The organism is Streptomyces sp. SudanB182_2057 (assembly GCF_964272715.1).
GTDB classification, from domain to species: domain Bacteria; phylum Actinomycetota; class Actinomycetes; order Streptomycetales; family Streptomycetaceae; genus Streptomyces; species Streptomyces rubradiris.
The window spans coordinates 2,008,626-2,065,034 of record NZ_OZ186798.1 but is presented as its reverse complement, the minus strand read 5'-3'; the positions used below and the strand labels follow the sequence as shown (position 1 = coordinate 2,065,034).

Here is a 56,409-nt window from a genome sequence, read left to right as displayed (position 1 = left end):
CCGGGGTCGTACGGGCCGTGCACCCGGAACCCGTACCGCTGCCCCGGCATCACGCCGGGCAGGTACGCGTGCCGCACGAACGCGTCGCTCTCGCGCAGTTCCACCGCCGTCTCCGAGCCGTCGTCGTGCAGCAGACACAGCTCTACTCGGTCCGCGGCCTCCGTGAAGACCGCGAAGTTGGTTCCGGCGCCGTCATAGGTGGCGCCGAGCGGATACGCCTCTCCAGGCCAGACCTGCATGGATACGACTCTCCCAGGTGTGCCGTCCGCCCGGGGCCGCGTCGGCCCCGAGTGTTGTCCGAAAGTGAGGCAACCTCCTGTGGCCCGCCCGGCCTCTTGTGAGGTGACCAGTGCGTGTGGCGGTTCTGGTACCCGCCACGCGCCGAACCAGTGGGGAAAAAACGTACTCCCAGGCACCGAGGGGGAGTAGGGGGAAGACGTGCGCGAGAAAGTGCACCGCCATCTGGGCAAAGTACTGACCGGTGCGGCCCTCGCGGCGGTGGGGACCGCCGCCATGGTCGCGATCACCCTGCCGGGCACGGCGGGCGCCGGCGAGCCGGGAGGGGCCGGCGGCGAGACGCGGGCCGCGCGCCAGGCCGGGCAGGGGCCGGACGCCGCGCCGCCCGGTGTCGTGGAGCGGGCGCCCGCCGAGGCGGAGCGGGGCACGGGCCGTGATCCGCTCACCGACGACGAGCTGGGCCGGGTGGAGAAGGCGGCGCTGGCCGGGCGGCTGTCCGCCCTGGGCGAGAACGTCGCCGGGGAGCGCGGACCGCAGCGGCTGAGCGTCGACCTCGCCGAGCCCGAGGCCGGCGAGACGGACGACCCGGACGCGCCGCGCCGGGCCGACGTGGCCTTCTACGACTACAAGAACGACACGCTCGTCACCAAGACCGTCGACCTGGGCACCGGGAAGGTCGAGCGGACGGACATCCAGCGCGGCGCGCAGCCGCCGCCGAGCCGTGCCGAGAACGCGGAGGCGGCCCGCCTGTTGATCGCGAGCCCGCTCGGCGCGGGCCTCAAGGCGGACTACAAGGACGCCACCGGCGAGGACCTCACCTCCCCGGACCAGCTGGAGCTGAGCGGCGGCATCTACCGGGCCGCGCCCGGCGCCCAGCCCGCCGTCCTCGACGCCTGCGGGACGCACCGGTGCGTACGGCTGTTCTCCAAGGTCAGGAACGGGCCGTGGATCGACACCAGGGACCTGGTGATCGACCTGAGCGCCCGCAAGACCGCCGCCCTCGACCGCGGCTGACCGCCCGCACACCCGTGACCTCGGCAAGGAGTCGTCCCACCATGCCCGAACAGCACCTGCCCGAACAGCACCTGCCCGCCGGTGCCCGGCCGCGCGCACTCGGCCGCGCCGCCCGCAAGACCGCGGCCGTCGGAGTGTCCCTGGCCGCGCTGGCCGCCGCCGCGACGGCCGGCGCGGGCCCCGCCGCGGCCCGGCCGCGCACCGCCCCCGCCGCGGCCCCCGGCTGCAGCGCCGCCTACACGATCGAACAGAAGCTCAGCACCGGCACGACCTGGCGGATGTGCTGGCGCTACGACAGCAAGGCCGGCCTCGTCCTGGAGAACGTCTCCTACCGGCCCAAGGGCGAGACCAAGCCGATCAAGGTCCTCAACAGCGCCAGGCTCGCCCAGGTCCACGTCCCCTACGACGACGGGAAGCACGAGTACTACGACCTGACGGGCCAGGGCTTCGCGCAGGAACTGATGACACTGTCGCCCGGCGAGTGTCCCGGCGGCACCATCAAGACCGTCAAGGTCCCGGACGGCGACCCGAGGAACCCGAACGTCAAGGGGCTGTGCACGACCACTCGTTCGCGTGGTCACGCCTACCGGATGCATGACGTCGTCCAGTCGGACAAGACCTATCAGCAGCAGGGCAAGGACCTGCTGGTGTACACGGTCAACCAGGTCGGCTGGTACGAGTACATCACCGAGTGGCGCTTCCAGGACGACGGCACCGTCAACATGAACGTCGGCGCCACCGGCAGCCTCTCCTGGGAGGACTACAACGCCCAGGACGGGCGCGGCTGGCCCATCGGCAAGAACGCCAAGGACTACGCGACCAGCCACAGCCACAACGTCTTCTGGCGGCTCGACTTCGGCCTCGACGGTTCCTCCGGGACGAAGGTCGAGCAGTACGACTCCACCGTCAGCGCCCCCTCCGGGCGGCAGGAGGGCCCGACCGCCAGGACCACCCGCACCAAGCCGGCCAAGGAGTTCGCGGGCGACTACAAGAACTACCGCTGGTGGCGGATGGTCAGCGCGACCGGTAAGAACAAGGACGGGCACGCCCGTTCGTACGAACTGGTCCCCGGACCCACCACCAAGTACCCGGGCCGCCCCTTCACCAAGCACGACCTGTACGTCACCCAGTACGACAAGTGCGAGCTGTTCGCCAACGACAACCCCAAGTGCGCGACCGGCCACCCGAAGTCCGTCGACAAGTGGGTGAACGGCCAGGCCCTCACCCACCCCGTGGTCTGGGTGAACGTCGGCTTCCACCACATCGCCCGGGACGAGGACCAGCAGCCCATGCCCGTGCACTGGCAGGGCTTCTCCATCGCGCCGCGGGACGTCACGGCTATGAATCCGCTCACTCCCAAGGAACTGGCATGGCAGAACGGACACTGGGAATGGCGTAGTTGAGCCGAGCAGCCGGGACACCGACCTGTCCATCCGGCTGCACCGCCGGCCGCTCCCGGAGTAGGCTTCCTTGATCGTTGAGATGGGAAGCCCCGGGAGCGGAAGGCGGTGCACGGGTGGGCTCGGGAGGGCTGGAGCTGCCTCCTGGTGACGAGGGTCACGAGGGGAACTCCGCAGACGTCCCGCCCGGCGCGGTGTCCCTGGCCCGGCCGATGGACGTGGGGTCCATCGGCCCGGAGCTGGACTGGGACGCCGACGCCTGGCGCGAGGTGCGCACCCGCGCCCAGCGGGCCGGCCGGGCCTACATCTGGCTGAACCTCGTCGAACAGCGGCTGCGCGCGGTCGTGGCCGCCGTGCTGCGGCCCGTCTACGAACCCGTCCACGGCGACGAGTGGGTGGTGGCCGCGGCCGGCCCGGCCGGACAGGAGTGGGTGCAGCGGGCGGTCGCCGTCCGCGAGGTCAGCCGCCGCAAGGGCTATCTGCTCGACCCGGCCGACGACAACGTCCTCAGCTTCCTCACCCTGCCGCAGCTGCGCGAGCTGGTGGTGCAGCACTGGCCGTGCTTCGAGCCGTACTTCGACGAGCGCCGGGACCTCGAACTCGCCCTGGACGAGCTGGAGGTGACCCGCAACGTCGTCTCCCGCAACCGGGCCCTGTCCGAGGCGGTGCTCGGCCAGGCCGAGCGGGCCTCGGCCCGGCTGCTGGAGATGCTCGGCGCGGGCGGGGACGTGCCCTCGGCGCGCCGGCTGCCCGTGGACGCGGTCGAGGACCTGGTCGGCGACCGGTACGCGGACGTCGTCGCGGTCCACTCCGACCGGGTGCGGCTGCTGCGCCAGTTCCCGGCCGAGGACATCTTCGGCGGCGCCCGCCGGCTCGACGCCATCGGCATCGGCCTCAACCTGCTGGTGCAGAACTTCTCCGGGCGCCGCCTGGTCCGGCTCGCCGAGTCCGGCTGCCGGGTGCGGCTGCTCTTCCTCAACCCGGCCTCCAGCTCGGTCAAGCGCCGCGAGCGCGAACTGGGGATGAAACGGGGCGAACTGAGCCGCTCGGTGGAGATGAACATCCTGCACATGCGCCGGGTGCGGTCCCGGCTGCGCGACCCGGGCGCGTTCGAGATCCAGGTGTACGACGAGACGCCCCGCTTCACCGCCTACCTGGTGGACGGCGACGGCGCGGACGGCGTCGCGGTGGTGCAGTCCTATCTGCGCGGGGCGCGCGGGATGGAGTCACCGGTCCTGGTGCTGCGCAACGGCAGCCGGCTGGTCACCTCCGACGATGCCGGAGAATCCGGTCTTTTCCCGACATACCGCGAGGAATTCGAGCTGGCCTGGGCGGATTCGCGTCCGGTGTCCTGACCCGCCGGAGCCGGGCGGTGCGAGGCCGTCGGCGGATTGTCAGTGCCGCGTGCGATGGTGGAGGCACTGGGGGAAAGCACCACCGAGAAGGGGGGCCGCCCATGGGCTGGCACCAGGAGCTGCTGATCGGCTTCGACCTGGAGACGACCGGGACCGATCCGCGTCGGGCGCGCATCGTCACCGGTGCCGTGATCGAGGTCAGGGCCGGTGAGCCCGTGGGCCGCCGGGAGTGGCTGGCCGATCCGGGCGTGGAGATCCCGGCCGACGCGGTCGCGGTCCACGGCATCAGCACCGCACGCGCGGCGGCCGAGGGCCGTCCGGCCGACCAGGTGGCCGACGCCATCGCGGATGTCCTGGTGTCCTACTGGAAGACGGGCGTCCCGGTCGTCGCCTACAACGCGGCCTTCGACCTCACCCTGCTCTCCGCCGAACTGCGCCGGTACGGCCTGCCGTCCCTGACCGACCGGCTCGGCACCGCCCCCGCCCCGGTCGTCGACCCGTACACCATCGACCGCTGGGCCGACCGCTACCGCCGCGGCAAACGGAACCTGGAGGCGGTCTGCGCCGAGTACGGCATAGTCCTGGGCGCGGCCCACGACGCCACCGCCGACGCCCTGGCCGCCGCGCGGCTCGCCTCCGCGATAGCCGACCGCCACCCGAAGATCGCCGCCCTCGGCCCCGCCGAACTGCACCGGCGTCAGATCGGGTGGTACGCCGAATGGGCGGCGGACTTCCAGGCGTTCCTGCGGCGCAAGGGCGAGACGGACGCGGTGGTCGACGGCGCGTGGCCGCTCCGCGAACTGACCGAGGACCAACCCGTCTAGCGAAGCCCTCCGGGGGCGCGTCGAGGCGTCCCCCGCCTTCCGGGGCGCAGGGCCGTCAGAACGGATACCACCGCACCGTCTCGTCCCCGTCCCGCAGGGACGCCACCCGGCGCCGGAACTCGGCCAGGGCCTTCGGGTTGGCCGGGGCGTGCTGGGCCACCCACGCGCAGCTGGCCGTCTCCCGGGCGCCGCGCAGCACCCCGCAGCCGTCCCACTCGCGCACGTCCCAGCCGTAGGCCCCGGTGAAGGAGTCGTACGCCTCGGCGGGCAGCCCGTAGCGGTCGCGGGAGAGGGCCATGACCACCAGGTCGTGCTCGCGCAGGTCCGCGGCGAAGGTCTCCAGGTCGACCAGGACCGGCCCGTCCGGTCCGACGTGCACATTGCGGGGCAGCGCGTCGCCGTGGACCGGCCCCGGCGGCAGACGGGGCGTCAGCGCCGCCGCCCGGGCCGCGAAGCCGTCGCGGCGCGCACGGAGATAGGCGGCGTCCTCCGGGTCGATCGCGTCACCCGCGAGCCGCAGCCAGCGCTCCACCCCGCCCAGCAGATCGCGGGGCGGCAAGGCGAACGGGGGAGAGGGGAGGGCGTGCACGACGCGCAGCAGCACGGCCAGGTCCCGTGGCTCGGCGGGCCGCACGGCGTCCGGCAGCCGGTGCCACACGGTCACCGGATGGCCGTCCACCAGCAGGGGCTTCGGCTCGGCCGCCCGCACCGCGGGCACGCCCGCCTCGGCCAGCCAGGAGGCGACGGCCAGTTCGCGCTCGGCCCGCGGCAGCAGCTCGGCGTCCCGGCCGACCTTCACCACCAGGTCGCCGGCGGCGAACACCGCGTTCTCGCCGAGGGCCAGCAGCCGGGCGTCCCCGGCCGGTCCCGGAAGCACCCCCGCCGCGGCCAGTACGTCCCGCGCGCGTGCCTCGTCCATCGTCCCGCCTCCGTGCCGTCTTCCCGTGCCGTGTCCGTCCGGTGCCCGGCCAGTCTCGCATCCGCACAGGTCGGCGGCGGTGCGCGGGCCCTTGACGGGGTACCGGGCCTTGACGACCATGAACACGCCAACCGGAGCAGGCAAAGGGGCTGATTCCGTGACAGAGGTGGCCGAAACACGGACACCGGCGGCGGGGGCACACCCCCGCGCCGGACTCCGGATCTCCGACCGCGGCGCCTGGTTCCTGGTCCTGCCCGCCCTCATCCCGATCCTGCTGCTCAGCGTCGGCCCGCTGCTCTACGGCGTCCTGCTGGCCTTCACCGACGCCCAGTCCGGCCGGACGGCCGCCACCCGGTGGATCGGCGCCCTCAACTTCCGGGACCTGCTGCACGACACCCTGTTCTGGGAGTCGTTCCGCATCGGCCTGGTCTGGGCGGCGGGCGTGACCGTGCCCCAGTTCCTGCTGGCGCTCGGCCTGGCCCTGCTGCTCAGCCAGGACTTACGGCTGCGCGGCCTGGCCCGCGCCCTCGCGATCGTGCCCTGGGCGATGCCCGAGGTCGTCGTCGGCATCATGTGGCGGCTCGTCTACAACCCGGACGCGGGCGTCCTCAACGAGACCCTGCGCGGCCTCGGCCTCGGGGACGGCCGGGACTGGCTGAGCGGCCTGGCCACCGCGCTGCCCGCGGTGATCGTCGTCGGCGTCTGGGCGGGCCTGCCGCAGACCACGGTGGCCCTGCTCGCCGGACTGCAGAACGTCCCCCGCGAACTCCGCGAGGCGGCCGCGGTCGACGGCGCGGGCGCCTGGCGCCGCTTCCGCACGGTCACCTGGCCCGCGCTCAGACCGGTGGCCCTCGCCATCACCGCGCTGAACCTGATCTGGAACCTCAACTCCTTCGCCCTGGTCTACGTCCTCACCGGCGGCGGACCCGGCGGCCAGACCCGGCTGCCCATGCTCTTCGCCTACGAGGAGGCCTTCCGCTACGGCCAGTTCGGCTACGCGGCGGCCATGGGCTGCGTGCTCGTCGCCGTGGTCTCCGTCCTGCTCGCGGTGTTCCTGGCCGGCCGGCTGCGCGGCGGTGCGGACGCATGAGGAGCGCACGCACCCCGAGGACCCGCCGCGCCGCCCGCGCCGGCCAGTACACGGCCCTGCTCGGCTACCTGCTGTTCCTCGCCTTCCCGCTGCTGTGGCTGCTGTCCACCGCGCTGAAGTCCCCGCGCGAGCTGGGCAGCCCGCACCCCACCTGGATCCCGCGCCACCCCACCCTGGCCAACGTCCGGCAGGCCTTCGCCGAGCAGCCGCTGGCGCCCGCCGCCCTCAACTCCCTGCTGGTGGCGCTCGCCACCGCCGCCGTCACGGTACTGATCGCCACCCCGATGGCCTACGTCATGGCCCGGCACCGCACCCGGGCGGCCCGCGCGGCCACGGGCTGGGTGGTGGTCAGCCAGGCGTTCCCCTTCGTCCTGCTGATCATCCCGCTGTTCCTGGTGCTGAAGCGGCTGCGGCTGATCGACTCCCTGACCGGACTGGTACTGGTGTACGTGGTGTGGTCGCTGCCGTTCGCGCTGTGGATGCTCGCCGGCCACGCCCGCGCGGTCCCCGCCGAACTCGAGGAGGCGGCGGCCGTCGACGGGGCCGGGCGGCTGAGAACGCTGACGTCGGTGACGGTGCCGCTGCTGGCGCCGGGCATCGCGGCGACGGCCCTGTTCGCGTTCGTCACCGCGTGGAACGAGTTCTTCTTCGCGCTGGTGCTGCTCAAGAGCCCGCGGCGGCAGACGCTCCCGGTCGTCCTCACCCACTTCATCGGCGCGGAGGGCGTGGCCGACCTCGGCCCGCTGGCCGCCGCCGCGTTCCTGGCCACCCTGCCCTCCCTGGCCTTCTTCGCACTCGTCCAGCGGCGGATCACCAGCGGCCTGCTCACCGGGGCGGTGAAGAGCTGATGCGGACCCGGCTCACCCTGGCGCTCGCCGCGCTCCTGCTCCTCCTCGCGGGCTGCTCCTCGGGCGACCCCGCGGACGGCCCGGTCACCCTGCGTTTTCAGTCCCTGGCCTGGCAGCCGGACTCCGTCGCCGCCACCAAGGAGCTGGTGCGGGAGTGGAACGCCACCCACCCGGACGTCAAGGTCGAGTACGTCCAGGGCAGCTGGGACAGCGTGCACGACCAGCTGCTCACCTCCTTCGAGGGCGGCGAGGCACCGGACGTCATCCACGACGCCTCCGACGACCTCGCCGACTTCGCCTACGGCGGCTACCTCGCCGACCTGTCCGGCCTGCTGCCCGCCCGGCTCGCCTCCGACATCCCGCGCGGCAGCTGGCAGACGGCCACCTTCGGGCGCGGTGTCTACGGCGTGCCGTTCCTCCAGGAGCCCCGCGTGCTGGTCGCCGACGCCGACCGGCTGCGCGCGGCCAAGGTGCGCATCCCGACACCCGAACGCCCCTGGAGCTGGCCGGAGTTCCGGCAGGTCGCCAAGAAGCTCACCGGGCCCGGCCGGTACGGCGTGGCCTGGCCGCTGAAGGACCCCGTGTCCGCCACGCTCAACCTGTCCCTGTCGGCGGGCGGACGGCTCTTCCACCGGGGCGCGGACGGCAAGGTCACCGTGCGGTTCGAGGACGGGGACGCGGTCGTGGCGCGCACCATCCACGACCAGGTCGCCGTCGACCGCAGCGCCCCCGCCTCGACCCTCGGCAGCGGTGGCGCGGACACCCTGCCCGGCCTCTTCGGCGGCCGGTACGCGATGGTCCCGCTGGGCTTCTCCTACCGCCAGCAGATCGTGCGGCAGGCCCCCGAGGACTTCCACTGGCAGGTGCTGCCCGCCCCGGCCGGCGCCGACGGGCTCACCCAGGGCGTCAGCCCGCAGACGCTGTCCGTCTCCGCCGACTGCCCGCACAAGAAGGAGGCCGTCGCCTTCATTGACTTCCTGCTGCGGCCCCGGAACATGGTGCGTCTCGCCCTCGGGGACTGGATGCTGCCCACCGGCACCCAGGCCCTGAAGGACCCGGCCCTGCACACCGCCCGGCACGGCTGGGCCACCGGCACCGCCCTCGCGGCCCGGCTCCGCCCCGCCCCCGCCCAGTCCGTGCGGGGCTACCCGGAATGGAAGGACAAGGTGGCCACCCCGGCCTACCAGCAGTACTACAGCGGCGCGAGCACCCTCGCCGAGCTGCGCCGCCGCCTGGAGCGGGACGGCAACCTGGTGCTGGCCCGCTACCAGCGCTGACCGCCGGCCCCGGACGCACCGCACGCACCGGAAAAGAATTAGACGAGACGTTTCGTCTCGCATACCGTCGGCGTCATGACCGCTCGTACCGCCCCCGCCCACATCGCCATGTTCTCCATCGCCGCCCACGGCCATGTGAACCCCAGCCTGGAGGTGATCCGTGAACTCGTCGCCCGCGGCCACCGCGTCACGTACGCCATTCCGCCGGTCTTCGCCGACAAGGTGGCCGCCACCGGCGCCCGGCCCGTGCTCTACCGCTCCACCCTGCCCGGCCCCGACGCCGACCCGGAGGCATGGGGGAGCACCCTGCTGGACAACGTCGAGCCGTTCCTGAACGACGCGATCCAGGCGCTCCCGCAACTCGCCGAGGCATACGCCGACGACGTCCCCGACCTCGTCCTGCACGACATCACCTCCTACCCGGCCCGCGTCCTCGCCCACCGCTGGGGCGTCCCGGCGATCTCCCTGTCCCCGAACCTCGTCGCCTGGAAGGGGTACGAGGAGGAGGTCGCCGAACCGATGTGGCGCGAGCCCCGGCAGACCGAGCGCGGACAGGCCTACTACGCCCGGTTCGAGGCATGGCTGAGGGAGAACGGGATCACCGAGCACCCCGACGCGTTCGCGGGCCGTCCGCCGCGCTCCCTGGTGCTCATCCCGAAGGCGCTCCAGCCGCACGCCGACCGGGTGGACGAAAGCGCGTACACCTTCGTCGGCGGCTGTCAGGGAGACCGCACCGAGGAGGGCGGCTGGCAGCGGCCCGCCGGCGCGGAGAAGGTCGTGCTGGTGTCGCTCGGCTCGGCCTTCACCAAGCAGCCCGCCTTCTACCGGGAGTGCGTGCGCGCCTTCGGGAACCTGCCCGGCTGGCACCTCGTCCTCCAGGTCGGCCGGAAGGTGACCCGCGCCGAACTGGGCGAGCTGCCGGACAACGTGGAGGTCCACGACTGGGTGCCGCAGCTCGCGATCCTGCGCCAGGCCGACCTGTTCGTCACCCACGCGGGCGCCGGCGGCAGCCAGGAGGGGCTGGCCACCGCGACGCCCATGATCGCCGTACCGCAGGCCGTCGACCAGTTCGGCAACGCCGACATGCTCCAGGCGCTCGGCGTCGCCCGGAAACTGGCGACCGAGGAGGCCACCGCCGGCCTGCTCCGCGAGACCGCCCTCTCTCTGGTGGACGATCCGGAGGTCGCGCGCCGGCTCGAACGGATCCAGGCGGAGATGGCCCAGGAGGGCGGCACCCGGCGGGCGGCCGACCTCATCGAGGCCGAACTGCCCGGGCGCCACGAGTCGTAGGACCCGGCGGCCGGCCGGGCGGCCCGTGTCCGTTCCGGCCGGCGGAGATCCACTGCGTGATATCGAAACCTTGTTGAACAAGTCACAGCCGCGTGAAGAGGTTGCCCCGGCCCCCGCTCATCGGCCAGAGTTTCGCGCAGCCCGCCTCGGCGCGGGCACGGCCGTCGTGCCCGCCCCCACGGGGCACGACGGCCGTACACGCGCGCCCGCTCCCCGCAACGCACAGGGCCCGCTGGACAGTTGGCCGGAAATCGTCCATGCGTGGGCCTGTCAGTGACACCGGAGCCGCGGCCGACGCAGAACCAGACGCCGCCGCGGTCCGACGTCACAGGGGAACGCCGGACCGCGGCCGCCGATACCACACACCCGCCCCCCGTTGGTCCGGCTCACCGAAGCGCGCGACAAACCCGTCAGGCTGTTCCTAGGGTGAAGCCCACGGAAGGCCGGAAGGGGCGGAATCAGGGTGAGGGGCAGACCACTACCGGTGTCGCCACGCCGCCGCGAGGGCGCCATTCCCCGGCGCCCGGACACCCGCGCGCGGCCCGGACTGCGACTTCGCCGCGCGGACGGCCGCGGCCCCGTCGGCGACCGGCCGTACGCCCGCCGAGGGCCGGCCGGGCTCCCGCGGGCGACCAGCCGTACGCTCCCTTCCGCACCGGACCCGGCGAGGACGGTCAACGGACGGCGCTCACCCGGACGGGTGGCGATTTCCGGCCCCCACGGGCCCACGGCCCCGTCCGGGACGGACGACGTCCGGCGCCCGAATCCGCGGTCCAGGCCGCACCGTACCGGCGAAATCAGGCCAACGTTCAGCCGTCGGCCCGCCTCGGCACCGTTCCTTCGGCACGGCCCTACCGGCCGGCGGCGCGCACCCACGACATCGGTGACGTCTGCGGCCCCGGCCGCCCGACGGCTCCTCCGGCCCGCGAGCGAGGACAGGACATGAGCACATACAACTTCGGAAACGTCAACGGCCCGGCCCGCTACGGCGACCGCACCCCGGACCTGGAGACCCTGATGGAGGCCGCCGACCGGCTCACCGAGGCGCTGCGCGCCGAGTATCCCGGGCTGGTGAGCAGCGGCGAGACCATCCAGGAGCAGCTGGCGCAGTCCGCCGACGACGGCCTGCCGCCCAACCGGGGCCGGATCCGCTCCGCACTGGAGACGATCGCCATCGCCGCCTCGGCCGGCACCGCCAGCCTCGACTACACCCGGCACCTGCTGCACGCCCTCGATCTCTGACCGCCCACGCCCGGCCCACCCGCGAGGCCGGCCGCGGTCAGGCCGGGGAGGCCGGGGCGACCGGCCCGGGCGTCACGCGCCGAGTGCCGTCAGAGCCGGCCGCCGGGCCCGGTCGTAGCGCTCCAGCAGCACGCGGGCGACCTCCGGTGCCGCTCCCAGCACTTCGGCGCACACATCGGCCTCCGCCGCGCCGCGCGCGATCCGGTCCGGCAGGAAGCCGGGGGCCAGCACATACGGTGCCACGGCGACCCGCGCGCAGCCGAGCCGCCGCAGCTCCCGCACCGCGTCCTCGGTGCGGGGAAGGGATGCGGAGGCGAACGCAGGCCGCACGGCGCACCAACCGGTGTGCCGCCACTCCCGCGCGATATCAGCGATCACTGCGATCGCCTCCGGGTCGGAGGACCCCGCCGAGGCAAGCACGACCCCGGTCGAGGACTTGTCGGCGGGCGTCAGCCCCGCCTCGTACAGCCGCCGTTCCAGCGCGGACAGCAGCAGCGGCGACGGGCCGAGCACCTCCGCCTGCCGGATCCGCAGCCGCGCCGGGGCGTCCCGCAGCACGGCCGGGATGTCGGCCTTGGCGTGGAACGCACGGGTCAGCAGCAGCGGCAGGGCGATCACATCCCGGACGCCCTCCGCCGCCAGCGACTCCAGCACCCCGTGCACCGTCGGGACGTTGAAGTCCAGGAAGCCGGTCTCCACGCGCAGCCCGGGCCGCAGCGACCGCACCCGCTCCACGAGGGCGTGCACGGTCGCCGCGTGCCGCGGGTCACGGCTGCCGTGGGCGATGACGAGGAGAACCGGCCTGGTGCGCATGGGACGTCAGCTCTTCACCAGCAGGCCGCGGCTGCGCAGCACCCACCGCTCCAGCGGACTGAAGATCAGCAGATCTATGGCGATGCCGACGAACAGGATCAGCAGGATCGCCTCGAACACCATCGCCATGTCGCTGGCGGTGCGGCCGTTCTCCAGCAACTGGCCGAGGCCCACGCCGAGGTCGGGGAACTGCGCGATGATCTCCGCGGCCATCAGCGAACGCCAGGAGAACGCCCAGCCCTGCTTCAGACCCGCCACATAGCCGGGCAGCGAGGCCGGCAGGGTGACGTACCAGACGCCCTTGGCGCCCGTGGCGCCCATGGTGCGGCCCGCGCGCAGGAACAGCGGCGGCACCTGGTCGACGCCGGACACCAGACCGTTGGCGATGGACGGCACGGCGCCGAGCAGGATCACCGCGTACATCATCGAGTTGTCCAGGCCCAGCCAGATCACCGCCGGCGGCACCCACGCCACCGACGGCAGCGACTGGAGCCCGGACAGGATCGGGCCGATGGCCGCGCGCACGAACTTCACCCGGGCCACCAGCAGACCCAGCGGGGTGCCGATGACCAGCGCGAACGCGAAGCCCAGCAGACCGCGCGAGACACTGGTCCAGATGTAGCCGAGCAGCTCGCCCTGGAGCCAGGCGTCCCGGAACGCGGCTCCCACCGCGCCCGGCGAGGGCAGCTTCGTCGGGTCGTCCACGACCGGGTACAGGATGTACCAGACCACCATCACCACCGCGATGGCGACGACCGGCGGCAGGATCTTGTTGACGAGGGTCTCGCGCAGCGGGGGGCGGCCCGTGGTCGTGGTCTCCAGCGCGTCCAGGCCGGCCTCGACGCTCCCGGCGTCCTGGACCGGTGTCGTCTCAGTGCTGGCCATGGCGGCGGATCTCCCCACGCAGTACTTCGGTTATCTCAAGGGACAGTTCGGCCACGGGCGCGTCCTCGATGCGGCGCGGCTGCGGCAGGTCCACGCGCCACTCGCGCGCGATCCGGCCCGGACGGGAGGACAGCAGGACCACCCGCTGCGCGAGCCGCACCGCCTCGCGCACGTTGTGCGTGACGAACAGGACGGAGAGCCCGGTCTCCGCCCAGATACGGGTCAGCTCGTCGTGCAGCACGTCCCGCGTGATGGCGTCGAGCGCGGCGAACGGCTCGTCCATCAGCAGCATGTTGCTCTCCTGGGCCAGCGCGCGGGCCATCGCCACCCGCTGGCGCATACCGCCGGACAGCTCGTGCACCCGCTTGCCGTGGGCGCCCTTCAGCCGCACCAGTTCGAGCAGTTCCTCGGCCTTGTCGCGCCGGTCGGGCTTGGGAACGCCCCGCAGCTTGAGGGCGAGTTCGATGTTCTTGCCCGCGGTCAGCCAGGGGAACAGGGCGTGTTCCTGGAACATCAGGGCGGGCCGGCCGTCCGTGGTGATGGAGCCGGCGCTCGGCCGGTCCAGGCCCGCCACCAGGTTCAGCAGCGTGGACTTGCCGCAGCCCGAGGCCCCCAGGAGGGTGACGAACTCACCCGGCGCGACATCGATGCTGATGTCGTCCAGGACGAGCTGCTGCCCGCCCGGGGCCGCGAAGGACTTCGAGACGTGCTCAAGGCGTGCCGCGAACTCGACGGTCTCGTCGGCCTTGGCGAGGGTCGTGGCCATGGTCGTCACCTCCTGGGGACGCGTCGGTCGGGGGCGTCAGCTGGTGCCGAGGCCGGCGGCGTCGACCGCGGGACGGCCCTCGGCCTTGAGGACCTTGTTGAGGAGCGTCAGGTCGTAGATCCCCTTCAGGTCCGGCTTCTCCAGCAGGCCGGCCTTGACCGCGTGCTCGGCCTCGGTGTCGAGGGTGGCGGCCAGCGGGTCGTCGGTGAACTGGATGGACTTCCAGGCCGGGTCGAGGATCTTCGCCGGGAGCGCCTTGCCGGAGTCCGTCGCCAGCCGCTGGTTCGCGGCGGCCTTCGCCTCGTCTGGGTGGGCGTTGATCCACTTGTTGGTCTCGACCGACGCCTTCAGCACGGCCTCGACCGCCTTCGGGTGGTCCTTCAGGAAGTCCTGCCGCACGATGATGTTCGTGATCACGAACTTCTTCTCCGGCCAGAGCGTCGCCTCGTCCAGGAGCACCTTGGCGCCCTCGGAGACCAGCTTCGACGCGGTCGGCTCCGGCACCCACGCGCCGTCGATCGAGCCGGACTTGTAGGCGTCCGGCATGATCTTGTTGTCCGTGCGGACGACGGTGACATCACCCTTGCCGCTCTGCGCGTCGACCTTCCAGCCCTGGTCGGCGGCCCAGTTGAGGAACGCCACGTCCTGCGTGTTGCCGAGCTGGGGCGTGGCTATCTTCTTGCCCTCGACGTCCTTCAGGGACTTGATCCGCGCCGGGTTGACGACCAGCTTCACCCCGCCGGAGGCCGAACCGCCGATGATCCTCAGGCTTTTGCCGTTGGACTTGGTGTAGCCGTTGATGGCCGGGGACGGGCCGATCCAGCCGATGTCGATGGAGCCGGCGTTGAGGGCCTCGATCTCGGACGGGCCGGCGTTGAAGACGGCGGGCTTGACCGCGGTGGCGCCCAGCTCCTTCTGGAAGAAGCCCTTCTGCACGCCGACCAGCGCGGTGCCGTGGGTCAGGTTGCCGAAGTACCCGATCTTGACGGAGTCGAGCCCGTCGGTCTTCTCGGCGCCGGCGGCGATCTTGGCGGTGCCGTCGTCCTTGGCCTCGGAGCCGTAGCCGCAGGCGGCCAGCGCGAGCAGGGGAAGAGCGGCGAGGGCCGCTGTGCCGCGGCGCAGGAGCGATGAGCTGATGGCAGGCACGGGAGGGTTTCCTCTCGTTGGCCCGGCGGTCACGGTCTCTCAGGTCGTGGCCGGGAGTTCGGCTGGAGGTCTTCGTCGCTTCCGGGACGACGCCGGGTGGGGGGAGCGGGCGCGCGAGCGGTGCGCGTACGTCAGCGCACACATCGCGCCACTCCGCCCTGCCCGCTGCCGAGGGCGCCGCTGCCGACGCGGCCGCCCTCCTTGGCGAACGTCGAGTAGACGTCGGGCGTCCTCATGTCAGAAGTCCCAGCCGTCGTCGGCCGTGTCCTTGACCGGCTCCGGGGCGGCGAACGACTCGCCGACCATGCCTGCGGTCAGCGTGGTGCCGTCGGCGGGGTCGATCAGGATGAACGAGCCGGTGCGGCGCGAGTCGGCGTAGGAGTCGACCGGCAGCGGCTCGGCGGTACGGATCTTCACCCGGCCGATGTCGTTGGCGACGAGCTGCCCCGGGTGCGGGTGCAGGGACAGGTCGTCGAGCGTGAGCCGGGACGGGATGTCCTTCACGATCGCCTTGACCGTGCGGGTGCCGTGCTTGAGCAGCACCCGGTGGCCCACGGTGAGGGGCGCGTCGGCGACGTGGCAGACGGTCGCCTCCACGTCCTGCGTGGTGGCCGGGGCGTCCTTCGTCGGCACGATCAGGTCGCCGCGCGAGACGTCGATGTCGTCCTGGAGCAGCACCGTCACCGACTGCGTCGTCCAGGCCACGTCGACCGGCTTGCCCAGCAGGTCGAGGCCGGCGATCCGGGTGGTCCGCCCGGACGGCAGGACCGTGACCTCCTCGCCGACCCGGAAGGTGCCGGCCGCGATCTGGCCCGCGTAGCCCCGGTAGTCGGGGTGCTCGGCGGTCTGCGGCCGGATCACGTACTGCACGGGCAGCCGCGCGTGGCAGTGCGCCAGGTCGTGGCTGACCGGCACGGTCTCCAGGTGCTCCAGCACGGTGGGACCGCCGTACCAGTCCATGTTCGCGCTGGGCTCCACCACGTTGTCCCCGGCCAGCGCCGAGATCGGTATCGCGGTGACCTCCGGGACGCCCAGCTCGGTCGCGTACGCCGTGAACTCCTCGGCGATCGCCGCGAAGACCCGCTCCTCGTACTCGACGAGGTCCATCTTGTTCACGGCCAGCACGACGTGCGGGACGCGCAGCAGGGCGGCGATGGCCGCGTGCCGGCGGGTCTGCTCGACCACGCCGTTGCGGGCGTCGACCAGGATGACCGTCAGCTCGGCGGTGGAGGCGCCGGTGACCATGTTCCGGGTGTACTGCACATGGCCGGGGGTGTCGGCGAGGATGAACCGGCGCCGGGGCGTGGCGAAGTAGCGGTAGGCGACGTCGATGGTGATGCCCTGCTCCCGCTCGGCGCGCAGGCCGTCGGTGAGGAGGGCGAGGTCCGGGCCGTCCTGGCCGCGGGAGGCGGACACCCGCTCCACGGCCTCCAGTTGGTCGGCGAGGACCGACTTGGAGTCGTGCAGCAGCCGCCCGACGAGGGTGGACTTGCCGTCGTCGACGGAGCCGGCGGTGGCGAACCGCAGCAGGGTGGTGGCCGAGAGCGCCTCGGTCGTGGTCGTGCTCATGCCTAGAAGTACCCCTCGCGCTTGCGGTCTTCCATCGCGGCCTCGGACAGCTTGTCGTCGGCGCGGGTCGCGCCGCGCTCGGTCAGCCGGGACGCCGCGATCTCGGCGATGACCTTCTCGATGGTGTCGGCGTCGGAGTCGACCGCGCCGGTGCAGGACATGTCGCCGACGGTGCGGTAGCGCACCCGCCGCTTCTCGACGGTCTCGCCGTCCTTCGGGCCGCCCCACTCGCCCGCGGTCAGCCACATGCCGGAACGCTGGAAGACCTCGCGCTCGTGCGCGTAGTAGATCTGCGGCAGCTCGATGTCCTCGCGGGCGATGTACTGCCACACGTCCAGCTCGGTCCAGTTGGACAGCGGGAAGACGCGGACGTGCTCGCCGGGGGCGTGCCGGCCGTTGTACAGGTTCCACAGCTCCGGGCGCTGGCGGCGCGGGTCCCACTGGGAGAACTCGTCGCGCAGGGAGAACACGCGCTCCTTGGCGCGGGCCTTCTCCTCGTCGCGCCGGCCGCCGCCGAAGACCGCGTCGAACTTCTCGCTCTGGATCTTCTCGGTGAGCGGGAGCGTCTGGAGCGGGTTGCGGGTGCCGTCGGGACGCTCCTTGAGCACACCGCGGTCGATGTAGTCCTGGACCGAGGCCACGTGGAGGCGCAGCCCGTGCGCGGCCACCACACCGTCCCGGTACTGGAGGACTTCCGGGAAGTTGTGTCCCGTGTCCACGTGCAGCAGGGAGAAGGGGACCGCGGCCGGGGCGAACGCCTTCAGCGCGAGGTGCAGCATGACGATGGAGTCCTTGCCGCCGGAGAACAGGATCACCGGGTTCTCGAACTCGCCCGCCACCTCGCGGAAGATGTGCACCGCCTCGGACTCCAGCGCGTCCAGGTGCGACAGGGCGTACGGGCTCTCCGTGCCGCCTTCCGTCTTGGCGACCGTGGTCATGCCAGTCCCCTCTCGCTCAGCAGCGCGTACACCGACGCCGCGGACTCCTGGACCGTCTGGTGCTGCGACTCGATCCGCAGGTCGGGCGTCTCGGGCTCCTCGTACGGGTCGTCGACCCCGGTGAGCCCGGACAGCTCGCCCGCTGCCTGCTTGGCGTACAGCCCCTTCACATCGCGCACGCTGCACACCTCGACGGGGGTCGCCACATGGATCTCCAGATACGGCGTCCCGTTCTCCGCGTGCCGCTTGCGCACCGCCTCCCGGCTGTCCGCGTACGGCGCGATCACCGGCACCAGCGCCTTGACGCCGTTGCGGGCGAGCAGTTCGGCGACGAAGCCGATGCGCTGGACGTTGGTGTGCCGGTCCTCGCGGGAAAAGCCGAGCCCGGCCGAGATGAACTCGCGGATCTCGTCGCCGTCGAGCACCTCGACGCGGTGGCCCCCGGCACGCAGCCGGTCCGCCAGCTCGTACGCGATGGTGGTCTTGCCGGCGCTCGGCAGACCCGTGAGCCAGACGGTGGCTCCGGTCGTCACGTGCATCTCCTGGGTCTGGTCGTTCGTCATCCGTGCAGCCCGCACTCGGTCTTGGCGCGTCCCGCCCAGCGGCCGGCGCGCGCGTCCTCGCCCTCCAGGACCCTGCGGGTGCACGGGGCGCAGCCGATGGAGGCGTAGCCGTCCATCAGCAACGGGTTGGCCAGCACGCCGTGTTCGGCGATGTAGGCGTCCACGTCGTCCTGGGTCCAGCGGGCGATCGGCGAGACCTTGACCTTCCGCCGCTTCTCGTCCCAGCCGACGACGGGGGTGTTCGCCCGGGTCGGGGACTCGTCGCGGCGCAGGCCGGTCGCCCATGCCCGGTAGCCGGCCAGTCCCTCTTCGAGGGGCTTGACCTTGCGCAGCTTGCAGCACAGGTCGGGGTCGCGGTCGTGCAGCTTCGGGCCGTACTCCGCGTCCTGTTCGGCGACCGTCTGGCGCGGGGTGAGGGTGATGACGTTGACGTCCATCACGGCCTGCACCGCGTCCCGGGTGCCGATGGTCTCCGGGAAGTGGTAACCGGTGTCCAGGAAGACGACGTCCACGCCCTTGCGCACGCGTGAGGCGAGGTGGGCGACCACGGCGTCCTCCATGGAGGAGGTGACGCAGAACCCGTCGCCGAAGGTGTCCACCGCCCACTGGAGGATCTCCAGCGCGGAGGCGTCCTCCAGCTCGCGGCCCGCCCGCTCGGCGAGCGCCTTCAACTCCTCGGTGGACCGTTCGTCCTGAGTGGTCGTCATATCCGCTCGTCCCCTCCGTGGTCGGCTCGCTGAACGCCCCGGGCCAGCAGCCCGAGGAACTTCAGCCGGAATGCGCGGTTGCACGCCCCGCATTCCCAGGCGCCGTGACCCTCGCCGCTCGGGCGCAGGTCCTCGTCGCCGCAATAGGGGCAGTAGAAGGGCGCGGCCCGCTCGCTCACGACAGCGCCTCCTCGGAAGCGCGCGCCGCCCACGTCGCGAACCGTTCGCCGTCCTCGCGTTCGGCCTGGAAGCGCTTCAGCACCCGCTCGATGTAGTCGGGCAGTTCCTCGGACGTCACCTTCAGGCCGCGCACCTTGCGGCCGAAGCCGGCCTCCAGGCCGAGGGCGCCGCCGAGGTGCACCTGGTAGCCCTCGACCTGCTCGCCCCGGTCGTTCAGGACGAGCTGCCCCTTGAGGCCGATGTCCGCGACCTGGATGCGGGCGCAGGCGTTCGGGCAGCCGTTGAGGTTGATGGTGAGCGGCTCGTCGAACTCCGGCAGGCGGCGCTCCAGTTCGTCGATCAGCTGGGAGCCGCGCTGCTTGGTCTCCACGATGGCGAGCTTGCAGAACTCGATGCCGGTGCAGGCCATGGTGCCGCGCCGGAAGGAGGACGGGCGGGCGGTGAGGTCCAGCGCCTCCAGGCCCTCCACCAGCGAGTCGACCCGGTCCTGCTCGACGTCGAGGATGATCATCTTCTGCTCGACGGTGGTGCGGACCCGTCCCGAGCCGTGCGCCTCGGCGAGGTCGGCGACCTTGGTGAGCGTGGTGCCGTCGACCCGGCCGACCCGCGGCGCGAAACCGACGTAGAACCGGCCGTCCTTCTGCCGGTGCACCCCGATGTGGTCGCGCCACTGCCGCACCGGCTGCTCGGGGGCGGGCCCGTCGACCAGCTTGCGGTTCAGGTACTCGTCCTCCAGCACCTGCCGGAACTTCTCCGCGCCCCAGTCGGCGACGAGGAACTTCAGCCGGGCGCGGTTGCGCAGCCGCCGGTAGCCGTAGTCGCGGAAGATCGAGATGACGCCCTCGTAGACGTCCGGCACCTCGTCGATCGGCACCCAGGTGCCCAGCCGCACACCGAGCTTGGGGTTGGTGGACAGACCGCCGCCGACCCACACGTCGAAGCCGGGGCCGTGCTCGGGGTGGGTCACGCCGACGAACGCGACGTCGTTGATCTCGTGCACCACGTCCAGCAGCGGCGACCCCGAGATGGCCGTCTTGAACTTCCGGGGGAGGTTCGAGTACGCCGGGTTGTTCAGCACCCGGCGCTTCATCTCCTCCAGCGCCGGAGTCGCGTCGATGATCTCGTCCTCGGCGATGCCCGCCACCGGCGAACCGATCATCACACGCGGGGTGTCGCCGCAGGCGGTCACGGTGGACAGGCCCACGCTCTCCAGCCGGTTCCAGATCTCGGGCACGTCCTCGATCCGGATCCAGTGGTACTGGACGTTCTGCCGGTCGGTGATGTCCGCGGTGCCGCGCGCGAACTCCTGCGAGATCTCGCCGATGACCCGCAACTGCCGCGTGGTCAGCGCCCCGCCGTCGATGCGGACGCGCAGCATGAAGTAGCTGTCGTCCAGCTCCTCGGGCTCCAGGATCGCGGTCTTGCCGCCGTCGATCCCGGGCTTGCGCTGGGTGTACAGCCCCCACCAGCGCATCCGGCCGCGCAGGTCGTTCGGGTCGATGGAGTCGAAGCCGCGCTTGGAGTAGATCGTCTCAATGCGTGTCCGCACATTGAGACCGTCGTCGTCCTTCTTGAACTGCTCGTTGCCGTTGAGCGGCGTGAAGTGGCCGGCGGCCCACTGGCCCTCGCCGCGGTGACGGCTCACCTTGCGGCGGGGCGCGGAGGCGGCGGGGTTCGGTGGGGTGGCGGCCATGGTTGTACGTCCTTCGGGACCGGTGGGAATCAGCTCTGACCTGCACAGACGCGCGCACGCGGGCAGGCGTGCGCGGCGTTGCGCGGAAGGAAGGGGGACGGGGTGTGCGGCGGTGCTGGGAGGCGTCAGCCCACCGGACAGATGGCGCTGGACATGCGGCCGAGGTCGACGTGCCGCCGACTCACCAAGGCAATTCCAGTTCCGGACATGACGGAAGCGTGTCACGGCGATCTGGACACAGTCCAGCTTCGTCCGTCATCCGGACATTGATGTCTCGGAATGTGAAACAGGGGTGGTGTGGCTCACATGTGCCGCCGTAAGGCTTGTCCCAGCAGGTCAGGCGGGGTATGCGCCGGGCCACGGCCCCGGTGTGGCCACCTCCGGTTCCGGCTCCACCTTGGTGTCGAACAGCTTGAAGCCCCGCCGCAGGTAGTTGTCCATCGCGTGCTCGCCGTCCTTGCTGCACGTGTGCAGCCACACCCGCTTGGTCGGCGTCCGCCCCGGCCACCGCTCGGCCAGGTCCCAGGCGCGGGCCGTGCCGTAGGCCAGCAGATGGCCGCCGACGCGCCGGCCGCGGAAGGCGGGGATCAGCCCGAAGTAGACGATCTCGACCACGCCGTCGTCCTGCGGCTCCAGTTCCACGTAACCGGCCGGGGTGCCCCGGTCGTAGGCCACCCAGGTCTCCACGCCGGGCCGCTCCAGGTACTCCTGCCAGCGCGCGTATGTCCAGCCCAGCCGGTCGGTCCAGCGGATGTCGCCGCCCACCGAGGCGTACAGGAACCGGCTGAACTCGGGAGAGGGCAGCTCGGCGCGGACGATCCGGACGTCGCCGTCGGGGGCGGCGGCGGGCAGGAGGTCGGCCGGGGACGTCTGCTCCAGGGACCACGTGGTGACAGGAACGCTGCTCATGCGGGCCAGGGAATCATCCCGCCACCTGGTCTGTCGACGCGCCCGGGTGGGGCGCCGCCGGTTCAGTCCAGGGAGTCGTCCAGGCCGGCCAGGGGCAGTGCGAACAGCATGCGGTCCGACAGCGACCACACCTCGCCGGTCTCCCGCCAGTAGGACAGGGAGCCCGCGTCCCGTGCCCAGCAGCGGTCCGAGGCGTCGGCGCCGCAGCGGGCCTCCCGGGTCCGCTCGGTGTCCTGCCGCCACAGCCCGCCGTGCCCGTCCTGCGTACCGGGCAGCCGTCCCACATACCAGGACGGCCGGTCCGCCCCGGCCTCCCGGTACGACAGCACGCCCCGGATGCCGGCCGCCCGGGTGCGGTACGCCTCCACCGCGTCCACCCGCCCCGCGCCGTCCGTGGCGAGCAGCCCAGGGCGCGCCGGGTCGGTGTCGAACGGGTACCGCCACAGTCGCGCGCGCCGGTCGCCGTCCGGCGCGGTCCACTCCGCGGCCACCAGGCTGTCGGGGGCCGTGCCGCGGTCCAGGGCGAGCGCGCCCGGACAGGGCGGCCCGGAGGCCGAGCAGGGCCCGGCGGCGAAGCGGTACGAGGCGACGGCGGGCAGGACGTAGCCGTAGCCGCCGGCGGACCAGCCGCCGGGCACCCGGCCGATCGCGGGCGCGTCGACCGTGGCGCGCTGGATCCGGTCGAGGTCGTAGACGTAGAGCGCGTCGCCGCCGCCGGACGTGGTGGTGACCAGCAGCTTGTCCTGGTGCCAGACCATGCCCGAGACGCCGGAGGCGAGGCCCCGGTAGTCGCGGCCGCCGTCCACCGGCACCACCGGGAGCACCCAGCGGTAGGCGAGGTGCGCGGGGTCGTCCGCGTTCACGAAGGCCACCCGGGCGAGGCCCTGTTCCCCGGGGCGGCCGGCCGTGGCGCTGTGCGTCCAGCCGGCCAGGATCACCCGGTGGGTGCCCCACACGCCGTCGTCGTCGGCGTCGCCGGAGGTGGTCACCGAGGCCGGCCGCCAGTCGCCGGCGGTGTCGGCCGGGTCCCAGCAGTAGGCGCGGGCGGCGGCGGGGGCGACCGGCAGGGACGCGCGGTCGTCGGCGGAGCAGTCGTCCGCCTCGCGCAGCCGGTGGTCGGCGTCGCGCAGCACGGCGTCCACGCCGACCGGGCGGCCCATCGCGGAGGCGAGCCGGTCCAGCGAGCGGGCGGGCACCAGGTGCTCGTGGAGCCGCAGTCGCCCGGTGTCCGCCGGGGAGGTCAGCGGGGTGAGCGCGCCGGGGTTCGTGGCGACCCCGGCCTGGGAGGTGCTGATCAGGGTGGCGGCGGCGGTGAGCGCCAGCGCGGTCCCGGCCAGGGCGGCACGCAGGGCCGCGCCCCGCCTGCGCCGCCGGTGTCTGCCGCGATGCTTCATCTCTCCTCCAGGGGCCCGGCCAACTGCGCCCGCTGGTCCGAACATTGACGCGAGGAACAGGTGGTGCGGCCCCTACGGGATGCTACGGCAGGATCGGGCCGGAGGGGGCCGGTACCGGAGGTGACCAGGCGGAGACCATGTGGGGAAGTGCGGGGGAACCGTGCGGGAACTACGCCGGGGCCGCTCGCTCACGGCCTTCCTGACCGGTGTTCCGTTTCCGCGTCACCGCCGGTGCCGTCGACTGCGGGAGCAGGTCACCGGGGTCGTCCGGCAGCACGACCGCCACTTCCGCATCGTCGCGGAAACGATACGGCCGATGCCGTAGGAGTTCCCCGAGATACCGCCGGACCCTGGACATCTCCGCCCGTACGGTCACCGTCCGGGAGGGGTCGTCGAACAGATCCCCGGCCAGCTCCGCCGCCCCGCGCCCGGCGCGGTGTTCGGCGAGCAGGAACAGCAGTTCCGCGTGGCGCGGGCTCAACTCCCGCGACCAGGAACCCGACGCGCCGGTGACCGTGACCGTGCGCCGGTCCCGCCCGGCGAGATCCAGCACGATCCGGCACGCGTCCGGGGCGGCCGGCCGGTCCTCCGCCCGCAGCAGCCATCCGCCGGCCAGCGGCTCCACCGCGCACGCGCCCAGCGAGGGCAGCCAACGGTGGCCCGGCGCAAGCGACTTGGGCAGCGCCACCCGCCGCACGTACGGCATCCCGGTCACCGCCGCCGCCCAGCCGTCCCGGTCCACCACCACCGCCCGCCCGGGCAGCCGGGCCAGCACCGGCGCCGCCACCGCCCGCAGCCGCTCCAGCGACGCCAGGTGCAGCTCCCGCAGCCGGGCCTCGGCCAGCTTGGCCACCGAGTCCACCCAGGCCAGGGTCGCCGGATGCATCGTCTCCAGCGGGCCGCTGACATCCACCACACCGAGCAGCCGGCCGTCCCGCGGATCGCTGATCGGCGCGCCCGTGCAGGTCCAGGACGTGTGCGACCGTACGAAGTGCTCGGCGGCGAACACCTGGACGGGCCGCCGTACCACCGCGGGCGTGCCCACCCCGTTGGTGCCGACGACGTCCTCCCGCCAGTCCGCGCCGACCTCGAACCCCAGGCCGTCGGCCTTGCGCAGCACCGGGGAGGCGCCCTCCCGCCACAGCACCCGGCCGTCGGCGTCCGCGACGACCATGATGTGCTGCGCCACGTCGGCGACCGAAAGCAGCCCCTCCCGGAGCACCGGCAGGACCTGCCGCAGCGGAGACTCCTCCCGTCGTCGCCGTACCTCGTCCGAGGGCAACAGCCCGACGCGCACGTCGCGTTCGGGGTCGACACCGCTGCGCTGCACCCGGTCCCACGACTGTTCGATCACCGGGCGGGGCGCGATCCGCGCACGTCGCCCGGCGAGCGCGGCCTCGCGCACCTCGCTCAGCACCCGCGCCGCCTGCACCGCGTCCCGCGCGGCCAGGCGCACCAGATCCATCGGCGGGTTCCCCACTGCGGTCCTCCCGGAAAACACATCGAACACTCTTGTCAAGCGGTCCGGGCGGCGGTTTCCGGTCCGACTGTCCTCACATAGTGCCGTTCCGCTCATGGCGGAGGCACAGACTCCGCGCATGTGCCCCCATAAGTTGCAACCCCCTGCAACCCTGGTGAAGCACCGGGCGGCGGCCGAGACTTGACCACGACGCACTGCGCGTCCGCGGGGGCTTGTCGAGCCCGTGCGGTGGGGGTGGTGCCGTGTCGGCGCAGCACCACCCCTTGCCGACGGCGGCCCGACCGACGACAGGCGGGGCGTGACGGCGCCCGGCGGCAGCCGGAAAGTGACGGTTTCCGGCGGGCGGTGGCGGGGCGGGCGGTCCCCGGCGGCAGCGGGGCGTGGCCGCGGCCGACGACAGCCGGGCGTGACGGTCCCCGGCGGCAGCCGGAACGCGCGGCGTCCGGCGGCAGCGGAGCGCTGTGGCGTCCGGCGGTCAGGCCGGCCGCGCCCGCTCGACCACCGACTCCAGGTCCAGGCCCGCCGGCAGGGTGCCGAAGGACGCGCCGTGGTCACCGCCCAGTCGGGACGCGCAGAAGGCGTCGGCGACCTCCGGCGGCGCGTGCCGTACCAGCAGAGAACCCTGGAGCACCAGCGCGAGCCGCTCCACCAGCCGCCGGGCCCGCCCCTCGACGCCCTCCAGGTCCGCGAGTTCGGTGAACAGGTCCTTCACCGCCCGGTCCAGCCGGTGGTCCGCGCCGTGCGCCCGGCCGATCTCGGTCAGGCAGGCGTCCAGCGCGCCCGGCTCCCGGCGCAGCGCCCGCAGCACGTCCAGCGCCTGCACGTTCCCCGCGCCCTCCCAGATGGAGTTCAGCGGCGACTCCCGCACCAGCCGGGGCAGGCCGGACTCCTCGACGTACCCGTTGCCGCCGAGGCACTCGGCCGCCTCCACGGCCACCGGCGCGCACCGCTTGGTGATCCAGTACTTGGCGGCCGGCACCGCCAGCCGCAGGAACGCCCGCTCCTGCTCCCCGCCGTCGTCGCAGGCCGCGGCGAGCCGCAGCGCGAGCGCCGTCGCCGCCTCCGACTCCAGCGCCAGATCGGCGAGCACGTTGCGCATCAGCGGCTTGTCGATCAGCTTCCCGCCGAACGCCTCCCGGTACGCGCAGTGGTGCACCGCCTGGGCCACCGCCTGCCGCATCAGGCCCGCCGAGCCGAGCGCGCAGTCCAGCCGGGTCGCGGTGACCATCCCGATGATCACGCGCACGCCGTGCCCCTCCTCGCCGACCCGGCGCGCCCAGGTGCCGTCGAACTCGACCTCGGCGGAGGCGTTGGAGCGGTTGCCCAGCTTGTCCTTCAGCCGCTGGATCAGGAAGACGTTGCGACCGCCGTCCGGCAGGACGCGCGGCACCAGGAAGCAGGTGAGCCCGCCCGGGGCCTGCGCGAGCACCAGGAACGCGTCCGACATCGGCGCCGAGCAGAACCACTTGTGCCCGGTCAGCAGATACGTGCCCGACTCCGCGAGCGGCCGGGCCGCGGTCGTGTTGGCGCGGACGTCGCTGCCGCCCTGCTTCTCCGTCATCCCCATCCCGAACAGCGCCCCGGGCTTCTGTCCGGCCATGCGCAGCCGCGGGTCGTAGATGGTGGACGCCAGCCGGGGTTCCCACTCGGCGGCCAGCTCCGCGTCGGCGCGCAGCGCGGGCACGGCCGCGTGCGTCATCGACAGCGGGCAGCAGGTGCCCGCCTCGGCCTGCGTCCACACCAGGAATCCGGCCGCCCGGCGCACCTGCCCGGAGGGCCGCGTCCAGGCGCCGCCGGCCAGCCCGGCCGAGACCCCCTTGCCGAGCAGCCGGTGCCAGGCCGGGTCGAACTCCACCTCGTCGATCCGGTGGCCGTACCGGTCGTGGCTGCGCAGCCGGGGCGGATGCTCGTTCGCCCGCACCGCCCACTCCTGCACCTGCGCCGAACCCACGGCCCGGCCCAGCGCGGACAGCTCCGCGCGCACGTCGTCCAGGACGTCCGCGCCGGTGTACCGGTCGACGGCCTCGGCGAGGGCGCGGTCGGCGGTGAAGACGTCGTAGCCCACCAGCGGCGGCGGCTGGTTGGTCACGGTGTGGGTGGGGATGCCTGCCATGACGGGGAACCTACCCGGGAAGGCCGAGGTGATGGCTTCCGGAGTGACGGTGACGGCTTCCAGGGTGACACACCGGACCCGCGCGGCGGGCCGGAACCGCCTCACCCCACCCCGTGGAACCGGTCGCGGGCCCCGGAAGGTGAGGGCGGTCCCGCGCTGCGGATACCTTTGGGTCGTGCAGCCAGCAAGTGAAACCCCCGAGCGCCCGGCCGGCCGCTTCCACCGGGCCAGAGCTCTCTACCGGAACGTCTCCAAGCGCAGAACCGCCTGGCTGTTGCTCAAGGACACCGTCAACTCCTGCATGGAGTACCGCATCCTCGGCCTGGCGGCGGAGGCGGCGTTCTTCACGCTGCTGTCCGTGCCGCCGCTGCTGCTGAGCCTGATCGGCCTGCTCGGCTACGTCGACGACTGGACCGGCGCGGACACCATCCACAGCCTTGAGACCAACCTCCTCGACGCGTCGCGCACGGTGCTGTCCGACAAGGGCGTCAAGGAGATCGCCGAGCCGATCCTGCACGACGTGATGAAGGGCGGCCGGCCCGACGTCATCTCCATAGGTTTCCTGTTCGCCCTGTGGTCGGGCTCGCGCGCGGTGAACGTCTTCATCGACACCATCACCGTCATGTACGGGCTCGACGGCGTCCGGGGCATCGTGAAGACCCGGATCATGGCGTTCCTGCTGTTCATCGTGGCGCTGCTGATCGGCTCGGTGGCGCTGCCGCTGATGGTGGCCGGGCCGGACGCGGTGGTCCGGATCGTGCCCTGGTCGGCGACGGTCGTCCAGGTCCTGTACTGGCCGGTCGTGATCGTCCTGTCGATCGCCTTCCTGACGACGCTGTACCACGTCTCGGTGCCGGTGCGCTCCCCGTGGATCGAGGACGTGCCCGGCGCGCTGGTCGCCCTCGCGATGTGGGTCCTGGGCAGCTTCCTGCTGCGCATCTACCTCATGTACACCATCGAGGGCGCCACGATCTACGGTTCCCTCGCCGCCGCGGTCGCGGTGCTGCTGTGGATCGGGGTGGGCGCCTTCGCCGTGCTCGTCGGCGCGGCCGTGAACGCGGCCATCGACCGCGTCTGGCCGGCCGCGGCCACGGCCGCCGCCCGCGAGGCCAACGAGCGGATGCGGGAGGCACAGGTCGCCGAGTACGTGGCCCGCGCCGCGGCGGCGGCCCGCGAGGCCGACCCCGACGACCCCGACATGCCCTCCGAGTTCCCCGAGCGCTGGTCCCGCTTCCTCCCTCCGGAGGACGTGACGGCACGCCTGCGCAGCCACGCGCGGAATCCCCATCACGCGCACCGGAAGAACGGCGACGGGGGCGGGACCGGGAACGGACACGGGCACGCGAAGGGAAGCGGGGAGAACGGGAGCGGCGGGGGCCCTGAGGGCGGCGCCGGCGGTGGGGGTACCGGAAGCGGCGGGGGGCCCGGCGGAGCCGGTGGAGGCACAGGCGGCTTCGGCGGGGGCGGTGGCTTCGGGGGCGGCAACGGGGGAACCGGGAGCGGTGGCTTCGGCGGGGCCGGGGGGTACTGGGCCGGGGGCAACGGCGGTGCCGGTGGCGGGGAGTACTGGAACGGGGGCCACAACGGCTACGGCGACATCAACGGCAGCGGCGACATCAACGGCAGCGGCGGCGGTACCGCGGACGGTGCCGGGGACGGCAGGAGTACGGCGCGTCCCGAGTGGTGAGTGCCGAGCGGTCTCTCCGCGCCGCCCGGCCCCCCACGGCCAACCGGCACCGGCCGACCGTCTCCACCCACAGGGGCAGGTCCCGGATAGACCTCTCGGTGGAGAAGACGCCGGTGCCTGTCCTGTGAATCTCCACCCGTCACTCCACCCGTGCTCCGATCCGCCCACCCCCGCCCCGCGCCTAGCGTGATCGCACAGGCCGGATCCCTCCGGCCGCAGCAGGACAGCCGGGCGCCGTCACCGTCGCAGCACCGCACGGTATGGCTCCGGCGCGGGGCAAGGAGGCAGCGGACATGGCGGAGCGGACGGGACGCGGGGAACAGCGCGGTACGACGGGGAGGCCGGCCGGGACCGCGGGGGCGATGGGCACCGCCGGGCTGATCGGAACGGCCAGGCCGCCGAGGCAGTCCGGGCCGCCCGAGCCACCCGGGCCACCCAAGACACTCGAGTCAGCCGGGCCACCCGACTCTTCCCGACCCGTGCGGCCCCCTGGCTCCGGTCCGCCAAGGCCCCCCGGCACCCTCCGCGGCCCTCTGTTCTCCCTCGCGGTGGACGTCCTCCTGCCGCTCCTCGTCTACTACGCGGCCCGCGCACTCGGCGCCGATCAGGGCCCGGCCCTGCTGCTCAGCGGCGCACCGCCGGCCCTGCGCCTGCTCACCGGAGCCGTGCGGCACCGCCGGATCGACGGTGTGGACCTGTTCCTCACGGTGCTGCTCGTCGCCGCCGCGCTGGTGGCCCTGGTCGGCGGCGGCCCCCGGGTCCTGCTGTTCAAGAACGCGGCGCTGTCCCTCGCGGTCGGCGCCTGGGCCCTCGGCACCGCTTTCACCCGCAGCCCCCTGGCCTTCCAACTGGGCCAGCGGATGCACCGGGGCGACGCGGTCCGCGCCCGGGCCGGACTCTGGCAGGACAGCGCCCCCTTCCGTCGCGGGCAGCGTGCCCTCACCCTGCTCTGGGGAGCCGAGCAGTTCCTCGACGGCGGCGCGGGCGCCCTCGCCGCCGCCACGCTGCCGCCCGACACGGTGCCGCTGCTGGACCGCGCCGTCTCCCTGGCCCTGCTGGCCCTGGCCGCCGGGATCACCGCCGGCTACGCCCGCCGCTTCCGAAGACGCCACGGGCTGCCGCTGTTCGGCGCCCTCGCACCGGCGGCGGCACCGGGCCCATCGCGGGTGTCGTGCACCCCGTAGGCTGGCCGCCGTGTACACGGAGCGGGCGTCGCGGCTGGCCGGCGCGGTCGTGTGGACGAAGCCGCCGACCGGTACCGCCGCCCGGCCGGTGCTGCCGGACGGCTGCATGGACCTGCTGTGGAGCGAGGGCCGACTGCTGGTCGCGGGTCCCGACACCCGCCCCTACGCCCCGGAAGGCCCGGACCGACCCTGGGCGGGCATCCGCTTCTTCCCCGGCACCGCGCCCGCGCTGCTCGGCGTACCGGCGCACGAACTGAGGGACCTGCGGGTGGAGGTGGCCGATCTCTGGCCCGCGGCGAGGGTGCGACGGCTGTGCGACCGGGTCGCGGCGGCTCCCGACCCGGCGAGGGCGCTGGAGGGCATCGCCCTGGAGCGGGCGGCGGAGGCGGAGGCCCCGGACCCGCTGCTGCGGCGCCTGGTGGAGTGCCTGGACGAGGGCCGCCCGGTGTCGGCGGCGGCCGCCGAACTCGGTATCGGTGAGCGCCGGTTGCACCGCCGTTGCCTGACCGCGTTCGGGTACGGGCCGAAGACCCTGGCCCGGATCCTGCGCCTGCGGCGGGCGCTGGCCCTGGCCCGCGCCGGGACGCCGTACGCGGAGACGGCGGTCCGCGCGGGCTACGCGGACCAGCCGCACCTGGCGCGGGAGGTGCGCCGGCTGGCGGGGATGCCGCTCGGGGAGCTACTCGCCGGGGGCGGGTAGCGGTGCGAACAGGTCGACCGGGTTGCCGTCCGGGTCGTGCACGGTGGCGTAGCGCTGCCCCCAGAAGGCGTCCCACGGCTTCAGCTCCCCGTGGTGGCCGGCGGCCACCAGCTCCTCGTACCGGGCGTCGACCTCGGCGGGGGAGCCGCACCGGAAGGCGAGCGAGACCCGCCCCGGCCCGGCGGGCGGCCGCCACCCGGCATGGAAGGAGCGGATGGTCTCCTCGGTGTCCAGGGCGAGTACCAGCCCGCCGGGCAACTCGGCCTCGACATGCGGCTGTTCCTCGGCTCCCTCGGGGAACACCAGCCCGAGGCGGCGGTAGAAGGCGAGCGAGGCGGCCAGGTCGGAGCTGACCAGGCTGATCACGGCGATACGTACGGTCATGCGGTCACCGTAGGCAGCGCACGACGGGCCGGTCTTGAAGGAATCGGACACCGGTCACGGCGGCCCGGCCGCGCACGGACCCACTCCGAAACCCGCCACGGTCAAGGCCCGCCAGGTCATGAGTCCGTCCCAACGGATGGCTGTGGCGGACGGGCGCGGAAGGGCGGGGGAACCCCCGTCCCGGATGGACCGGCGGAGTGCCCGGTGCGGTGCGGCACACCGCGCTCGGACCGGCGTCTTTCCCGCCGGATCACGTCTGGGAGCACCAAAGGGGCGGTGCTGGTGCGGACGGGGTGCGCCCGGCGGTGGTGTGTGCCGTACGGGGGCTCTGCCTGTAACAGGGATGTACCAGCGGGTAGTCGGGGGAAACGATGAACCGGGCCGGGCGACTCTAGGCAGTCAGAAAGGCCCGCCCGCGACCGACGGGGGCCGGCACTCCGACCGACACGAAGGATGACAGCATGCGCGCCAACACGATCACCATCGCGGTCCTGGCCGCCGTCGCGGGCCTCTCACTCACCGCCTGCTCGAGCGACGGCGACGCCACGAGCCAGGGCACCTCGCCCGCCACGTCCGCATCGGCTTCCGCGGACGGCGGCTCGGGGACGGGAGCGGCGAAGGAGGGCTCGGGATCGGGCGGCTCCGCTCAGGACGGCGCGACGGTCTCCGCCGGGAAGAAGACCGGCGGGACGGGCGGGGGACAGGGCACGAACGCCGGGACCGGCTCGCACACGACCGGCAAGTGCCGTACCGACGAATTGGAGGTCAAGGCGATGGACAACACCATCGACGGCGACCCGGGCGGCACCGTCGCGGTGGAGTTCACGAACGGCGGCGGCCGGGACTGCGTGATGTCGGGTTACGCGGGTGTCGACCTGAAGACCAACGCCGGATCGCTGTCCGCGAAGCGCACCGGTGAGCCGGCGAGCCGGGTCGTCCTGAAGGACGGTGAGTCGGTGGCCTTCGGCATCACCTACCCGATCAACGACTCGGGCGGCTCCGGCGTCCGTATCACGGGGCTGGTGGTGACCCCGCCGGACGAGACGAAGTCGGTCTCCCTCAGCTGGCCCGGCGCCGCTACGCTGCCCGTCACGGACGGCTCCGGCACGCCGGTGAAGGTCGGCCCGATCGGCAGCGCGGGCCAGGGCGGCTGACCGGCACCGTCCCGCCCACGACGGCCCCCGGTCCGATGACCGCGTACGCAGGCCCGGTTAGCGCGGGAGGAGTGGCGTGCCAGAGGTCAGCCGAAGACGACCGGCCCGTTCGGAGTGTCCACGGTGAAGGAGAGCGCGGTGGGTCCCTCGGTCAGATCCAGCGACGTGCCCAGCGCCGCCAGCCGGGCGCGCATCACCTGCGGGTCGGGCACCGAGGCCGACACCGCCAGCAGCGGGGTGACCGGCAGGCCCGAGGCGGCCGGGTGCCCGGAGTCACCCCAGTCGATCAGGAACGGCACCGGATCCGGGACCGCTCCGGCATCCGAGTCGGTCAGCCGCCAGCGCAGTACGGTGCCGTCCGGGGTGCGGCGGCTCATCCGCCGTGGCGGGCCCGGGTCGACACCCCGTGCCCGGGCGCGGGTGATCGCCGCGTCCAAGTCCGGTGGGCTGATCGCCCAGGCCGGCACGGTGGGCCCGGCCAGCCGGTCGACACCGAACGGCCGTGGCCCGGCGGGCTCCGGCTGCTCCGGGTCGGGACCGATGATCTCCAGATAGCTCCGGCCGCCGAGCCCGACCAGATGGTTCCGGGTGCCCAGACCGGGATGGGCCCCGCCGGGCACCGGCGTGACCCCGGTCCGGCGCGCGAAGTCGGCGACCGTCGCGTCCAAGTCCGGGGCGGCGAGCACGAGATGATCCAGCAACGGGGGAATGGCGTTCATCCCGCGAGAGGTTACGGGACCGGCGGTGCCCCGCGGTATGCCCGTGCGGCACCATGGGCGGCATGATCCGTGCCGCACGCGCCCTGCCGCTGCTCCTCGTCCTTCCCGCATTGCTCACCGCGTGCGGCACCGAGAAGGCGCGTTCCGGCCCCGAGCCGGCGGCCACCGGTTCCGAGTCGCTGACCTCCGGTACCGCGCCGACGGCCTCCGCTGCCGGGAGCTCCCGGCAGCCGGCGTCCGCCGCCCCCGGGCAGGCCGAAATGGACGAGCGCCTACGGGGGTTGGGCATCGCGCCGGAATTCGTCTACGTCACCGAGATACCCGGCTTCACGCTCGCGCAGCAGTCCATCGGGGTGAACGGCGACGACGGCTTCTCCGTGGCGTACTGGGCGAAGGACGGCGCCGTCCTGCACCTGTACGCGGAGCGGGGCAGCGCCGCCGACTGTCCCCGGGACCACGTCTGCCGGGCACCTGCGAAGGGTCAAGTGGTGCGCCTGTACGGGGAGAAGGTCGCGTCCGACGTGCTGCGCCGGGCCGCCGACGCCCTCCACCGCCCCACCCCCGGGGAACTCGTCCCGCTCCTGCCGTCGCCCCGCACGGCGACGGCCCCCGTCCAGCGCGGCGACCTCCCGCCCAACGGCGACGGAGCCCCCGACAACAGCGTCCCCGGGAGCAGTTGACCGGCCCACCCTTCCCGTCCCCGGCCCGTTCGTCGCCCGGCGACTCCCGCTCACCCACCACCTACGCCGCCCCGGAGTTCCGCCCGCCACCACGCGACTCCCGCTGCCGCTCTCCCGCCCCCCGGAGAACCCGCCATGCCCCCTCGTCTCCTCCTCTACACCCGTACCGCCGACTACCGTCACGACTCCATCCCGGATGCCGTCGCCGCCGTGCGGGGGTTCGGGGGGTTCGCCGTGGAGCACACCGAGGACCCCGCGGACCTCGAACGCCCGCTGGACGGGTTCGCGGCCGTGGTCTTCCTGTCCACCAGCGGGGAGGTGCTGACCCCGGCCGGGCGCGCGGGGCTGGAGCGGTACACGAGGGCGGGCGGCGGCTTCGCCGGGGTGCACGCGGCGGCCTGCACCGAGTACGAGTGGCCGTACTACGGCGAACTCCTCGGCGCCCGCTTCACCCGGCACCCCGCCTACCAGCCGGGACGGGCCCTGGTCGCCGACCCCGGCCACCCCGCGACCCGGCATCTGCCGCCGGTGTGGGAGTTCACCGACGAGTGGTACGACTTCGACCGCGTCCCGGGCGGTCCGGCGCGGTTGCTGCTGCGCGCGGACGAGACGTCGTACGACGGCGGCGGGATGGGCGCGGACCATCCGCTGGCCTGGTGCCGGGAGCGGGGCCCGGCAGGAGGGCGGGTGTTTTACACAGCCCTTGGCCACGATGCGGGCGCGTACCGCGACCCGGACTTCCTGGCTCACCTGAACGGCGGACTCGATTGGGCCGCCCGGGTGACTCGGTAACGTTTCTGCGGTGAACCGGTTCCCCCGTCGGAGTGACTAAAGCTCGCGTAGAGGGATGGTCATGTGTGTATCTAGAGATGCTCTCGTCTTGGCAAAGGGCGTCGAGACGCGTGACCCATCCTGCCCGCGTCACCCACCCACAGAAGGAGCCGGACCTTGTCTTACGGTAAGAAGCTGCGCGAGTCCATCGCCGGGCCCGGGACCACACCGCTGATCGGCGTGTACGACATGTACTCGGCGTCGATCGCGGCCAAGCACTACGACGGGATGTTCGTCTCGGGATTCGGCTTCGCGGCCTCGTACTACGGGCTGCCGGACATCGGATTCATCGCCTGGCCCGACATGGTGGCCTTCGTACAGCGACTGCGGGGCGCCTTCCCGCACCACCACCTGCTGGTGGACATCGACGACGGGTACGTCGACCCCGAGGTCGCCTGCCACGTCGTGGAGGGCCTGGAACGCATCGGCGCCTCCGGGGTGATCCTGGAGGACCAGAAGCGGCCCCGCCGCTGCGGCCACGCCGACGGAAAGCAGGTACTGCCCCTGGAGGAGTACCTGGAGAAGCTGAACAAGGTCCTGGAGACCCGCAAGGACCTGGTCGTGGTCGCCCGTACGGACGCCACGGACGAGCACGACATCCTGCACCGCGCCGAGCGGCTGGCCGCGACCGACGCCGACGTGGTGCTGGTCGACGGAGTGCGCAGCGTCGAGTGGATCGAGCGCATCCGGAAGGTCGTCGGGGACAAGCCGCTGCTGTTCAACCAGATCGCCGGCGGCAAGTCGCCCCGCCTGTCCCTCGGCGAGCTTTCCGACCTCGGCGTGGACGTCGCCATCTACAGCACCCCGTGCCTGTTCGCCGCGCACGAGGCGATGGACTCCGCGCTCGCCGGTCTCAAGGCGGCCGACGGACGGCTGCCCGAGGTCGATCCCGCGAGCGGTGTCGGGGTGAAGGCCTCCACCAGCCTGCTGGAGCGCAACATCGCCCGCGAGCGGCTCGTCCCCGAGGGCGTGGGCGTGTGACCCGTGCCGTGTCCGGGCTCGGGATGGCCGCGGCGGTCGCCGCCGCGCTCCTCGGGGCGGGTGCCGTCCCGGCCGCGGCGTCCGACAGCCTGATCACCGTGATCGACAACTCCGAAGCCGACTCCTGGCTCGAAGTCGACCGCACGGCCAACCTCCAGAGCGGCAGCGGCACCGCCGGCAGCGACCACGACGGCAGCGCCGTGGACGTGGTGGAGGCCCTCCTCGCCGGGCCGGACCAGGACGAGGAAGACTGAGGAGCACGGCGGGACCCGGGGGATCGGGAGAAGAACGGAACACGAGCGACGGCCGGCCACCCCCGGGGGGGTGGCCGGCCGTCACGCGTGACGAACTCCGCCGGGGCTCAGTCCTCTCCGAGGTCCGGGCGGCCGTTCTCGTCGAGTTCGACGTCCTCCTCGGGGTCGTGCTCGTCGGCGGGCGAGGCCGCGGACGATGTCGCCGGTGAGGTCGCCGAAGGGGCCTCGGGTGAGGCCGCGGGCGACGTCACGGCGGCGCGCTGCGGTGCGGGGGCGAGGGTGTGCCGGGCGGCATGGGCCGTACCGTAGGCGGCGGCCAGGGCGACGGCCGCGGCCACGGCGAGGGGCGCGGCGATGCGCGTGCTGTGGTTCATGCCCGGCCAACGATTCCGGCGGGGCGGGGTCACCGCGCGACAGCGGAACCGGGCCCGGACATCACGCGGTTGGCCGCTGTGCGGTCACGGGTCCGTTCGCGGCGGGGCCGGCCTGGGGCGGCGGGGCCGTGTTCGCCCGCCGTACCAGTCGGGTCGACGGCTCGGTCCGGGTGCCCTCCGGGCGCTCCCCGTGCGCCATGCGCACCAGCGGCCGCAGCGCCGTCGCCGCCATCTCCGCGAGCGGTCGGCGGACGGTGGTCGGCGCCGGGGCGGACCAGCGGGCCTCGGGCAGGTTTTTGAAGCCCACCACGCTCATCTCCTCCGGCACCCGCACCGTCCGCTCCGCCGGCGCCGAGGCGACCCCCGACCGCCCGGTGTTGACCTTCGAGTGGGTTGAAGCCCCACGATGACGCCGTGCCCAACTCTGAGCTGATGCCGATCGGGGTCTTCGCCCGGCGCAGTGGACTGACCTCCAGCGCGCTGCGGTTCTACGCCGACTCCGGGCTGCTGCCCCCCGCCGAGGTGGACCCGGTCACGGGCTACCGCTATTACCGCGCCGACCAGGTGGCCCGCGCCGCCGGACTACGCCGGCTCCGGGAGATCGGCATGCCCCTCGCCGCCGCCGAGGCGGTCCTCGACGCCGGACCCCAGGACGCGGCCCGGCTGATCGACGCGCACGTGGCGAAGGCCCTCGCGGACGCGGAAGCGGTGCGGCACAAGGCCGCCGTCATCAAGTCCTCGCTCACCGGCGCGCCGGGCCGGCCCCTCGCCGCGCTGAAGGGGCCCGTGCTGGCCGACGCCATCGAGCAGGTCCTGACCGCGACCGCGCACGACCCCGCCATGCCGGTACTCGGCGGGCTGCTCGTGGAGGTGTCCGCGGAAGCGGTCACGCTGACCGCGACCGACCGCTACCGGCTCTCGACCCGCACCCTGGTCCCCGCCGAACCCGCGACCACCCACTGGGCCGCCACGGTCGACGGCGACGAACTGCGCACCGCGCTCACCCACATCCGCCGCAGCCCGCTGCTGCGCCTCGAGGCGACACCGCACACGATCCGGCTGCGCGGCGCGGACCGCGCGGACCGGCACTGCCGACTGCTCGCGGCGGAGTTCCCCGACCACCGGCTGATGCTCGCCTCGCTCCCCGGGGCCGGCACCCGGGTGGCGGTCGCGAAGGAGCCGCTGCTGCGCGCGCTGGAGGACCACTCCGAAGAGCGCAGCACGCTGCGGGTGACCCGGGACGGCCTGCACGTCCAGGCGGCCGACGGCCCCGGCCCCGGCGCCGCGCTCCCGGCCACCGTCACCGGGCCGGAACTGATGATCTCCTTCGAGCTGACCACGCTCTACCCGGCCGTCAGCACGGCCGTCGGCCCCGACGTGCTGCTCGACCTGCGCGGCCCCGGCCTGCCCGTCACCGTCCGCTCCGCCGACCGCGGCGACCTCACCACCCTGGCCATGCCCGTCCGGCACGACCACCGCCCCTGACCGACAAGGACACCCCGCGATGACCACCACCCCCGCCGCCCCCGACCCGGTCATGGAGGCCATCGGCCGGGCCGTCGACCAGGGCCGAGCCGGTGACCCGGCCGCCGCCCGCCGGACGCTCCTGGACCTCTGGTCCGCGATCGGCGTCACCGGCGACGCGCTGCACCGCTGCACCCTCGCGCACCACTTGGCGGACCTGTACGACGACCCCGCGCAGGCCCTGGCCTGGGACATCCGCGCCCTCGACGCCGCCGACGCGCTGACCGAACAGCGCCTGCGCGCCCACCACGAGGGCCTCAGCCTCACCGGGTTCCACCCGTCCCTGCACCTCAACCTCGCCGACCTCTACCGCCGGCTCGGCTCCTTCGACGCCGCCGCCGCACACATCACCGCGGCCCGGCGGCACGCCTCCGGCCTCCCGGAGGACGGCTACGGCACCCTCGTCCGCACCGCCATCGGCGAGGTGGCCGAGGCCATCGCCCGCCGCGACACCGCGAGGCGGGCGTCCGCGCCGGGAGCCGGCGCGTAGGGGCGGGGAAGGAGGAGGCCCCCTGGACGGCCGCCCGGCCCCTCCCACCGGGCGCCGAACACGCCTCCGCCGTGCGCCGGCCGCGCCGCTCGGTGGACGCACCGCGCCGCTGACGGGGCGCTGCGGGGACGGAACGAGCCGGCCGCCCGGTGGGAGGGTCCGGGCGGCCGGAGCTTCGGCCGGGGCGGGGTCGGGGTGTCACCGGACGCACCGGACCAGGCAGACACCGACCGTACGGGATCGGGTACGCAACGTCATCGGCGCCCGGTGTCGTTGTTCGACCCGGGGGCGCCGACCGGGCGCCAGGGAACGCCCCGCGCGCCGGTCGGCGCACCACCGCGTGGGGTCGGCGCCTCCGCGTCCCCCCGGCGGGGGACTGCGCTCAGGCCGCGCCCAGTGTCCGCGCGATCTCGCCGATGCTCTCCGGTCCCACCCGGCAGCACCCGCCGATCAGCCGCGCCCCCGCCTCGCGCCACGCCGTGACCTGGGCCGCGCCGAACGTCGCCCCGCCCCGCCAGGCGCGTGCCCCGGCGTCCCAGCCCTCGCCGCTGTTGGGGTAGACCACGACCGGTTTGCCGGTGACGCGCGCCGCGATCTCCACGGCGGGCCCCACGTCCCCGGGCGCGCAGCAGTTCACACCCACCGCGATCACCTCCTCCGCGTCGGCGGCGAGCGCGAACGCCTCCTCCAGGGGCTGGCCCGCCCGCGTCCGCCGCCCGTCGACCGTGTACGACAGCCAGGCCGGCACCCCCAGCCCGCGCACCGCCCGCAGCAGCGCGGCGGCCTCGTCGGCGTCCGGCACGGTCTCCAGTGCCAGCACGTCCGGCGCGGCGGCGGCCAGCGTCTCGATCCGGGGCCGGTGGAACCGCTCCAGCTCGGCCACGCCCAGCTCGTACCGGCCCCGGTATTCGGAGCCGTCCGCGAGCATCGCCCCGTACGGTCCGACCGAGGCCGCCACCCACAGCGGGCGCCGCACGCCCGTGTCTGCCGCCCGCCGGGCCGCCGTGCGGGCCAGGTCCACGCTGCGGGCGAGCAGCCGCGCGGCCTCCGCCCGGCCGATGCCCCGCTTGCCGAAGCCCTCGAAGGTGGCCTGGTAGCTGGCCGTGATCGCCACGCTCGCGCCCGCCCGGAAGTAGGCGAGGTGGGCCTCGGTGACCGCCTCGGGCCGCTCGGCGAGCAGCCGTGCCGACCACAGTTCGTCGCTCAGGTCGTGCCCGGCCGACTCCAGCTGGTTGGACATGCCGCCGTCGAGCACGACCGTCCCGGCGGCGAGGGCGTCGGCGAGGCTGGGGGAGGTGTCGCTGGTCATGGTCACGACGCTAGTCGAAGCGGGGCGGGGCGCGGCCGGGGGTCCCGGCGTCCGCCCCATTGACCCTTCCGTTGCCCGCCCGTACCTTTTCGGCGTTCGGGATCACAGATGTAGTACGAAATGTCGAACGACCGAGAGGCAGTCCGCATGAGCCGCGACCACGACCTGCCCGACACCCCCGGCCGCAGAACGGTGCTCAAGGGCGCCGCGCTCGCCGCCGGCGCCCTGGCCGTCACGCCCGGCCTCGCCCAGGCGGCCTCCGCGCGGGCGACCGGCCCCGGGCCGCACCCGAGGAAGCACTCGGCGGCGACCCCGTACGCGAACCCGCTCGTCCTCCAGCGCGCCGACCCGCACATCACCCGCCACACCGACGGCCTCTACTACTTCACGGCGACCGTCCCCGAGTACGACCGCATCGTCCTGCGCCGCGCCCGCACCCTGAACGGCCTGTCCACGGCCGCCGAGTCGGTGATCTGGCGGGCGCACGCGACCGGTCCGATGGGTGCCCACATATGGGCGCCCGAACTGCACCGGATCGGCGGCAAGTGGTACATCTACTTCGCCTCGGCCCCCGCCGAGGACGTGTGGGCCATCCGCATGTGGGTGCTGGAGAACGCCGACCCCGACCCGTTCAAGGGCACGTGGGTGGAGCGGGGCCAGATCAAGACCGCCTGGGAGACCTTCTCCCTGGACGCCACCACCTTCCAGCACCGCGGCACCCGCTACCTCGTCTGGGCCCAGCACGAGCCCGGCATGGACAACAACACGGCCCTGTGGATCTCGGAGATGGCGAACCCGTGGACCCTCACCGGCCCCCAAGTGCGCCTGTCCACACCGGAGTACGACTGGGAGTGCGTCGGCTACAAGGTCAACGAGGGCCCGTACGTCCTCAAGCGCAACGGCCGGATCTTCCTCACCTACTCGGCCAGCGCCACCGACTGGCACTACTGCGTGGGCCTGCTGACCGCCGACGCCCACGCCGACCTGCTGGACGCGCGCAGCTGGACCAAGTCACCAGTCCCGGTGTTCACCAGCGACGACACCACGGGGCAGTACGGCCCCGGGCACAACTGCTTCACCGTCGCCGAGGACGGCCGTACCGACGTCCTCGTCTACCACGCCCGCCAGTACAAGGAGATCACCGGCGACCCGCTGCACGACCCCAACCGGCACACCCGGGTCCAGAAGCTCGGCTGGAAGCCGGACGGCACCCCGGACTTCGGCGTCCCCGTGGCCGACACCCCGAAGGAAGGGGCGTGAGATGAGACGCGCGTACGCCGTCCTGCTCGCCCTGTACTGCGCCCTGGCCGCCGCCCTGGCTACCGCCGGACCCGCCCGGGCGGCGTCGGCGACCATCGCCAACGGCACCCTTTTCACCGACACTTCGGGGAACCCGGTGCACGCCCACGGCGGCGGGGTGATCAAAGTCGGTGGCTACTACTACTGGTTCGGCGAGGACCGCGACAGCGACAACACCTTCCGGTCCGTGTCCGCCTACCGCTCCACCGACCTGAAGACCTGGGAGTTCCGCGCCCGCGTCCTCACCCGGTCCTCCGCCGCCGAGCTGTCCACCGCCTACATCGAACGCCCCAAGGTCGTCTACAACGCGGCCACCGGCAAGTTCGTGATGTGGATGCACAAGGAGAACGGCACCGACTACAGCGAGGCGCGCGCCGCCGTCGCCGTCTCCGACACGGTCGACGGAACCTACACCTACCGGGGCAGCTTCCGCCCGCTCGGCCAGTACATGTCCCGCGACCTGACCACCTACGTCGACACCGACGGCACCGGCTATATGGTCTCGGCCGCCAACGAGAACTACGACCTGCACATCTACCGGCTCACCGCCGACTACACGGGCGTCGCCGGCCTGGTCGCCAACCCGTGGCCGGGCGGCCACCGCGAGGCACCGGCGCTGTTCAAGCGCGGCGGCGTGTACTTCATGCTCACCTCGGGCGCCACCGGCTGGAACCCCAACCAGCAGCAGTACGCGACCGCCACCTCCCTGGCCGGCCCCTGGACGTCCTGGAAGGCCGTCGGCGACTCCACCGCCTACGGCTCCCAGACCGCCTACGTCCTTCCCGTGCAGGGCACGTCGGGCACCTCGTACCTGTACCTGGGCGACCGCTGGGGCAACTCCTTCGGCGGGACGGTGAACGACTCCCGCTATGTGTGGCTGCCGCTGGCCTTCCCCGGCGCCACCTCGATGACCATGTCCTGGTACCCGGAGGTCACCGTCGACACCACGGCCGGCACCGTCACCGGCACCGCCGCGTCCTACAACACGCTGATCGCCCGGCACAGTTCCAGGTGCGCCGACGTGCCGGACAAGTCGCTGTGGCAGGGCGTGGCGATCAGCCAGTACGGCTGCAACGGCGGCGCCAACCAGAAGTGGTGGTCCAAGGACCTCGGCAACGGCTACCGGGCGCTGGTGGGCCGGGGCAGTTCCCTGTGCCTCCAGGAGAACGCGAGCGGTGTCACCCAGGAGGACTGCACCGGCGCCACCGCCCAGCAGTGGTCTCTCACCGCGTCCGGCTCCTACGTCACCCTCAGGTCCCGCGCGAGCGGGGAGTGCCTGGACGTCTCCGGCGGATCCACCGCCGACTCGGCCGCGATCATCACCTACGCGTGCAACGGTGCGGCCAATCAGCAGTGGACGCTCGCGAGTTGATCCGGCGTCAGGCGAGGAGGTCGATCGCGTCGACGGCCGTACCGGCGCTGAGGTAGCCCGTCGTCCCCGAACCGCTCACCACGTCGATCCGCAGCACGTTGTACTGGCCGGTGTCCGTATGCCAGGCGGCGGCCGGGACGCTGTAGGTGAAGGTGTGGTTGTTGCCCCGGTACGAGCCCACCGTCAGGGAACGCGTGGCCGGCTGGGCGGGCGGGGAGGGGATCGCCGACGTCCAGGTGTCGTTCACCGTGATCCGCGGCCGGCCATTGGCGTAGGCCGTCGTCACGCCGATCCGCAGGGTGTGCGCGGCGGCGGCCTGCGCGGCGGTGAGCTTGAAGTAGACGAGCAGGCCGCTGTTGACGCCCTTCCACAGATAGCAGGGGAAGCCGGACGTCTCGGTGCCGCTGCCGATCACCACGTTGCCGGTCCAGGGCGCGGCCCGCACGTCGGACGGATGGGCGTACGTCATCAGCTCCGCGTTCTTGAACCCGTTCGGGGTGCCGTCCCAGTCCCCGATCCGCCAGATCGCGCTCGCCCGGGACGGGTCGTTGGACGCGGGGACGGTGAGCGTGTTCAACGTGGTCGTCGTGCCCGCCGTGACGGTCACCTGGGTGCTGTGGACGGCCAGTTCGCCCTTGTAGACGGTCAGCGTGTACGTGCCCGGCAGGACGCGCGGGACCGAGAAGTACCCGTCCGAGGCGCGCGCCGGAGCCCAGTACTGGGCCGAGGAGTTGGCCAGGCCCACCGTGTACGGGTACGCCGTGTCCCGCCCGGCGATGCCGACCCCGGCGACACGGCCCCGGCCGCTGTCCGGCACGTAGCCGGCGATGCCCAGCGAGTCGGCCCACGGGGTGGTCAGCGTGCCGGGGTACAGGGCGGCCGGCGGCGCACCGCCGTCGGTGAACGCGATGACGTACGGGCCCTGGAGCCCGTAGCGCTCGGCCTCCGTCTGGTTCTCCCCGTAGTACAGGATCTCGTACAGCCCGCCGCCGTCGGCGCTCTGGTGGCGCAGCAGCGAGCGGTAGAAGGGGCCGCCGGACGCCTTCTCGTGGTTGCTGCGCACGATCCACAGGCCGACGCCGCCGGCGGACCAGCCGGTGTAGTCGTAGTCGGCGACCCGCACCTTGGAGTAGTGCTTGGACCGGGTCTGCCCGTCGGCCTTGGCGAAGACGTCCGACGCCTCGATGGTGCCGGTCGTGTAGGTGTAGGAGTCGGGCTGGTCGTTGAGGAACAGGCCCGCCCTGACGCGCAGGATGAAGCGGGTCGCGCTGACCGAGGAGTCGGCCTTGTTGGTCCACAGGTAGACGTGGTTCTCGCCGCTGCGGGCCGCGTAGTAGTGGCGCAGTGTGCCGTGGGTGACGGAGATCAGGATGGTGGAGCCGGACTGGACCAGGGTCACCGCGGAGCTGCCGAGGCCGGACTCGATGTGCGAGTTCTTGCCGCCGTAGCCCTGGTACTCGGTGCCCTTGTAGACCAGCGAGGTCAGGTCGCCGGTGGACTTGGAGACCTTGAAGACCAGGGCCGCGCCGGTGTCGACGACGTAGTTCGCGCCGTCGTCGCGCCAGCCGAAGCCGGCGGCGACGGCGGCACCGGCGAGCGGTCCGGCGAGGGCGGCCGAGCCGGCGACGGCCGCGGTGCCGGCGACGAGGGCGCGGCGCGTGATCGCGCCGGCGGGGGATCCGGACATGGGGTGCCTCCTTCGGGAGGTCCGGGTGTGCGGGTGACTGGCAGGGTGACAGTTGAATCGTTTTCGCGAAAGGGCTTGCACAGTCTCGGGACGGTGATCGTATGAATTCCCGCTCAGGTCTAGAAAGCGCTTGTCAGTAACGGTACGGTCCAGCCGCCGGATGTCGCCGACCGCCGAGGAGCCTTCAGTGAGACGTTTCACCGCCTTGCGCGGCGCCACCCTGGCCGCCCTCGCCCTGAGCACGGTCCTGACGGCGGCCCCGGCCCGGGCCGGCACCGGACGGCCGCCCGGCATCGAGCACTGCACCGCCACCGCCTGCCACTTCGACGTCCCGCCGGGCACCTACGACGTGACCGTCCGGCTCGGCGCCGCCACGGCCTCCGCCACCCGCGTCACCGGCGAGACCCGCCGCACCCTGCTGCCGGAGACCGCCGTCCCGGCCGGCGAGCACGTCACCCGGAGCCTCACCGTCGACGTCCGCACCCCCGAGGGCGAACCGGCCGGCGCCGCCGGAACCCCCGGCCTGGACCTGGCACTCGGCGGCTCCGCGCCCGCCCTCGACGCCATCCGCGTCACCCCGGCCCCCGCCGCCCGCCGGATCCTCCTCATCGGCGACTCCACCGTCTGCGACCAGCCCGCCGACCCCTACTCCGGCTGGGGCCAGCAACTCCCGCAGTATCTGCGCGCCGGCCTGTCCGTCGCCAACCACGCCGACTCCGGCGAGAGCACGGTCACCTACCTCCGGGACCCACGGCTGTGGGCCGCCGTCCAGCCGCTGATCCGCCCCGGCGACCTCGTCCTCGTCCAGCTCGCCCACAACGACAAGACCACCGGCGAGGCCGCCTACCGCGCCAACCTGGAGACCCTGGTCGCCGGCGTCCGGGACCGGGGCGGCACACCGGTGCTCGTCACCCCCGTCGTCCGCCGCTGGTTCAACGCCGACGGCACCCTGGACAACGACACCGCCCTGCTCGTCAACGGCCTCGGCGTCGACCACCCGGCCGTCATCCGCTCGGTCGCCGCCGACGGGAATGTCCCGCTGATCGACCTCACCGCGAAGACCAAGGCCCTGGTGGAGTCCCTCGGCCCGGAGGCATCCAAGGCGCTGTACCTGTACAACGAGAAGCGCGACAACACGCACACCTCCGTGCACGGCGCCACCGTCTTCGCGGGCCTGGTCCGCGACGAACTGCTCGCCCGCCGCCTGGTTCCCGAGGGCAGGGTACGGGTGGGATAGGCCCCCGGGGCGCCCCGACCGGAACCGGGGCGTCCCGGGTTCCCGCCGAGGAAGGACAGCCACCGCCGTGATCGAACTCCCCGCCGACGACCGCGAGGTGAGCCCGTACACCGGCTACACCCGCGCCCACTGGGAGGCCGCCGCCGACCGGCTCCTCGCCGCCGTCGAGCCGTACGCGAGCCCCGACCGCGCCCTCTACCATCTCCCCGGCGACCACGTGAGCAGCTCCGGCCGCCTCTCCGACGGCCTCGAAGGCTACGCCCGCACCCTGCTGCTGGCCGCGTTCCGCCGCGACGAGAACGCCCTCGGCCGGTACGCCGACGGCCTCGCCACCGGGCCCGGCGGGGTCTGGCCCCGCATCACCGACCGGAGCCAGCCGCTGGTGGAGGCCGCCTCGATCGCGCTCGCCCTGCGGCTGACCCGGCCGCTGCTGTGGGACCGGCTGGCCGCCCCCGTGCGCCGGCGCACCGCCGACTGGCTGGCGGACGCCCTCACCGCCGCGCCCTGGCCGTGCAACTGGGAGCTGTTCCCGGTCACCGTCGGCGGCTTCCTCGCCGAGATCGGGCACCGCGAGGAGGCCGCCCGCGCCGCGATCGACCGGGGCCTGGAGCGGATCGAGACCTGGTACGCGGGCGACGGCTGGTACACCGACGGCGACGGCCGGAAGTTCGACTACTACAACGGCTGGGCCATGCACCTGTACCCGGTCCTGCACGCCTGGCTCGCGGGCGACACCGGCCTCCTCGACCGCTACGGCCGTCGGCTCTCCCGTCATCTCGCCGACTACGCCCGCCTGTTCGGCGGCGACGGCGCTCCGCTGCGCCAGGGCCGCTCCCTGACCTACCGGTTCGCCACCACCGCCCCGCTCTGGCTGGGGGCGCTCACCGGACACACCTCGCTGCCCCCGGGACAGACCCGGCGCCTGGCCTCCGGCGCCCTGCGGTACTTCCTGGGCGGTGGCGCGGTCGACGAGCGGGGCCTGCTGCCGCTCGGCTGGCTCGCCCCCGACACCTCGCTGGTGCAGAGCTACTCCGGCCCCGCCTCGCCGTACTGGGCGAGCAAGGGCTTCCTCGGCCTGCTGCTGCCGCCCGGCCACGAGGTGTGGACGGCACCGGAGGAGGCGGCCCCCGTCGAACGCGCCGACGCGGCCCACCCGGTTCCCGTCCCCAACTGGCTGCTCCAGTCCACCGCTTCGGACGGACTGGTCCGGCTGCACAACCACGGCAGCGAGGACGTCCGGTACGACCCCTGCTACACCCGGCTCGCCTACTCCACCGCCACCGCGCCCGAGCCGTCGTACGACAACAGCGTGATCGTCGGCGGTGACCCGGGCCGTACGGGCATCGAGCCGCTCGGCACGGGCGATGGCTGGATCGCCTCCCGGCACACCGCGGGCGCCGGGGCCGGCGTTACCAGCCTGGTGGTGGTGCGCGGCGCCGTGGAGGTGCGGGCCCATCTGGTGGCGGGCGCGGCACCCGGGACCCCGGTCCGGGTGACGGGCTGGCCGGACCAGGACGGGGTGAGCGCCGAACTCGCCCCGGTCCACGGGCTGTCCACGGAACTGACCGGGGCCATCAGGCCGGACGGCGGCGCCACGCTCTTCGTGGCACTCGCCCGGCTCACCGGGGAGGCGGCACCGCGGCCGCTGCCCGGGCTGGTGTCCGTGGCGGTGGGGGAGGACGAGCGCGAGGTGCGGGTGAGCTGGCCCGGCGGGCCGGCCACCGCCTTCCGGTTCACGGCCGAGGGCACGAAGTGGTCGGTGGCCCCGGGCGAGCACGTCGGCGGAGCCCTCGGCGGGCCGTGACCCGTCCTGGTGGGCAGGCGGACGTCGCTTCGGCGGGTGCCGAACCGTTCGGGGCCTAGCGTGGTCGTATGACCACAGAGCACGCCCCCGTCTCCTTCGCCGGCCTCCACCACCGCCCGGGGGAGCCGTTGTTACTGCCCAACGCCTGGGACCACGCCTCGGCCGCCGCCCTCGCCGCCCGGGGCTTTCCCGCGATCGGCACCACCAGCCTGGCGGTGGCGGCGGGCGCCGGACTGCCCGACGGAACCGGCGCCACCCGGGAACAGACCGTCCGGCTCGCCCTGACGCTCGGCTCCGAGCCGTACCTGCTCTCCGTGGACGCCGAGGCCGGGTTCAGCGACGACCCGGACGACGTCGCCCGGCTGGCGGTCGAGTTGTGGGCGGTCGGAGCCGTCGGCATCAATCTGGAGGACGGTCTCGGCCCGGCCGCCCGGCACGCGGCGAAGATCGCGGCGGTGAAGGCGGCCGTGCCGGGGATGTTCGTCAACGCCCGTACGGATACTCACTGGCAGGGCGACGGCGACGAGCGGGACACCCTGCGCCGGCTCGACGCCTACCAAGCGGCCGGCGCCGACGGGGTGTTCGTGCCCGGCGTGACCGACCCCGAACGCATCGCCGCCCTCGTCCGGCACACCGAGGCCCCCCTCAACGTCCTGTACTCGCCCGTCGGACCCCCGCTCGCCCGCCTCGCCGACCTCGGCGTGCGCCGGGTCAGCCTCGGCTCGCTGCTGTACCGAAGGGCGCTCGGCGCGGCCGTGGACGCGGTGGCCGACATCGCGGCCGGACGCGTCCCGGCCGGCCCGACCCCCTCCTACGCCGACGTCCGCGCGTTCGACCGCGGCGTCTCGGCGAGCCGGTCCGCGGACCGCGCCGGGTGATCCGGCGTGCCGGGGGGCCCGCCCGGTCCCGAGCGGGCCCTCGCGTCACCTTCGCCAGAACAGGTGGTGCGTCACGCCGCTCGGGCTGGGCACGACCTCCAGGTGGAACCGGTCCAGCAGCTCGTCGGGGGACTCCCAGAGCCGCAGCCCGGACCCGAGTTCCACCGGCGAGACCGCCACGTGCAGGGTGTCCACGAGGTCGGCGTCGAGGAACTGCCGGATGGTGGTGACCCCGCCGCCGAGCCGGACATCCTTGCCCTGGGCCGCTTCCCGCGCCTGTTCGAGGACCGTGGCCGCGTCGCCGTCCACGAAGTGGAACGTGGTGTCGGAGAGCGTGAACGACGGACGCGTGTGGTGGGTCATGACGAACACCGGGGTGCGGAACGGGGGTTCCTCCCCCCACCAGCCGCGCCACTCGTGGTCCGGCCAGGGCCCGCGCTGGGGCCCGAACTTGTTGCGGCCCATGATCTCCGCACCGATGCCGCGGGCGAAGTCCCGCGTGAAGTAGTCGTCGAGGCCCCGGCTCCCGCCGGGATCCGTGCGCATGGGCCAGCTCGCCGTGGCTCCGGCCCAGGCGAACAGCCGTTCGGCATGGTCCAAGCCGAACGGCCTCTCGAAACTCTGGTGCTCGCCGGCGGCGATTCCGTCACTCGAGACGTTGAAGTTCATGACTCTCAGCAGTTGATCCACTGTTCCCTCGTCAGTTGCCTGTCGCGTCATCGTGCGGCGAGGCGCCGCACACCATGACGTCGAACGGGACGAGGCCGGATCGACAGCCCGCGTCAGCTGATCGGCGCGTACAGCACCCCCAGCTTGTCGATCTCGTCGCCGGAGCGGCCGGTGAATCCCACGATCTGCCAGCCGGCCGGGGCGGTGAGGGTGGTGCCGTCGGCGGTCGGCGTGCCCGCGGAGAGCGTGCGGCCCCGGTCGGTGGTGAAGGCGGCCGAGAAGATCCGGGTCCGGCCGTCCTTCCGGCCCTCGGTGAGCCGTACGGAGGTGAGGTGCTCCCCGGCGGCGAGGGTGAGCGAGGCGGCCGTGCCGCCGGTGCCGCCGTGGCCGAGGACCGTGCCGCCGTCGTGGGTGAGGGACACGGCGTCCAGGCGGGCGGAGCCGCGCAGGGTGAGGGTGCGCGGGGCGGGCGTGGCCGGCAGGTCGTCGGCGTCGTTGAAGGCCGTGCCGTGCGGCCCGCCGAAGAAGTCGCTGGCGCGGAGCCCGGGGTTCGGCGTGTAGGTGAAGTCGACGGTGTGCGGGAAGTGGTCGGAGAGGTTGCCGCCGGCCGGGTCCAGGAACTTCGCCCACTCGTCGTGGTAGCGCGTCGCGGTCAGGGAGAGCAGGGGGCCGCTCCGGTAGAGCACCTTGTCGACCACCTCGCAGTCGTCGGGCGGTGCGGACGCCGGGCACAGCAGGGGATCGGCGCCCTGCGCGGGGGCCGTGCCGCCCTTGACCAGCTGTACCCAGGCGTCGGTGAGGCCGCCCTCGTCGACGAGCGTGCGGATGTTGTCGCCGGCGCGGGTGTAGCGGGTGTTGGTGTCGCCCATCACGATCACCGCGTTGCCCGCCGAGTTGGCCCGGATGAAGGCCGTCAGCTGGGCGATGTTGGCGCGCCGGGCGGCCAGGGCGTCGGCGCTGTCGTCGGCGTTGGGGTGCAGGTTGTACAGGTCGACGTACACGCCCTCGGCGAGCCGCACCCGGGCCAGGCTGAAGCCCTTGGGGGTCAGGCAGTTGGTGCCGGTGCAGTCGTTCCAGCGCACCCGCTCGAAGTCCTGGAGGGGATGGGCGGACAGGGTGTTGAGGCCGTCACCGAGGCCCGCGCCGCCGCTCGTGGCCGTGCGGTGGGGGTGGTGGTCGTCCGCGTAGAGCGCCGCGTGGTAGTTGAAGTCCTCCTGGACGTTGACGATGTCGTAGTCCGCCAGTCTGGGCGAGATCAGCGGGGTGTTGACCGCCGGATGGCTGGAGCTGAGGCCCTCCGGCAGTCCGGCCACGTTGTACGTCAGGACACTGAAGGTGCCGGAGCCGGCGGCCTGTGCCGGGCCGGCCGAGGCGGCGGTGAGCCCGGAGGCGGCCAGCAGGCCGGCGGCGAGGGTGCCGAGGAGTCGTCCCATGGGTCGCATGCGACCCATGGTCACGTCAAATGGTCACGTTTTAAAGGGTAGTTGAGGAAACACCGTCGATCGCGGAGAAGACGAAGGAGAACTCCGCCGGCTCCGCCCGCAGGTGGTAGCGGGGCAGCGGGGCCGGGCCGCAGGACTGGGAGCCGATGCCGTGCTGGCCGTGGTCGAGGTTCACCCAGACCGTGTCGCCGGGCACCAGGTCCGTGCGGTGGGCGGCGGCGTCCAGCCGCTCGGTGGTCCAGCGGCGGGCGGTCAGGAAGAACGCCGGGTCGCCCTCGATCCGCAGGCCGCCCAGCTCCGCCCACCGCACGTCGATCCGGGCGCCGTTCTCCTGCGGGCGGACGTACGGCGTCTGGAGGTCGGCCACGGCCGCCTCCCAGCGGCCGGTCAGCGCCGCCGCCCGGGTGTCCGGGTACGCCTCGCCCGGACCGCCGCCGTACCACCGCACCCGGTCGGCGGCCCGCAGGCCGAAGCGGATGCCGAGGCGGGGCAGCGGGACCGTCCAGTCGCCGTCCGGGACGGTGGACACCGTCAGCCGCAGCCGGTCGCCGTCCGACGTCCACCGGTAGACCGTCGCGAGCCCCACGTCCCGGGCGGCCGGCGCCACCCGGGTCCGGACCGTCAGGGCGTCCTCGCCGGCCTCCACCGCGGCCAGGCGGTGCCGCATCCGGTGCAGGCCCAGCTTCCGCCACAGCGGCCCGTAGCGCGGGTCGCTCTGCCAGGCCGCGCCGTCGTCGTTGTCGGTGGTGGCCCGCCACACGTCCAGCCGCAGCTCCGTCACCGGCACCCCGCCGATCGTCCGCACCGCGCCGGTCCGGGCGTCGAACGTGGCCGGGCCCAGGGAGATCACCCCGTCACCGGGCACCGGCCGGGCGGTCGCGGTGACGGACGGCACCCGGCGCTCCGTCACCGGGATTTGGCCCCAGGCGACGACATGACCCGCCGGTGCCCACGCGGTGCCGGAGGCGAGCCGCGCCCGGACGGTCCACAGCGCCTCGCCGGACGGCGCGCCGGCCGGTACGGCGGGCAGCTTGACCTCGGCGGACTCGCCGGGAGCCAGCGCGGGCACCGACAGCGTGCCCTCCTGAACCGGTTCGCCCTCGACCTCGTACGACCAGGAGAAGGCCAGTGCCGACAGGTCGGTGAAGTCGTAGCCGTTGGTGACGCGGACGGTGCCGGCCCCGCCGTCGCCGGTGAGGGTGACGGGCTCGATCACCTTCCGGTACTCGATCAGCCCCGGGGACGGCCGCCGGTCCGGGAACAGCAGGCCGTCGCAGACGAAGTTGCCGTCGTGCAGTTCCTCGCCGAAGTCGCCGCCGTAGGCGTACTCCAGCCCGGGGTGGGCGATGCCGTGGTCGATCCACTCCCAGACGAAGCCGCCCTGGAGCCGGTCGTGGGACCGGAACAGCCGCTGGTAGTCGGCGAGTCCGCCGGGGCCGTTGCCCATGGCGTGGGCGTACTCGCACAGGACGAGGGGCAGCTCGCGGCGCCGCTGCGGCCCGCCGTCCAGGCCCCGGCCGATCCGCTCCACCTCGGCATGGCTCGCGTACATCCGCGAGTACACGTCCGTGTCACGGCAGTCGGCGTCGCCTTCGTAGTGCAGCAGCCGGGAGGCGTCGCGGCCGCGGATCCACTCGGCCATCGCGGTCAGGCCCCGCCCGGTGCCGGCCTCGTTGCCCAGCGACCACATCACGACCGACGGGTGGTTCTTGTCCCGCTCCACCATCCGGGCCGCCCGGTCCAGCAGGGCCGGGGTCCACCGGTCGTCGTCGACGGGGTTGTCCCGCCAGCCCTGTTCGGTGAACCCGTGCGTCTCCAGGTCGCACTCGTCGATCACCCACAGCCCGAACTCGTCGCACAGGTCGAGGAAGGCCGGGTGCGGGGGGTAGTGCGAGGTGCGGACCGCGTTGATGTTGTGCCGCTTCATCAGCAGCACGTCCTCGCGCATCGTCGCGAGGTCCAGCGCCCGGCCCTTCTCCGGGTGCCACTCGTGCCGGTTGACGCCCTTGAACAGGACCGCCGTCCCGTTGACCTTGATCAGGCCGTCCGACAGCTCCACCGTGCGGAAGCCGATGCGCAGCGGCACCCGCTCGCCCTCGGTGGTCAGCACCCCCTCGTACAGCCGGGGCGTCTCCGCCGACCACGGCTCCACCGGTACCGTCACCGGCTCCCCGGTGGGCACGTCGATGCCCAGCTCCGGCACGCTCACCCGGCCGTCCGTGTCGGAGTCGACCCGCAGCGTGCCCGCGCCGGTGGTGTGGTCGTAGGAGGCGTGCACGAAGAAGTCGAGGACGCAGCCCGCCGGGCGGTGCAGCAGGGTGACGTCCCGGAAGATGCCCGGCAGCCACCACTGGTCCTGGTCCTCCAGGTACGAACCCGCCGACCACTGGTGCACCCGCACGGCCAGCACGTTGCCGGCCGGCTTCAGCACGTGCCCGACCGCGAACTCGTGCGGCAACCGGGAGCCCTTGAACTCGCCCAGGTCCGTGCCGTTCAGCCAGACCCGGGCGCAGGACTCCACGCCGTCGAAGCGGAGCACCGCGCCGCCGTCCGCCGGCCAGCCGTCGGGCAGGTCGAACACGCGCAGGTGGTCGCCGGTCGGGTTCTCGGTCGGCACCCGGGGCGGGTCGACCGGGAACGGATAGAGGTGGTTGGTGTAGATCGGGGAGCCGTGGCCCTGGAGCACCCAGTGGCCGGGCACCGCGACCTCCGCCCAGCCGCCGGCGTCGTACCCGGGCGCCGCGAAGGAGTCGTCCTCGGCGTCGGCCGTGTCCGAAAGCCGGAAGCGCCAGGGGCCGTTGAGGGACAGGGACGGGGCGTCGGAGGACGCGTACCAGGCGCGGGGCGGCAGCGTCCCGGAGCCCGGCGAGACGTCCTCGACGTACTCGGTGGTCGTGGTCACGGACATGGGTCTCCTAGCTCAGCCCTTGATGCCGGTCTGCGCGATCCCCTGCACCAGCCAGCGCTGGAGGAAGAGGAACACGAACAGCAGGGGCAGGATCGAGATGGCGGTCGCCATGAAGATCAGGTGGTAGTTGACGGTCTGGTTGGTCATGTACGACGAGAGCGCGACCTGCACGGTCCAGGCGCTCGGGTCCTGGCCGATGACCAGCGGCCACAGGAAGGCGTTCCAGCCGCTGATGAAGGTGATCGTGGCGATCGCCGCGAAGAAGTTCAGCGAGTTCGGCACGACGACGCGCCAGTACGCGCCCCAGTGACCGAGCCCGTCCACGCGCGCCGCCTCCTCCAGTTCCTTGGGGAACCCGAGGAAGTACTGCCGGAACAGGAAGCAGGTGAAACCGCTGAAGAGCCCCGGGACGATCAGACCCCGGTAGCTGTCCACCCAGCCGAGTGACGACACCAGGACGAAACTCGGCACGAAGGTGACCGCGGCCGGGACCATCAGGGTCACCAGGACGGCGTAGAAGACCTTGTCGGCGTGCCGGTAGGGGATGCGGGCGAGGGCGTAGCCGGCCGGTGAGCACACGGCCAGGGTGCCGGCCGTGTGCAGGACACCGACGACCAGCGAGTTCCACATCGACCGGCCGAAGTCCACCGTCGGGTCCTCGAACGGCTCGGTGACGTTGCCCCATTGGATGTGGCTCGGGAAGAACTTCCAGTCCTCGCCGGTGATCTCCGGGTCGGTGGACAGCGCGTTGCGGACCAGCAGGTAGAACGGGACGAGGAAGAGCAGCGCGGCGACGCCGGTCGCGAGGTGCAGCCCGGCCGAGCCCATCGGCCCGCCGCGCCGGGCGCGTGCGCGGGACTCGGGTGCGGTGGTGGTCACTTGGTCTCCTCCCTGCTGCCGAAGCCCATGATCCGGCCCTGGAACAGGGTGACGACGCAGATCAGCACGGTCAGCACCACGGCTCCCGCGCTGCCCTTGCCGTAGTTCTGGTCCTGGCCGAGCGCGGTGTAGTACAGCTCGACCAGCGGCGGGCGGCCCCAGGTGGTCTTGGACAGCAGGTTGAAGAACTCGTCGAAGGCCTGGTAGGCGGCCACGAGCAGCAGCAGGACCACGGCCGTGGAGGTGGCCCGCAACTGCGGCAGCGTGATGTGCCGGAAGGTCTGCCAGCCGGGCCTGGCCCCGTCGATGGCGGCCGCCTCGTACAGCTCCCGCGGGATGTTCTGGAGCGCGGCCAGGAACAGGATCATGTAGAAGCCGGACTGGAGCCACAGCCGTGCGGTGATGACGACGAGCCAGTACCAGGGCGGGTCCGGGCTGGCGAGCCAGGCGGTGTCGTCCACGCCGAACAGGCCGAGGACGGTGTTGGCCAGGCCGAAGCGCACGCCGTTGAAGAGGGACATCTTCCAGATCAGCGAGGCGGCGACGTAGCTGCACGCGGTCGGCAGGAAGAACACCGAACGGTAGAACGCCCGCATGAACCGCAGCCGGTTCACCAGCAGCGCGAGCCCCAGGGAGAGCGCCCAGGTGGTGGGCACGATGAAGGCGGCGAACACGGTGAAGGTGCCGAGCGAGCCCGTGAACCCGCTGTCGGACAGGATCTCCCGGTAGTTGCCCAGCCCCACGAACTCGCTGGGCGTGACCGTGAAGCGGGCCTCGAAGAAGCTGAGGTAGAGGCTCCAGCCGATCGGGACGTAGACGAAGACGGCCAGCCCGGTCAGGAACGGGCCGGTGAAGAGCCAGAAGCTGAGGGTGCGGCTGCCGCGCGGCCGCCGCCGGGGGCGGGCCGGGACCGCGCGCGTGGTGGTGGTCGGCATCTCGGGATCCGTCCGGCGGCCTATCCGAACAGCTTCTTCAGCTCGGCGTCCACCGTCCTGTCGCACCGGTCGAGCGCGGCCTCGGGGTCACCGCCCTTGCGGACGCAGTCGGCGAACAGGTCCTCCGTCGCGGTGATCATCGCCTGGGTCCAGCCGATGTTGTCGAAGTGCCCGTACTCGTTGAAGAGCCGCACGCCCTCCGCCGGCAGGCCCGACTCCAGCTTGCCGGTCGCCTCCGCGATGGAGGTGCGCGGCGGGATGTGGAAGCCGTACGACGTCGCCCAGTCCTCCTGGTACTCCTTCTGGTCGAGCCACAGCCACTTGACGTACTCCTTGGCCGCGTCGACGTTCTTTCCCTTGGCGTTGACGAACATCGACCAGCCGCCGTTGTAGACGGACGGCCGGCCCGCGTCGCCGACCTTCGGGAACGGCATGACGCCGAGGTCGTCACCGAGGGTCTGCTGGAACTGCGGCATGGCCCACATCCCGCAGAACTGGATGGCGCACAGGCCCTGGTTCAGCGCCGACGGGTCCCAGAAGTCGGCCGGGGCGTCCAGCAGCAGATGGCCGCTGGTGAACAGCTCCCGCATCGTCCGCAGGCCCGCGACCACGGCGTCCGTGTGATAGGCGATCTCGTTCTTCTCGTCCAGGGTGTCCGCGCCGGCCGACCAGATCAGCGGGTTGATCACCGCGTGCAGGTCGTTGCCGAGGAACAGGCCCTTGACCTCGTCCGTGGTGAGCCTGGCGGCGGCCTCCACCAGCTCGTCCAGCGTCCGCGGCGGCTCGACGCCCGCCTTCTGAAGCATCGACTTGCGGTAGAAGAAGAACTGCGGGTCGTCGATCATCCGCACGCCGTAGATCCTGCCGTCCACCGTGTGCGACTGGATGTCGGCCCGGTTGAAGTCGTCCTTGACCGGTGCGACGAGGTCGGTCAGGTCCGCCACCTGGCCGCTTCTGACGAGCTGGATCTGCGGGTGGAACTCGAACAGGTCCGGCGCCTGGTCGGTGAGCAGGGACGCGAAGAGCTTGCTCTCGAAGTTGGAGCCGGTGATCCACCGCGTGGTCACGTCGGCCTTGGAGTACGCCTTCGCGTAGCGCTTGATCGCCTGCTCGGTGCCCGGTTCACCGTAGGCGTGGAAGTACTGGACGAGCTGCTTTCCCGAACCCGGGCCGCCGCCACGGCCGTCGTTGCCGCCGCACGCGCCGAGCGCACCGGCGGCGGCCAGGCCCGCGGCGGCCCGGAATATCGATCGACGGTCCCAGGTGCTGCTGTGTGCCGACATGCTGACGTCCTTGTCTGGTCGAGTGCGGCTACGGCTCGCACGCCCGGTGCCCGAGGGCCGAAGGGGGTGTGGTGCGGGACGCTAACCTTCGCCTAAGGCTTCGGCAAGGGGTCGGACGAAGTGCGTACGAGTTGTTGCCCGCCGTTCGGGATCGCGAACAGGCGTGTGGCGCGAGGGAGATGGGAGCGCGCCGCGACCGACGACGCCCGGCTACGGCACGGGAACCGCCGGACCGGGGGAGCGGCCCGGCGTTCCGGCCCGTGTCATGCCGACGACGCCGTACGGCTGCCCGACCGCGGGCGCCGCACCGTCCGCTGCCCGGCCGGTCGCAGCGCCCCCTCCAGGGCGAACGTGGCCGCGCCGAGGGACACCGGGTCGGTGGGGATCGGGGAGAGGACGATCTCGGTGGCGGCCAGCGGCCGGCGCAGCGCGTGCCGGGCGACCGCCCGGCGGACCTCGTCCAGCAGCGGCTCGCCCAGCCGCGCGGCCACCCAGCTGCTCAGCACCACCACTTCGGGGTTGAGCAGGTTGACCAGGTCGGCGATGCCCGCGCCGAGGTAACGGGCGGTGTCCTGGACCACCTTGAGCGCCACCGGGTCCCGCCCGGCGACCGCGCGGGCCAGCGCGTCGATGGTGGCCGTCTGGTCCTGGGGGTGCAACAGCGCGGAGCCCGGGTCGAGTTCGCTCAGGTTCCGCATGATGCCGGGCGCCCCGACGTACGTCTCCACACAGCCGCGGTTGCCGCAGTGGCACGGCCGGCCGTCCAGGACGAGCGTGGTGTGCCCCCACTCGCCGGCGCTGTTGCTCACCCCCCGGTGCAGCCCGCCGCCCAGCGCGAGCCCGGCGCCGACCCCGGTGCCGAGGTTGACCACCACGGCGTCCCCGCGCCCCCGCGCCGCCCCGAACCACAGCTCGGCCACCGCGCAGGCCCGCAGAGGATTGTCCAGGTAGAGCGGATAGGCGATGTGTTCGGCGAGCAGATCGAGCAACGGCACGTCGTGCCAGTCCCAGTTGGGCGCGTACTCGGCGACCCCCGAGTCCCGGTCCACCTGGCCCGGCACGCTCACCCCGACGCCGAGCACCCGGGCCGCCT

General features: G+C 73.0%; 51 protein-coding genes and 3 pseudogenes (2 of these 54 running past the window's edge). 24 read left to right on the top strand and 30 right to left on the bottom strand.

Annotated elements, in window-relative coordinates:
• A protein-coding gene (gene glgX / locus ACSURM_RS08705; protein WP_436954394.1) for a glycogen debranching protein GlgX crosses the window boundary here: on the bottom strand, positions 1-239 show its beginning. 1,873 nt of this gene lie to the left of the window's left edge; the window shows 239 of its 2,112 coding nt (coding positions 1-239); it begins with the start codon at positions 237-239; its stop codon lies beyond the left edge, outside the window.
• A 199-nt stretch (positions 240-438) separates the two neighbouring features.
• Here glgX and ACSURM_RS08700 point away from each other — a divergent pair, with 199 nt between their 5' ends.
• The 4 genes from ACSURM_RS08700 (at position 439) to ACSURM_RS08685 (ending at position 4,830) form a co-directional block, all read left to right on the top strand.
• The gene (locus ACSURM_RS08700; RefSeq protein ID WP_436954393.1) at positions 439-1,251 is read left to right on the top strand and encodes a Tat pathway signal sequence domain protein; all 813 of its coding nucleotides are present in this window, start codon (positions 439-441) and stop codon (positions 1,249-1,251) included.
• Positions 1,252-1,292: 41 nt separating this feature from the next.
• Positions 1,293-2,654 (top strand): copper amine oxidase, encoded by a 1,362-nt coding sequence (locus tag ACSURM_RS08695; RefSeq protein ID WP_436954392.1) that lies wholly within the window; start codon positions 1,293-1,295, stop codon positions 2,652-2,654.
• 113 nt (positions 2,655-2,767) lie between these two features.
• Complete coding sequence (locus tag ACSURM_RS08690) at positions 2,768-4,006, top strand: SAV2148 family HEPN domain-containing protein (RefSeq protein WP_436954391.1); 1,239 nt, start codon at positions 2,768-2,770, stop codon at positions 4,004-4,006.
• 101 nt (positions 4,007-4,107) lie between these two features.
• Entirely contained in the window at positions 4,108-4,830 is a 723-nt protein-coding gene (locus ACSURM_RS08685) for a 3'-5' exonuclease (protein WP_436954390.1), read from the top strand.
• 55 nt (positions 4,831-4,885) lie between these two features.
• Here the strand turns inward: ACSURM_RS08685 and ACSURM_RS08680 are convergent, their stop codons facing one another.
• Entirely contained in the window at positions 4,886-5,749 is an 864-nt protein-coding gene (locus ACSURM_RS08680) for a phosphotransferase enzyme family protein (protein ID WP_436954389.1), read from the bottom strand.
• 166 nt (positions 5,750-5,915) lie between these two features.
• Between ACSURM_RS08680 and ACSURM_RS08675 the strand changes: the two genes are divergently transcribed.
• From ACSURM_RS08675 to ACSURM_RS08655, 5 genes and pseudogenes are all read left to right on the top strand, one after another.
• The gene (locus tag ACSURM_RS08675) at positions 5,916-6,839 is read left to right on the top strand and encodes a carbohydrate ABC transporter permease (RefSeq protein WP_436954388.1); all 924 of its coding nucleotides are present in this window, start codon (positions 5,916-5,918) and stop codon (positions 6,837-6,839) included.
• Positions 6,836-7,687, top strand: coding sequence for a carbohydrate ABC transporter permease (locus ACSURM_RS08670; RefSeq protein ID WP_436954387.1), 852 nt, complete (start codon positions 6,836-6,838; stop codon positions 7,685-7,687). Before ACSURM_RS08675 ends, ACSURM_RS08670 begins: the two co-directional genes overlap by 4 nt.
• Entirely contained in the window at positions 7,687-8,964 is a 1,278-nt protein-coding gene (locus ACSURM_RS08665) for an ABC transporter substrate-binding protein (RefSeq protein ID WP_436954386.1), read from the top strand. The genes ACSURM_RS08670 and ACSURM_RS08665 overlap by 1 nt, the downstream gene beginning before the upstream one ends.
• A pseudogene (gene mgt, locus ACSURM_RS08660) lies at positions 8,961-10,254 on the top strand (macrolide-inactivating glycosyltransferase). Before ACSURM_RS08665 ends, mgt begins: the two are co-directional and overlap by 4 nt.
• Before the next feature lie 942 nt (positions 10,255-11,196).
• Positions 11,197-11,496 (top strand): hypothetical protein, encoded by a 300-nt coding sequence (locus ACSURM_RS08655; protein WP_436954385.1) that lies wholly within the window; start codon positions 11,197-11,199, stop codon positions 11,494-11,496.
• Between the two features lie 72 nt (positions 11,497-11,568).
• On the opposite strand, the gene ACSURM_RS08650 is transcribed toward ACSURM_RS08655, so the two are convergent.
• From ACSURM_RS08650 to ACSURM_RS08580, 15 genes are all read right to left on the bottom strand, one after another.
• Positions 11,569-12,309, bottom strand: coding sequence for a sirohydrochlorin chelatase (locus ACSURM_RS08650; protein WP_436954384.1), 741 nt, complete (start codon positions 12,307-12,309; stop codon positions 11,569-11,571).
• Between the two features lie 6 nt (positions 12,310-12,315).
• Entirely contained in the window at positions 12,316-13,194 is an 879-nt protein-coding gene (locus tag ACSURM_RS08645; protein WP_436954383.1) for an ABC transporter permease, read from the bottom strand.
• Complete coding sequence (locus ACSURM_RS08640; RefSeq protein WP_436954382.1) at positions 13,181-13,960, bottom strand: ABC transporter ATP-binding protein; 780 nt, start codon at positions 13,958-13,960, stop codon at positions 13,181-13,183. Before ACSURM_RS08640 ends, ACSURM_RS08645 begins: the two co-directional genes overlap by 14 nt.
• Before the next feature lie 36 nt (positions 13,961-13,996).
• On the bottom strand, positions 13,997-15,106 hold the full coding sequence (locus ACSURM_RS08635; RefSeq protein ID WP_436954381.1) for an aliphatic sulfonate ABC transporter substrate-binding protein: 1,110 nt from the start codon (positions 15,104-15,106) through the stop codon (positions 13,997-13,999).
• A 237-nt stretch (positions 15,107-15,343) separates the two neighbouring features.
• Positions 15,344-16,675, bottom strand: a complete 1,332-nt coding sequence (locus ACSURM_RS08630; RefSeq protein ID WP_436954380.1) for a sulfate adenylyltransferase subunit 1 — start codon at positions 16,673-16,675, stop codon at positions 15,344-15,346.
• A gap of 2 nt (positions 16,676-16,677) precedes the next feature.
• Entirely contained in the window at positions 16,678-17,613 is a 936-nt protein-coding gene (gene cysD, locus ACSURM_RS08625) for a sulfate adenylyltransferase subunit CysD (RefSeq protein WP_436954379.1), read from the bottom strand.
• A complete protein-coding gene (gene cysC, locus ACSURM_RS08620) occupies positions 17,610-18,146 on the bottom strand; it encodes an adenylyl-sulfate kinase (RefSeq protein ID WP_359042087.1) in 537 nt (178 codons plus the stop codon). The genes cysD and cysC overlap by 4 nt, the downstream gene beginning before the upstream one ends.
• Positions 18,147-18,172: 26 nt before the next feature.
• On the bottom strand, positions 18,173-18,883 hold the full coding sequence (locus ACSURM_RS08615) for a phosphoadenylyl-sulfate reductase (protein WP_436954378.1): 711 nt from the start codon (positions 18,881-18,883) through the stop codon (positions 18,173-18,175).
• Entirely contained in the window at positions 18,880-19,062 is a 183-nt protein-coding gene (locus tag ACSURM_RS08610; RefSeq protein ID WP_359041896.1) for a hypothetical protein, read from the bottom strand. The genes ACSURM_RS08615 and ACSURM_RS08610 overlap by 4 nt, the downstream gene beginning before the upstream one ends.
• Positions 19,059-20,756 (bottom strand): nitrite/sulfite reductase, encoded by a 1,698-nt coding sequence (locus tag ACSURM_RS08605; RefSeq protein ID WP_436954377.1) that lies wholly within the window; start codon positions 20,754-20,756, stop codon positions 19,059-19,061. Before ACSURM_RS08605 ends, ACSURM_RS08610 begins: the two co-directional genes overlap by 4 nt.
• A gap of 125 nt (positions 20,757-20,881) precedes the next feature.
• Complete coding sequence (locus ACSURM_RS08600) at positions 20,882-20,965, bottom strand: putative leader peptide (RefSeq protein ID WP_350969053.1); 84 nt, start codon at positions 20,963-20,965, stop codon at positions 20,882-20,884.
• A 127-nt stretch (positions 20,966-21,092) separates the two neighbouring features.
• Complete coding sequence (locus ACSURM_RS08595; protein WP_436954376.1) at positions 21,093-21,665, bottom strand: GNAT family N-acetyltransferase; 573 nt, start codon at positions 21,663-21,665, stop codon at positions 21,093-21,095.
• Between the two features lie 62 nt (positions 21,666-21,727).
• Positions 21,728-23,059, bottom strand: coding sequence for a hypothetical protein (locus tag ACSURM_RS08590; protein WP_436954375.1), 1,332 nt, complete (start codon positions 23,057-23,059; stop codon positions 21,728-21,730).
• Between the two features lie 169 nt (positions 23,060-23,228).
• Positions 23,229-24,524 carry a GAF domain-containing protein gene (locus tag ACSURM_RS08585; protein ID WP_436954374.1) on the bottom strand — a complete coding sequence of 432 codons (1,296 nt, stop codon included), beginning with the start codon at positions 24,522-24,524 and terminating at the stop codon, positions 23,229-23,231.
• A gap of 490 nt (positions 24,525-25,014) precedes the next feature.
• Entirely contained in the window at positions 25,015-26,652 is a 1,638-nt protein-coding gene (locus ACSURM_RS08580) for an acyl-CoA dehydrogenase family protein (RefSeq protein ID WP_436954373.1), read from the bottom strand.
• Positions 26,653-26,827: 175 nt separating this feature from the next.
• On the opposite strand from ACSURM_RS08580, the pseudogene ACSURM_RS08575 reads away from it, so the two are divergent.
• From ACSURM_RS08575 to ACSURM_RS08565, 3 genes and pseudogenes are all read left to right on the top strand, one after another.
• Positions 26,828-27,961, top strand: a pseudogene (locus ACSURM_RS08575) (YihY/virulence factor BrkB family protein); the annotation flags it as partial.
• 638 nt (positions 27,962-28,599) lie between these two features.
• On the top strand, positions 28,600-29,523 hold the full coding sequence (locus tag ACSURM_RS08570; protein WP_436954372.1) for a VC0807 family protein: 924 nt from the start codon (positions 28,600-28,602) through the stop codon (positions 29,521-29,523).
• Positions 29,524-29,533: 10 nt separating this feature from the next.
• Positions 29,534-30,223: a helix-turn-helix domain-containing protein gene (locus ACSURM_RS08565; protein WP_436954371.1), complete on the top strand. Its 690-nt coding sequence runs from the start codon at positions 29,534-29,536 to the stop codon at positions 30,221-30,223.
• Here ACSURM_RS08565 and ACSURM_RS08560 read toward each other — a convergent pair.
• On the bottom strand, positions 30,203-30,607 hold the full coding sequence (locus ACSURM_RS08560; protein WP_436954370.1) for a VOC family protein: 405 nt from the start codon (positions 30,605-30,607) through the stop codon (positions 30,203-30,205). The two genes, ACSURM_RS08565 and ACSURM_RS08560, sit on opposite strands and share 21 nt — an antisense overlap.
• 461 nt (positions 30,608-31,068) lie before the next feature.
• Here ACSURM_RS08560 and ACSURM_RS08555 point away from each other — a divergent pair, with 461 nt between their 5' ends.
• Entirely contained in the window at positions 31,069-31,761 is a 693-nt protein-coding gene (locus ACSURM_RS08555; protein ID WP_436954369.1) for a DUF4232 domain-containing protein, read from the top strand.
• Between the two features lie 86 nt (positions 31,762-31,847).
• On the opposite strand, the gene ACSURM_RS08550 is transcribed toward ACSURM_RS08555, so the two are convergent.
• The gene (locus tag ACSURM_RS08550) at positions 31,848-32,480 is read right to left on the bottom strand and encodes a VOC family protein (RefSeq protein ID WP_436954368.1); all 633 of its coding nucleotides are present in this window, start codon (positions 32,478-32,480) and stop codon (positions 31,848-31,850) included.
• 62 nt (positions 32,481-32,542) lie between these two features.
• Here ACSURM_RS08550 and ACSURM_RS08545 point away from each other — a divergent pair, with 62 nt between their 5' ends.
• The 4 genes from ACSURM_RS08545 (at position 32,543) to ACSURM_RS08530 (ending at position 35,226) form a co-directional block, all read left to right on the top strand.
• Entirely contained in the window at positions 32,543-33,160 is a 618-nt protein-coding gene (locus ACSURM_RS08545) for a membrane lipoprotein (protein WP_436954367.1), read from the top strand.
• Between the two features lie 135 nt (positions 33,161-33,295).
• The gene (locus tag ACSURM_RS08540) at positions 33,296-33,952 is read left to right on the top strand and encodes a ThuA domain-containing protein (protein ID WP_436954366.1); all 657 of its coding nucleotides are present in this window, start codon (positions 33,296-33,298) and stop codon (positions 33,950-33,952) included.
• A 156-nt stretch (positions 33,953-34,108) separates the two neighbouring features.
• Entirely contained in the window at positions 34,109-34,972 is an 864-nt protein-coding gene (locus ACSURM_RS08535; protein ID WP_436954365.1) for an isocitrate lyase/PEP mutase family protein, read from the top strand.
• Complete coding sequence (locus tag ACSURM_RS08530; protein WP_359041882.1) at positions 34,969-35,226, top strand: hypothetical protein; 258 nt, start codon at positions 34,969-34,971, stop codon at positions 35,224-35,226. The genes ACSURM_RS08535 and ACSURM_RS08530 overlap by 4 nt, the downstream gene beginning before the upstream one ends.
• A gap of 107 nt (positions 35,227-35,333) precedes the next feature.
• Here the strand turns inward: ACSURM_RS08530 and ACSURM_RS08525 are convergent, their stop codons facing one another.
• A complete protein-coding gene (locus ACSURM_RS08525; protein ID WP_436954363.1) occupies positions 35,334-35,600 on the bottom strand; it encodes a hypothetical protein in 267 nt (88 codons plus the stop codon).
• Positions 35,601-35,661: 61 nt separating this feature from the next.
• Positions 35,662-35,964: pseudogene (locus ACSURM_RS08520) on the bottom strand (substrate-binding domain-containing protein); the annotation flags it as partial.
• 50 nt (positions 35,965-36,014) lie between these two features.
• On the opposite strand from ACSURM_RS08520, the gene ACSURM_RS08515 reads away from it, so the two are divergent.
• Positions 36,015-37,085, top strand: a complete 1,071-nt coding sequence (locus ACSURM_RS08515; protein WP_436954362.1) for a MerR family transcriptional regulator — start codon at positions 36,015-36,017, stop codon at positions 37,083-37,085.
• A gap of 19 nt (positions 37,086-37,104) precedes the next feature.
• The gene (locus ACSURM_RS08510; protein WP_436954361.1) at positions 37,105-37,614 is read left to right on the top strand and encodes a hypothetical protein; all 510 of its coding nucleotides are present in this window, start codon (positions 37,105-37,107) and stop codon (positions 37,612-37,614) included.
• Positions 37,615-37,996: 382 nt separating this feature from the next.
• Here the strand turns inward: ACSURM_RS08510 and mmuM are convergent, their stop codons facing one another.
• Positions 37,997-38,923: a homocysteine S-methyltransferase gene (gene mmuM / locus ACSURM_RS08505; RefSeq protein ID WP_436954360.1), complete on the bottom strand. Its 927-nt coding sequence runs from the start codon at positions 38,921-38,923 to the stop codon at positions 37,997-37,999.
• A 147-nt stretch (positions 38,924-39,070) separates the two neighbouring features.
• Here mmuM and ACSURM_RS08500 point away from each other — a divergent pair, with 147 nt between their 5' ends.
• Positions 39,071-40,183: a glycoside hydrolase family 43 protein gene (locus ACSURM_RS08500; RefSeq protein ID WP_436954359.1), complete on the top strand. Its 1,113-nt coding sequence runs from the start codon at positions 39,071-39,073 to the stop codon at positions 40,181-40,183.
• A gap of 1 nt (position 40,184) precedes the next feature.
• Positions 40,185-41,594, top strand: coding sequence for an RICIN domain-containing protein (locus ACSURM_RS08495; protein WP_436954358.1), 1,410 nt, complete (start codon positions 40,185-40,187; stop codon positions 41,592-41,594).
• Positions 41,595-41,601: 7 nt separating this feature from the next.
• Here ACSURM_RS08495 and ACSURM_RS08490 read toward each other — a convergent pair whose 3' ends face one another.
• Positions 41,602-43,281, bottom strand: a complete 1,680-nt coding sequence (locus tag ACSURM_RS08490) for a rhamnogalacturonan lyase B N-terminal domain-containing protein (protein ID WP_436954357.1) — start codon at positions 43,279-43,281, stop codon at positions 41,602-41,604.
• Between the two features lie 160 nt (positions 43,282-43,441).
• Between ACSURM_RS08490 and ACSURM_RS08485 the strand changes: the two genes are divergently transcribed.
• From ACSURM_RS08485 to ACSURM_RS08475, 3 genes are all read left to right on the top strand, one after another.
• Complete coding sequence (locus ACSURM_RS08485; protein ID WP_436954356.1) at positions 43,442-44,518, top strand: rhamnogalacturonan acetylesterase; 1,077 nt, start codon at positions 43,442-43,444, stop codon at positions 44,516-44,518.
• A gap of 70 nt (positions 44,519-44,588) precedes the next feature.
• Positions 44,589-46,322 carry a DUF2264 domain-containing protein gene (locus tag ACSURM_RS08480; RefSeq protein WP_436960998.1) on the top strand — a complete coding sequence of 578 codons (1,734 nt, stop codon included), beginning with the start codon at positions 44,589-44,591 and terminating at the stop codon, positions 46,320-46,322.
• A gap of 68 nt (positions 46,323-46,390) precedes the next feature.
• Positions 46,391-47,200 carry an isocitrate lyase/PEP mutase family protein gene (locus tag ACSURM_RS08475; RefSeq protein ID WP_436954355.1) on the top strand — a complete coding sequence of 270 codons (810 nt, stop codon included), beginning with the start codon at positions 46,391-46,393 and terminating at the stop codon, positions 47,198-47,200.
• Positions 47,201-47,245: 45 nt separating this feature from the next.
• Here ACSURM_RS08475 and ACSURM_RS08470 read toward each other — a convergent pair whose 3' ends face one another.
• The 7 genes from ACSURM_RS08470 to ACSURM_RS08440 form a co-directional block, all read right to left on the bottom strand.
• Positions 47,246-47,890, bottom strand: coding sequence for a dihydrofolate reductase family protein (locus tag ACSURM_RS08470; RefSeq protein ID WP_436954354.1), 645 nt, complete (start codon positions 47,888-47,890; stop codon positions 47,246-47,248).
• 92 nt (positions 47,891-47,982) lie between these two features.
• Positions 47,983-49,302 (bottom strand): jacalin-like lectin, encoded by a 1,320-nt coding sequence (locus ACSURM_RS08465; RefSeq protein WP_436960996.1) that lies wholly within the window; start codon positions 49,300-49,302, stop codon positions 47,983-47,985.
• Positions 49,303-49,342: 40 nt separating this feature from the next.
• Positions 49,343-52,219 carry a glycoside hydrolase family 2 TIM barrel-domain containing protein gene (locus ACSURM_RS08460; protein WP_436954353.1) on the bottom strand — a complete coding sequence of 959 codons (2,877 nt, stop codon included), beginning with the start codon at positions 52,217-52,219 and terminating at the stop codon, positions 49,343-49,345.
• Between the two features lie 12 nt (positions 52,220-52,231).
• Positions 52,232-53,098, bottom strand: a complete 867-nt coding sequence (locus ACSURM_RS08455) for a carbohydrate ABC transporter permease (protein ID WP_436954352.1) — start codon at positions 53,096-53,098, stop codon at positions 52,232-52,234.
• Positions 53,095-54,033 carry a carbohydrate ABC transporter permease gene (locus ACSURM_RS08450; RefSeq protein ID WP_436954351.1) on the bottom strand — a complete coding sequence of 313 codons (939 nt, stop codon included), beginning with the start codon at positions 54,031-54,033 and terminating at the stop codon, positions 53,095-53,097. The genes ACSURM_RS08455 and ACSURM_RS08450 overlap by 4 nt, the downstream gene beginning before the upstream one ends.
• A 20-nt stretch (positions 54,034-54,053) precedes the next feature.
• Complete coding sequence (locus ACSURM_RS08445; RefSeq protein WP_436954350.1) at positions 54,054-55,316, bottom strand: ABC transporter substrate-binding protein; 1,263 nt, start codon at positions 55,314-55,316, stop codon at positions 54,054-54,056.
• A gap of 263 nt (positions 55,317-55,579) precedes the next feature.
• Positions 55,580-56,409 carry the 3' portion of an ROK family transcriptional regulator gene (locus tag ACSURM_RS08440; protein ID WP_436954349.1) on the bottom strand. It continues 412 nt past the right edge of the window, so the window shows 830 of its 1,242 coding nt (coding positions 413-1,242); its start codon lies beyond the right edge, outside the window — the gene reads right to left on this strand; the stop codon is at positions 55,580-55,582.

Bases quoted from the DNA above. Each gene is read 5' to 3' on its own strand.
- ACSURM_RS08500 (WP_436954359.1), top strand. From the start codon at position 39,071: ATGAGCCGCGACCACGACCTGCCCGACACCCCCGGCCGCAGAACGGTG.
- ACSURM_RS08640 (WP_436954382.1), bottom strand. From the start codon at position 13,960: ATGGCCACGACCCTCGCCAAGGCCGACGAGACCGTCGAGTTCGCGGCA.
- ACSURM_RS08510 (WP_436954361.1), top strand. From the start codon at position 37,105: ATGACCACCACCCCCGCCGCCCCCGACCCGGTCATGGAGGCCATCGGC.
- ACSURM_RS08525 (WP_436954363.1), bottom strand. From the start codon at position 35,600: ATGAACCACAGCACGCGCATCGCCGCGCCCCTCGCCGTGGCCGCGGCC.
- ACSURM_RS08605 (WP_436954377.1), bottom strand. From the start codon at position 20,756: ATGGCCGCCACCCCACCGAACCCCGCCGCCTCCGCGCCCCGCCGCAAG.
- mmuM (WP_436954360.1), bottom strand. From the start codon at position 38,923: ATGACCAGCGACACCTCCCCCAGCCTCGCCGACGCCCTCGCCGCCGGG.
- ACSURM_RS08615 (WP_436954378.1), bottom strand. From the start codon at position 18,883: ATGACGACCACTCAGGACGAACGGTCCACCGAGGAGTTGAAGGCGCTC.
- ACSURM_RS08445 (WP_436954350.1), bottom strand. From the start codon at position 55,316: ATGTCGGCACACAGCAGCACCTGGGACCGTCGATCGATATTCCGGGCC.
- ACSURM_RS08570 (WP_436954372.1), top strand. From the start codon at position 28,600: ATGGCTCCGGCGCGGGGCAAGGAGGCAGCGGACATGGCGGAGCGGACG.
- ACSURM_RS08460 (WP_436954353.1), bottom strand. From the start codon at position 52,219: ATGTCCGTGACCACGACCACCGAGTACGTCGAGGACGTCTCGCCGGGC.
- ACSURM_RS08600 (WP_350969053.1), bottom strand. From the start codon at position 20,965: ATGTCCGGAACTGGAATTGCCTTGGTGAGTCGGCGGCACGTCGACCTC.
- ACSURM_RS08465 (WP_436960996.1), bottom strand. From the start codon at position 49,302: ATGGGACGACTCCTCGGCACCCTCGCCGCCGGCCTGCTGGCCGCCTCC.
- ACSURM_RS08650 (WP_436954384.1), bottom strand. From the start codon at position 12,309: ATGCGCACCAGGCCGGTTCTCCTCGTCATCGCCCACGGCAGCCGTGAC.
- ACSURM_RS08630 (WP_436954380.1), bottom strand. From the start codon at position 16,675: ATGAGCACGACCACGACCGAGGCGCTCTCGGCCACCACCCTGCTGCGG.
- ACSURM_RS08540 (WP_436954366.1), top strand. From the start codon at position 33,296: ATGCCCCCTCGTCTCCTCCTCTACACCCGTACCGCCGACTACCGTCAC.
- ACSURM_RS08685 (WP_436954390.1), top strand. From the start codon at position 4,108: ATGGGCTGGCACCAGGAGCTGCTGATCGGCTTCGACCTGGAGACGACC.
- ACSURM_RS08450 (WP_436954351.1), bottom strand. From the start codon at position 54,033: ATGCCGACCACCACCACGCGCGCGGTCCCGGCCCGCCCCCGGCGGCGG.
- ACSURM_RS08665 (WP_436954386.1), top strand. From the start codon at position 7,687: ATGCGGACCCGGCTCACCCTGGCGCTCGCCGCGCTCCTGCTCCTCCTC.
- ACSURM_RS08680 (WP_436954389.1), bottom strand. From the start codon at position 5,749: ATGGACGAGGCACGCGCGCGGGACGTACTGGCCGCGGCGGGGGTGCTT.
- ACSURM_RS08560 (WP_436954370.1), bottom strand. From the start codon at position 30,607: ATGACCGTACGTATCGCCGTGATCAGCCTGGTCAGCTCCGACCTGGCC.
- ACSURM_RS08590 (WP_436954375.1), bottom strand. From the start codon at position 23,059: ATGAAGCATCGCGGCAGACACCGGCGGCGCAGGCGGGGCGCGGCCCTG.
- ACSURM_RS08580 (WP_436954373.1), bottom strand. From the start codon at position 26,652: ATGGCAGGCATCCCCACCCACACCGTGACCAACCAGCCGCCGCCGCTG.
- ACSURM_RS08695 (WP_436954392.1), top strand. From the start codon at position 1,293: ATGCCCGAACAGCACCTGCCCGAACAGCACCTGCCCGCCGGTGCCCGG.
- ACSURM_RS08495 (WP_436954358.1), top strand. From the start codon at position 40,185: ATGAGACGCGCGTACGCCGTCCTGCTCGCCCTGTACTGCGCCCTGGCC.
- ACSURM_RS08585 (WP_436954374.1), bottom strand. From the start codon at position 24,524: ATGGATCTGGTGCGCCTGGCCGCGCGGGACGCGGTGCAGGCGGCGCGG.
- ACSURM_RS08485 (WP_436954356.1), top strand. From the start codon at position 43,442: ATGTCGCCGACCGCCGAGGAGCCTTCAGTGAGACGTTTCACCGCCTTG.
- ACSURM_RS08595 (WP_436954376.1), bottom strand. From the start codon at position 21,665: ATGAGCAGCGTTCCTGTCACCACGTGGTCCCTGGAGCAGACGTCCCCG.
- ACSURM_RS08670 (WP_436954387.1), top strand. From the start codon at position 6,836: ATGAGGAGCGCACGCACCCCGAGGACCCGCCGCGCCGCCCGCGCCGGC.
- ACSURM_RS08655 (WP_436954385.1), top strand. From the start codon at position 11,197: ATGAGCACATACAACTTCGGAAACGTCAACGGCCCGGCCCGCTACGGC.
- ACSURM_RS08645 (WP_436954383.1), bottom strand. From the start codon at position 13,194: ATGGCCAGCACTGAGACGACACCGGTCCAGGACGCCGGGAGCGTCGAG.
- ACSURM_RS08555 (WP_436954369.1), top strand. From the start codon at position 31,069: ATGCGCGCCAACACGATCACCATCGCGGTCCTGGCCGCCGTCGCGGGC.
- ACSURM_RS08475 (WP_436954355.1), top strand. From the start codon at position 46,391: ATGACCACAGAGCACGCCCCCGTCTCCTTCGCCGGCCTCCACCACCGC.
- ACSURM_RS08490 (WP_436954357.1), bottom strand. From the start codon at position 43,281: ATGTCCGGATCCCCCGCCGGCGCGATCACGCGCCGCGCCCTCGTCGCC.
- ACSURM_RS08545 (WP_436954367.1), top strand. From the start codon at position 32,543: ATGATCCGTGCCGCACGCGCCCTGCCGCTGCTCCTCGTCCTTCCCGCA.
- cysD (WP_436954379.1), bottom strand. From the start codon at position 17,613: ATGACCACGGTCGCCAAGACGGAAGGCGGCACGGAGAGCCCGTACGCC.
- ACSURM_RS08550 (WP_436954368.1), bottom strand. From the start codon at position 32,480: ATGAACGCCATTCCCCCGTTGCTGGATCATCTCGTGCTCGCCGCCCCG.